Genomic DNA, 56,175 nt, shown 5'->3' with positions numbered 1-56,175 from the left:
ACGTCGTCGCGTCGGTGCGCGCGTCGTCGTTGAGCTTGAGCCCCTCGGCGGAGCTGCATGCGCTCGGGACGCAGAGGTCTTTCGCGTCGGAGTTCTTGCCGATGGCCGAGAGACCGAAGGCCGTCCCCAACGCGAGCGCGACGCCACCGGCGCCGATAAGGCCGATGGCGATGGGCCGCATCGGGATCGTCGTCGCGCTCTTGCTCGGTCTGTCAGCGGTCTTTTGCGCACCGGGCTCGTCGAGCGTGACGTCGGCCGCCTGCGTCTCCTTCTCGATGAAGACGAGCGACGTACGGAACGCGGCGCGCCCTTCCGCTCCCGCCTCGATGACGCGCTCTCCCGGGTCCACGAAGATGGGCGCGGCGGCCGCGTCGCGCGCGAGCGGCTGGCCGTCGAGCTTGAGCGTGAACGCGGGCTGGGCCCACAGCTCGCTCGGCACGCGCAGGACGAGCTTGGGGAGGCGCGGAAGGAGGTCGTTCAGATGTGCCTGCGCGAGCGCCTCGCGATCCTTCCGCTTCTCCGATTGCGCCGCCGGCATGGCGCGCTTGAACTCCTGGTACGCCGTCGCGATGCGCCCTTCGGACTCGTGGCAAAGGGCGAGCGCCAAGAGCGTCCCGGTGGCCGGGTCGATGCGCTGGCTCTGCTCGAGCCTCGGGCAGGCCAGCTCGTAGCGCTTCTCGGCCATGAGCGCCTTGCCCTCTTGAAAGAGGCGCTCGGCGCGCTCGAGGTCAACCTTGCTCTGCGCCGACGCGAGGGCCGGCAGAAGCGTTGCGACCGCCGCGAGGGCGACGCCGAGAGCGCGCGCCATGAGGAGCTTCATTTCCGCGTGTCGATGGCCGACTCGAGCCCGGGTCGCTTCTTCGCCGCCGGCGGAGGAGACACGCGCGGCGGCGTTGCGGCGCTTGCGATCGGGAGCTTCGGCGGCGGCCGCGCGGCGGCTGTGGCGCTCGCGGCGCCGAGCGGAGCGTCCGGCGTGGCGGGCAAGGCCGGCGGTGGCGCGACTGGCGGCGGGAGCACCGGCGGAGGCGGGAGCGCTTCCGTGGCGACGGCTGTGGAGACAGGCGTCAACGGCGTGGCCGCGGCAGCGCCGGGCAGAGCGCTCGCCGGCGGCAAGTCGAGGTCGATGCCGTCGTGCGCGCTGCCCGACGCCCGCGCCGCGGCCGACGGGCTCGACTGCGAGGGCGCGGCGGCGGTCGCGCTAGGGATGGTCGTTCGTTCCATCGTGGCTCTCGTCACGAGTAGCACGATCGACGCGAGGAGCGCGATGCCTCCCATCGCAGCGAGGGTCTTCTTGAGGGGCCAAACCCGAGAGAGCGGCATCTCGTGGGAGGTCGTTCCCATGAGCGTGCCGGTCTGCGTGCCCTTGTCGACCTCGAGGTCCGTGGGCCCCGAAAAGGTGATCTCCTCCAAGTCCGGCGACGAGCGACGCTTGAGGGTCGTGTAGACCGACTCACGATCTTCGATCGACGCGTGGATCGCGGTCCGCAAGCGCTGGAGCCGCGCGCCGGCGTTGGCTTCCATGTATTCGGCCACGCCGTGCTGACTCGTGGTGACGCCCATCTCACGCGCCGCCGCGTCGAGCTCCTCCCCGAGCTGCGCCGCCGTCTGCGGACGGTCCGCCGGATCAACCGCGAGCGCGCGCTGAAGCAATCGACTGATGGGCTCGGGGACCGACGGAGGGAGCGGCGAGGGCGCTTTGCCTTCGAGCATCACGCGGAGCACGTCGACGTCGGTCTCACCGGCGTAGGGATACCGTCCCGCGACGAGCGTGTAGAGCACCGCGCCAACGCCCCACACATCGGCGCGCCGATCGACGCCGCGGCCACACGCCTGCTCGGGGGCCATGTAGCGCAGCTTGCCTTTGACGGCTCCCGTCTGCGTCGCGCCCGTGAGCCGATCGCGCGCCTTGGCGACGCCGAAGTCGATGACCTTCGTGACGCCGCGGCTCGACACGAGCATGTTGTGAGGCGAGACGTCGCGGTGCACGATGTCGAGCGTTCGCCCTTCGCGATCGCGATGCTCGTGGACGGTGTGCAGACCCGCGCAAGCGTCGGACAGCATGCGGAGCGCCACGCCGTAGGGGAGCTTCTTACCGTCTTGCGTGGCGGCGCGCGCGAGCGAGTTGACCGACTCACCCTCCACCCACTCCATGACGAGGTAGAGAAGATCTTCTTCCTCGCCCATGTCGAGGATCTGACAGACGTTGGGGTGTTCGATGCCGGCGGCGATGCGCGCCTCGTCGAGGAACATGTGCCGGAACACGTCTTGGTCGGCGAGGTGCGTGAGCAACGTCTTCACCGCAAAGAGTTTTTCGAAGCCGTTGTCGAGCTTGAGGCGCGCGACCCACACGGCGCCCATGCCGCCCTGCGCGATTTGCAAGAGGAGCTCATAGCGGCCGGCCTTGTCGCCGGCCTTGAGCTGGGGAACCGCCAACCCTTGCATGGACTAAAAGGCTACCGCGGCGGAGCCTCGTGAGGCGAGCTTGCCGGTCCGCGATCCCGCCCTGAACGGCCGACTCGTATGGTTTGCATGAAACAGGGTGGATCGGGCCGCGCTCGGCGGCCGCCGCAGGAGACGGCCCCTGCACACGCGGGTGGCTGTATTCATTGAACAATTCAGGTTCTGGCGCTGGCACCGCGCGTGCTTCTGGCCACCTTGTGCGCTCCGTTTGCTTCCTCCTGGCGTTGGGGCCCGCCGCCGCGCTGAGCCTCGCTTGTGGAGTTCAAGACGCGCCGACCGACGAATCCGCGGCCCAGGCCGTCGAGGCGTCCACGCGCTTCGCGCTCGCGCCTGGGAGCGAACGCATCAAACAGCACACCGGTTGGCCCGGCGATCTCGCCGAGATTCAGAAGAAGTCGCTCGATCTCAAGAACGCCTATTGGATGGCTCGGCTGTCGCAGCTCGCGTACCGAGGCGAGGCCGAGCTCAAGAGCGAGCTCGAAGCCATCGGCCTCGCGACCGACGCCGAGCACTTCCGATTCTTTGAGAACACGTGCACCGATACGCAGGCGTTCTACGTCTCGACGGCGGCGCTCTCGGCGCCCCTCGCGACCGTGGACAACCCGTACCGCAACGCCTCGCCCGACGTCGCGGTGCTCGCCTTCCGCGGCACCGAGCGCGGCAACGCCACTGACATCAAGACGGATCTCCTCGCGTGGAACCGCCCGAACGTCTTGCCGGCGGGCAACGTGCACGCAGGGTTTCACGGCGCGCTCATGTCCGTCTGGGAGAAGCCCAGCGACGCGCGGTGCTCGAAGAGCGAGCCCATCGGGCCCTTCTTGCGACAACACCACGTGTTCGATTCGCGAAACGCCAGGCCCACGCGCAAGGGCGCTGAGCTCTACGTGACGGGCCACAGCCTCGGCGGCGCCTTGGCCACGCTCGCGCTCACGAAGACGGCCGTCGAGCAATGCGAGAACGAAGGCGGTAAATCACGCGAGGAGCCTTGCTTCCGGCTCTTCACGCCGGTGAGCGCGCTCATCACCTTCGGAGCGCCGCGCACCGGCGACCGCTCCCACGGGACCCTCCTCGCCGACTGGATGCAGGACCGCACCCCGATCTATCGCTTCGTCCACGGTCGCGACGGCGTGACCAACATTCCGAGCGCCGGCTGGTACCACCCGGGCTTCGACGGCGACGACGAAAAAACGTTCAAAGTGCACGTAGGCGACAACCCGCTTCGCATGGCCGTCGCCGACCACGGCGCGGGGGGCGACGGCTCGCTCGTGGGCGACCACATGCTGCCGGGATACCTAGGGGTGCTTCAGAAGCTGGTCACGGGAAAGTAGCGCTCCACGGCTGGCGCGAAGCCAGACGAGCCCCGAGGTGGAGCGGGCGGGCACGTGCACGTACGTGCACGTTTACGGGGAGAGCGTCAGGCCGACTTGAAGACGTCCATCACGCCGTGGAGCAGCTTGATGGCGTCGGCGCGCGGACGCTGGAAGGCGTTGCGGCCCATGATCGAACCGAAGGCGCCGCCGGCGGCGAGCTCCTTCACTTCGGCCATGACCTCGGCGTCGCCCTTCGCTTCGCCGCCGGAGAAGATCACGATGCGCTTTCCGTTGAATGCGCTCTGCACGCAATGACGAACGCGGTCGGTGAGCGTCTTGGTGGGGATCGAGAACTTCTCGAAGACCTTCTTCGCTTCCGCCTGCTCGAGGTGATCCTTGGGCGGCTTGATCTTGATGACGTGCGCGCCGAGCTGCGCGGAGATCTGCGCCGCGTAGGCGACCACGTCGATGGCCTGCTCGCCCTCCTTGCTGATCGTCGAGCCGCGCGGGTAGGCCCAGAGGACCGTCGGCAGACCGTAGGACTTGCCTTCGAGGATGAGGTCCCGAAGGTCCTGGACCATGGTGTTGCGGAAGCCCGAGCCGGGGTAGATCGTGTAGCCGATGGCGGTGCAGCCGAGGCGCACGGCGTCTTTCACCGAGGCAGTCAGGGCGCTGCACGGCTGGTCCATCTTGGCCAGCGAGTCGGAGTTGTTGAGCTTCAAGATCATCGGGATCTGCCCGGCGAACTTGTCGGCACCGGCTTCGAGGAAGCCGAGGGGAGCGGCGTAGGCGTTGCAGCCGGCGTCGATGGCGAGCTTGAAGTGGTAGTCGGGATCGTAGCCTTCGGGGTTCGGCGCGAAGGAGCGCGCGGGGCCGTGCTCGAAGCCTTGGTCGACCGGGAGAATGACAAACTTGCCGGTGCCTGCGAGGCGTCCCGTCGACATCATCCGGTAGAGGTTCGCCTTCACCCCGGGGTTGTCGGATCCGTACCAGGAGAGGATTTCCTTCACGCGATCGGTGGCCGGCATCGGTAGCTCCTTGGAAGCAAGGCCCGCGACGACGCTTCTTCGTACGGGCGGCCGCGAGGCTACTCGGGACGAGGCGTATTTTCCAGGGGCGAGGTGGTTTTTGCGACCTCGACCTCGACCTCGACCTCGACCTCGACCGCGACCGCGACCTCGACCGCGACCGCGACCGCGACCTCGACCGCGACCCCGACCGCGACCGCGACCCCGACCCCGACCGCGACCCCGACCCCGACCGCGACCCCGACCTCGACCTCGACCTCGACCCCGCCGACACCTTAAGACCTGCGCAGGCGCGCCGTACTTCAGAAGGACGCCACCTCTGGCGGGGAGTGCCTATGGGAAGACGCAACAGTGCCGGTCGCCTTTCGGTGGAGCAGTTCGCAGCGACGACGCGCGACCCACGTGCAGAGCCGAAGTCGGTGCCGCCGCCCGCCGACGAGGCGCCGCACAGGCCTTCGTCGGAGCGCGTCAGCGTTTCGGCGGAAATGGCGCTGGCCGCCGAATGCCGCGAGCTCCGCGAACGCATCGCAAACCTCGAGGCGACCATGGCCAAGAGCGCGGCGAAGGGGGCCGCGAAGGCCGATGCGGCCCAGCGCGTGGCCGGCGAGCTGCGAGGCGTTCTCACGGCGCTCGAGACGATCGAGCTGGAGCTCGCGGAGACGAGGGCCGACGCGCGGAGCTGCCTTGACCGACTCCTCGAGTGTTTTGACGCCGCGCCGACGACGGATCGCGAGCGCCCGCTCGTGCTGGTGCGCTCGGAACCCCCGAAGGCTCCCGCAACCCAGGCGGCCAGCACGTGGGAAGACGAGCGGCCCACGGCGGTGCCCGAGCGCTTCGACGCAGCGGCGCTCACGCGCGCCGCCAAGGGGTAGGAGCCCGCCCGCGCTGGGCGCCTTGATGCGCCGGCGAAAATGTTCGATGACCGGGGTCGGGAGCTCCTCCATGACCGATTCCGTTCGTTTGCCAGTCCCGTCGACCTACGGCACCACGCTGCGTGAGCACGTGCTCGCGCAAATGCAGGCGGCACCGGGAGCCACGGGCCAATACACGTCGCTGCTCAACCACGTCTCCTTGGCGGTGCGGCTCATCACGTCGCGCGTGCGCTCGGCGGGCCTCGCCAACATGCTCGGGTACACGGGCGAGACGAACATCCAGGGCGAAGAGGTTCAGAAGCTCGACGCTTACGCCAACGACGTCCTCGTCAACGTGTTCGAGCGGAGCGGGCATTGCTGCGCCGTTGGCAGCGAGGAGATGGACGAGGCGCTCTTCATGGAGAAGAGCGGCAAATACGTCGTCCTCTTCGACCCCCTCGACGGCTCGAGCAACATCGACGCGAACGTCTCCATCGGCACGATCTTCTCGATCTTTCGGCGGCGCGCCGGCGAGCTCGTCCCGTCGGTCGACGACCTCCTCCAACCGGGCAAGAACATCGTCGCCGCCGGCTACGCGGTCTACGGCCCGTCCACCGTGCTGGTCCTCGCGAGCGGCGGCAGCGTCGACGCCTTCACGCTCGACCCCTCCATCGGCGAGTTCTTCCTCTCGTCGCCCAACATTCGCTGCCCCGCGATGGGCGCGAACTACAGCGTGAACGAAGGCAACTTCTCGCGATGGGCTCCCGGCGTGCAGAAGTGGAACCACTGGATCAAGAGCGAGAACAAAGAAGAGCGGCGCCCTTACGGGCACCGCTACGTCGGCTCGCTCGTGGCCGACGCGCATCGCACGCTGCTGAAGGGCGGCATCTTCGCGTACCCGGCCGACACGAAGAGCAAGAAGGGCAAGCTGCGCCTCCTCTACGAGGCGGCCCCGCTCGCGTACATCCTGGAGCACGCCGGCGGCGCGGCCATCGACGGCGAGCGGCGCATCCTCGACATCATGCCGAGCGAGCTCCACCAGCGCACGCCGCTGGTGCTGGGCTCCAAGGATGACGTCGAGGCCTTTGCCCGCTTCGCCCGCGAAGGGTGAGCGTGTAGGCAAGGTTCGTCGCCAGCGGGGCGCTGTAAGAAAGCTGTAACAAATGGCCCGGGGCCCCTGGGTATTCTGAGGCGATGACGCTTCGCGAACTGGGCCTTGGCGCAGTGGTCTTGTTCTCCGGCTGGACGCTCGCGGCGTGCTCCTCCGACGGCACGACGGGCGGTAGCGCTGACGGTGGCGCCGGAAGCGGACCGGGAGATGGCGGCGGAGGCGGTCAGCAAGACGGTGGGACGAGCGACGCCGGCGCGTCCGATGGGGGCAAGAAACCCTTCGGCGAAGCCTGCGCATCACCCGCCGATTGCGAGAGCGGCCAGTGTTTCATCGGCGGCTCGCAAGCGTTTTGCTCGCTCAAGTGCACCATGGCCACGCAAGCAACCGACTGTCCGACGCCGCCCACCACGGGCCAGTGCAACAACCAAGGGTACTGTCGGAAGTAGCCGCGCGAGTCGCGTGCGCGAGCCGTCAGCGCGCCTGCACGAGGACGCGTTCGCCATCGGCGAAGAGCACGCGCGCCTTGCCCGGATCGGCGCCTGCCTGCACGAGCCCCGCGCCAAACTTCACGTGCTCGATCCACTCGCCCGGCTCGAATTTCTCGGTCGGCGTGTACTTGCGCCGCGCGGAAGGCGCCGTGGCCAACGCCTCGGAGAACGAGGGGAGCCTCGAGGGAGGCGGCTCGTCGTCACTCTCTTCGACGTAGGCGGCGAAGAGCTCGGGCGGCAGACGCTTTTCGACGACGGAACGCCCCGTGAACTTGAATCGCTTGGGCGCGTCGCCGTCGAGCCATAGATCGACGATGGAGGCGGGCTCCACGTACGGCGACAACGCGTCGAAGAGCGCCTTCTCGTCGGCCGTGTAGTCGGTCGCCACGTAGGCCATGCTGCGAACGGCGCCGTCGACGCCACGCACGACGCGCCAGCCAAAGGCGAGGAGGCAATCGTCTAGGGAGCGGGCCTTCTCCAAGTCCTCTCGACTCACGGAGAACGCCGCCGCGGGCCTCGCGTCGCGGAGCGCACGAAGCGCGGCCCGCTCGGCTTCACGGCGAATGACCAGCTTGGTGGCGCCTTGGCGAAGTTGCGAGGGCATGCGCCACTTTTCTTACGTAGGCCGCCGGGCCTTGCCAACCGGCTTTCGAGGGGCACCGGGCGGTTTTTCTGTCGCCGGTCCCTCGTGAGGGGCGCGCGGCAAGGGCGTTTCTCGGGCCGTATCCCAAAGGCGACGCGGGTTTGCGCTCGGAGACGCGCTCGCAACTGTTCCCAAGGCCGGGAGCGATTAGCGTCGCCCGACTCGAAGCGAATCGAGAGCGGATTTTTTGAGGATCAGCGCCATGCAGCACTCGGAAGATGACATGTGGTTCGTTCAGGTCGGCGACGGCGCCGTTCGCGCCTTCACCCTCGACGAGCTCGACGCGGCCTTCAGCGAAGGACGCATCGACGAAGCCACGCTCGTGCGGCGCGACGGCTCGCTCGAGTGGAAGGCCCTCGGCGTCGTCCTCGCGGGCGAACACGATCACGATCCGGCCGCGACGCACACGCACACGGAGCCCCAAGCAGGACCGCCGAGCGCGCAGCCGGTCACCGTGAGCGCGCCGCCACCCGCTGTCGAGCTCGACATCGACGAGCCGAACTTCGGCGCTCCGAAGCGCCGCGTCTTGGTCATCGGCGCCGTCGCGGTGCTGACGCTGGGCGCGCTCGGCGTGACCGCGTTCCGCGTCGCGGGCAGCGACGCGGCGACGCCCGCGAACCTGGGCGCGTCGCTCCCGCAGGCGGTGGTTCACGCGCCGACAGGCGAGCCAGGCGCCGCCGCCGACGCGGGGCCCAAGCTCTCCGAGGAGCAGCGACGCCTCTTGATGGAAGCCGACAAGAAGCGCGAAGCCGAAGCGGCGCAGCGCCGCGGCTCGCGTGAGCGCAACGCGCCGAGTCGCCCCATCAAGATCGGCGATCCGATCCAGAAGGGCGGCTCCAAGTACGATCCGTTGAACGGCGCGCTCTAGCGCGACGCGACACCGACGGACACGCGACGAGAAGACGCGCCCAGCAAGGTCGGCTAGACGCCCTGCGCGGTGGGCTCCCAGATGAACTTGTGGAGCTGGAGCTGCACGCGCACGGGGAGCGCGTCGGCGACGACCCAGCTCACAAGCTCGCGCGGCGAGAGCGCGCCGAAGACCGTGCTCGCGAGGAGGTTTGGTGTTCGCTCTACGAGCGCGCGCTCGCGAATGGCGGCGCGCATCCACTCGTAGTCAGTGCGATCGCGCAAGACGAACTTGAGCTCGTCGCGCGGCGTGATGTGCGCGAGGTTCGACCAGCGGTTGCGGTGACTCTCACCGGAGCCGGGGGCCTTGAGGTCCATGATCTTGTGAACCCGCGCGTCGACGCCGGCGACGTCGGCTTCGCCGCTCGTCTCGATGAGGACGGTGCGGCCCGCGTCGCACAGCTCGGTGAGGAGAGGACGCGTCCCCGGCTGGAGGAGGGGCTCGCCACCGGTGAGCTCAACGAGCGGCGTTCCCGTTTCGAGCGCGCGGCGGAGCACCTCGGCTCGTGGCAATCGCGTGCCGCCGTAGAACGCCTGCGGCGTGTCGCACCACGAACAACGCAGGTTGCATCCTGTCGTGCGAACGAAGGTGCAGCGCAGGCCCGCGAACGTCGATTCGCCTTGGATGCTCGCGTAAATTTCGTGGATGACGAGGGTGTCTTCCTTAGGCACCGGCAGCGACCTCTTGGGGAGGGTCTCTATCTCAGCGCGGCGCCGCCGTCGACGAGGCGTTGACGGGAGGCGCGGTGGAGGGAGGAGCGCTGGAGGGAGAGGGCTCGAGGTCGGGGGCTGGGAGCTCGCCGGACGCGGAGGACGGTGCGGAAGAAGGTGCGGAAGGAGAAGGCGCGGGATCGAAGGGAACGATCATCGCGGGACGCGGCTGGTAGGCGCGGCGGAGGGCCCAGACGCACGCGACGATGCTGAAGCCTGCGAGGAGGGCGACCCGCAGGAGGGGCCAGGGAAAGCCGCGGCGGGGGGGCATGAGAGAGGAGAGTAAAGCAGAGGAAAGGCGTGCGGGGGGGACGCGACGCTGAGCCGCTGCGAGCGGTCCGTCTGTTGCAGCTCGACGCGTCACGCTCTCGTCGAGAGCGCGTCTCGAAGGCTCGGTCTCGACCTCGATGCTCTTTGCCGGCGTCATCCAGGCGGGGCACCTCAAGGGTGGCGGCCTCTCTCATGGCGCTTCTCGCGCGGCCCACGACGTTCCCGCGCCAACGCCCCTTGGCCCGTCTTGCTTGTTGGCTGCCGCGGTCAGGTCTCGTTGTGCGATGGCCACCGAAAAAAACTTCAGCCGACGCAACGGGGGCAGCCGGCTCCGGCCAACACCCAGGACAGGCGGCGGTCCCAGGCCTCCGCCCTACCGCTTCCCTTCACTCAGAGGCTACCCCCATGAAACTCACCAAGCTCCGGGTGCCACTTTCCCTCCGCGGCCGCGTGCGAACGCTCTTGACCCTCGGCGCAGCGGTGCCGCTCGCCGCCTGTTCGGGCGCCAACGCCCAGACAGGCGAGGAGGAAGAGGACGATTCGCAAGAATCGGCACTCGTCTCGAACGGCGATTGCGACGCGGAACTCAGAAAAGGACTGGCCAACCTGGCCGACATCCGCCAGCGGCTTTCGAACGAGCGCCTCCGCGTCATCTGGGCGTTTCAAAAGGAAGCCGATGCCGCCTTCACGAGTCTCCCTCCGAGCAGCGTGCCGGCGAAGGCCCAGCTTGGGTCGGGCGGCGGTCTTCAGTTCCTTCTTTGGACCCCAAGCCGCAAGCTCCGCGAGGAGAACCGACTCGACGCACGTTACATTGTCGTTCGCGAGAAGCACACTTCGCCGGACCGTCTCGACGTGCGGATCCATCGTGAGGACGGGACCTTGCTCGTCGAGGGCCTGGATGAGGCAGAGGACGGCTTGGAGTGGGTGTGTCCACGGGAGCGTCGCGCAAATGGAGGCGGCGGCGGCGGAAGCTCCTACTGCGGCGGTTCAGGGTGGCAAAACTGGTGCAACGGTTGACCGTGGCCCCCTTCCGACGGAGCTCGCTCATGCACGCGCCGGCCGACATTCCCAGCGAACCAGAGGCAACGGATTGGCGCGCTCGTCTCGAGCTTCTGGTGCTCCAGCCGACGCCCTTCTGCAACCTCGACTGCGCGTATTGCTACTTGCCCAATCGCAAGGACACGAGCCGCATGTCGATGGCCACCCTCGACTCCGTCATCTCGACGGTGGCGACCGAGGGCTGGGCAAGCGCGCAACTCTCGGTGATCTGGCATGCGGGCGAACCGCTGGTGGTCGGCCCCGCCTGGTACGAGGAGGCGTTCGAGATCGTCGCAAAACGCATACCGCAATCGGTCGCGGTACGTCACCACTTCCAAACGAACGCCGTGCTGCTGAACGCGAGCTGGTGTGAGTTCATCAAGCGCCACAACGTCCGCGTGGGTGTCAGCGTCGACGGCCCGGCCTTCCTTCACGACGCGCGCCGCCGCACGCGCGACGGGAAGGGAACGCACGCCAAGGTGATGCGCGGGGTCGAGCGCCTCCGCGAAGCCAGCGTCGACTTCAACGTCATCTGCGTTCTGACGCGCCAGTCGCTGGCGCACCCCGACGACATCTTCGACTTCTTCAGCGGGCTCGGGGCGAGAGAGATCGGCTTCAACGTGGAGGAGGTGGAGGCCGACAACGCGGCCTCGTCGCTGATGGACGCTGGTGTCGAGGGAGAATTTAGGGCCTTCTTTAGGCGCATCGTCGAGCGGCAGCAGGCCGCGACCCAGCCTTTGCGTATCCGAGAGTTCGAGAAGGTCTTTGCGGCGCTTCGCAGCCCGCGGTTCGGGCATCTCCGCGCCAACATGCAAAACCGGGCCGGGCACGTCTTGACGGTCGGCTGGGATGGATCGTTCAGCACATGGTCACCGGAGTTGCTCGGAGGGGTCCATCCGGACCTCGGAAGCCTGGCGCTTGGAACCTCGCTTGAAGGCGGGCTGGATGCGCGGGCGCGGGCACGGCTCGCCGTGTTCCAGGACGAGATCGGGCGCGGCATCGCCAAGTGCGAACGCACGTGCGAGTACTTCTCCTTCTGCTTAGGCGGCGTGCCGGCCAACAAGCTCGGAGAGCACGGCCGTTTCGACGGCACCGAGACGATGTTCTGTCGTCTGACCGAGAAGGTCATGACGGATGTCTTGCTCGACGCACTCGACGCGAGTCTCCCGAAGGCCGGATGACACCTGGCAGCGCGCCACCGACGCGACGGCCGCTTGAAGACGGATCCGCTGAGCGGCTGCAGCACGGGCGTCGTCTGCGAGAGCGTCCGATAGGCCGAGCCTCCCGAGCCGTTCTGTGCGCCGTTGACCAGGAGGGATCGCCAGTCGGGCCGCCTCAGCCGGCGAGGTGCTCCACCAGCCTCGCTGCCACGCTGACGACGTCCTCGCGGGGTAGCTTTTGGCTCCCAGGGTGCGAGTCGGTTCCCATGATCGACGCGAGGACGCCGGACGCCTTGATGCGCTCGTAGGCGTCGCCCGGCAAGACGATGTGGGAAGCGACGGCATGGACGCGACTCGCGCCGGCCGCGAGGTACGCGGTCGCGGCCTGCATGAGCGAGCCGCCGGTGCGGATCATGTCGTCGTAGACGACGACCTCTTTGCCTCGCACGTCGGCGTTGATGCCTGTGACGGCGAGGGCTCCTGAGCTCTCGTCGCGCCGCTTGTACACGAAGGCGGGCTCGACGTTCAGATCCCGCGCCAAGCTCTGCACCCACTTCGCGCGGCCCGCGTCGCATGCGCCGAGCACGAACGGCGTGTCGCCCATGCGCTCCCGCACCTTGCGCGTGATGAGGGGCGCACCGTAGACGTGCCGCGTGAGCACCCGATCGTCGAGGTAAAACTCGATGCCGTCGGTGTGCAGATCGAAGAGGAAGACGCGCGTGCCTCCCTCGGGGGCGGGCACGGCCGACAAGAGCCGCGCGCGCGTCTTGGCCACGACGACTTCACCAGGGCGCACGGCCCGCTCCATCGTCGAGTAGCCGTAATAGGGCATCACGATGGCGAGCGAGCGCGCCCCGCCCCGGGCGATGCCGCAAGCGAGGTCGAAGACCTCGAGCCAATCGAGATCGGTGGGGGTTCCGCCAAGGAGGACGACGTCGCGGCCCCAAAGGTCCGAAGCGATGCGGAGGTAGCGCTCGCCATCGGCGAAGAGCTTGCGTTCGACAACGCCGCGTTCGAACTCGCCGGCCGCGAGAAACGAGGGCTCCAAGTAGGCGTACGAGGGCGTTGCGAAGAGGAGGCGTTGGACCATTGGGCACAGTATCGCCGCTCCGCCCCTCAGAACGCGACGGGCTTGGGCGTGGGATCGTGGCCGCCGCCGTCGGGGCCGCGGCCGAGCGCGCTGAACTCGTTTTTGCCCCAACACATCACGCTGCCGCCCTCGACGAGCGCGCAGGCGAAGCCGTTCCACCCGCTGGAGAGCTGCAGCACGTTCGCGAGGCCTTGGATCGGCCGCGGCGCGACGAAGTCGGCGCCCGCGTCGAACGAGCCCATGGCGCCCGCTTCGTTCCGGCCCCAACACCACACGGTACGGTCCTTCTTGAGGGCGCAACCGAAGTAGTTGCCATCGGAGACGTGGGCGACATCGCTGATGCCGGGCACCAGGGTGGCACTCAAGATCGAGCCCGAGTCCGTGCTCGCGTCGGCGGGGAGGCCGACTTGGCCGTAGTTGTTCCAACCCCAGCCCTGCACGCGACCGTCCGCGAGGACCACGTGATCGTGATAGCCGAGGGACTTCGCGACCGCGGCGATGGGTCCGGCGACGCCGACGACCGGCGCTGGAGAGGGGTTCGGCGCGGCGTTTTCGGTGCCGCGGCCGAGCATGCCGTTGAAGTTCACGCCAACGCACGCGAGGCCGCCGTCGGTCCCGAGGCCGCACGAAAACCGGCTGCCCAGGCCGACCTGCGCCGCGTTTGAAAGCGAAGACGTCGTCGGCGTCGAAACGTCTGTCGGCGGCGAGATGCCGCCATCACCTTGCACGGTGCCGACTCCGAGCTGCCCCCACAAGTTCGAGCCGAAGCACTGCACGGCGCCCGTCGAGAGGCGCGCGCACGTGTGGTAGCCGCCGCCGATGAGCTCCACGACCGGCGCTGCGAAGCCTGTGACCGCTGCCGGCGTCGCGTGCGGCGCCTCGTCGCCGCCATCGGCGGGCTGGCCCGCCTGCCCGAACCGGTTGTAGCCCCAGCAGGACACCGCGCCGCCGGTGTGGAGCGCGCAGACGTGGTACCAGCCCGACGCGATCTGTTCGACGGGCGCGAGGCCCGCGATGGTGCGCGGCGTCGGCACGTTGCTCTTGTCGAAGCCGCCGTCGGCGAGCGTCGCAGCGCCCACGGTGCCGTAGGCGTTGTAGCCCCAGCAGCGCACGGTCTTGTCGGAGAGGAGCGCGCAGGCGTGGTACGAGCCCGACGCGATCTGGATCGCGCACGGCGACGCGGTGCAGACGGGTGGCGCTGCCGCGTCGGATGCGTCGGTCGTGGCGCCGTCGATACCTGTGGAGCTGTCGCTGCCTGTCGCGCTGTCGAACGAGGTCGCGCCGTCCGCGTTGGACGTGGAGCCGTCGTTCGCGGGCGAGGTGGTTCCGGCTTCCGCGGCGACCGCGCCTGCATCGTCGGAGCTGTTCGAGCAAGCCGCAGCAGCGACCGCGGCGGACGCGAACAAAGAGGAGAGGAGCAACAAGCGATGAACGCGCATGCAGCGCAGGGTACCGCGAACCAAAGCCCCGGGGAGTCGATGCCTAGGCGTAAGCTCGCAGCCGTTCAGGCGACGCCCGGGTGACTTCAGGCAGCCGACCTCCTGACCTCGACCTCGACACTCGTGAATACTTGCGGCGCACGCTGGGGCCACGAAGGACGGACGGCAGAGGCGGCGCCGCCCCCCCCGGCCGGGCCCCGGCCAGTTGACCGACGAGGTGACCGCATCGGAGGCCCGTGTAGCCGTGGACCTCGACCGCGAAGCCCCCTCGGCGTTGCTACCATGCACGCCGTGAAGGGTCGCCGAGGCGTCGCGCTTGTTCTGCTCGCGCTCGTCGTTGCCGCGGTCGTCGCCCTATGGCTCCGTTCGCCGACGCGTACGACCGCGAAGCATGCGCTCGACGCGGGACGTGCGACGAGCGCGAGCGCAGCCCCGGAGAACGCGCCGGCCGCCCAGCGCGAGGCCGCGCTCGCGCGCGCTCTCTGGCTCTTGCCGGGAGAGTCGACGGCTTCGCGCGATGAGGACACGGCGACGTTTCAAGGCCAGGTGATTTCACGCGCCGACGGGAGCCCGGTCGCGGGCGCAGAGCTCGTGTTCGAAGGGGCGGGCGGCGCGACCACCGTGCGCAGCCGAGACGACGGCGCGTTCCAGCTCTCCATCGACCGCGACGGGACGCTCACGCTCGCGATGGCGCAGGCCGATGGATTCTTCCCTGCGTACGCGGGGCTGACCTTGTCGGCACGTCGCGGAAAGAGCGTGCGCGGGCTCATTCTCGAGCTCGTGCCCGATCCGAAGCGCGAGTGGGACGCCGCTGCCCCGCCACCCGCGGAGCGCGCCGCGCTCGCCGGCTCGGCCTCGCTCGAAGGCAAAGTCACGCGAACCGGTACGTCCGATCCCGTCCCCACGTTTTCCATCGTGCTCTTTCGCCGCACGGCGGCCATGAGCGCCGAACATCTCTCGACCGGGACGTTCGCCGATGCCACCGGCGCCTTCGCGATTCGCAACATCGCCGCCGGTGACTACGAAGTTCGCGTCGCAGCCTCGGGTTACCTCGTGTCGCCGCCCCGTAGCGTGTCCCTTCGGGACGGCGCGATCACGCGCGCGGACTTCACGCTCGGCGCCAGCTGCCAAGTCTCCGGCACTCTCAGGACCGAGAGCGACGGGCGGCCCATCGCGGGCGCGCGCGTCTCGCTCGAGTCGGGCGGAGACATCGGCGTGGGCATGCACAACGGCACCCTCTCCGACGCGCGCGGTCGCTTCTCCGTCGCGACCATCGAGGCCGGTCCGAGCAGCGTCACCATCAACGCGCCGAACCACCACGGCCGCATCCTCACGCGCACGTGTGGTGATGCCGGCGACGTGATGCTCCCGCGCGTAGCGGATGGCGAGAAACCGCGGCTCGAGCTCACGGGGATCGGCACCGTGCTACGCGCCGAGGGCGACACGCTCGTGATCGCCACGCTCATCCCCGGTGGAGGCGCGGAGGCGGCGGGCCTTGCGCCAGGGGATCGCGTGCTCACGGTCGACGGTGAGCCCGTCGAGTCACTGGGATATCGCGGCACGATCGAGCGCATCCGCGGTCCAGAAGGCTCGACCGTGAGTCTCTTGGTGAGCCGCGGCAAGGAGCCGGCACGCACCCTCGAGGTCGAGCGGAAGCGTGTTCGGTACTGAGAAGCGCGCGCGCGACTTCCCTAGTTCTTGGGACTAAGGAGCGCCTTCTACCAAGAAGGACGGTGGCTTCACCAAGCCACGCGCGAGTCGCGAGCGATAGTCGAGGCGGCTTATCGGTTCGGCCCCGAATTGCGCGAACGTTGCCTTGTGAAACTGGCAATCGATGAGGGAGAACTTGCGCGTCGCGAGATGTTTACCGAGGAACGCGAAGGCCAATTTGCTCGCATGATCCTCTGCGCTGAACATGCTCTCCAGCGTGAACACGCTGCCGATGGCGAGCCCGAAGGCGCCGCCGACAAGGTGCCCACCCTTGCGTGCCTCGACCGTGTGCATAGCGCCGAGCTCGTGGAGCGCGAGAAAGGTCGACTGCATGGTCGGAGTGAGCCACGAGTGCTCGCGGTTGGCGCACCCGCGAACGACCGCGGCCGGATCACGATCGAAGGCGAATTCGAAGAGGCCCTTGTTGATGTAGGTGCGGACGCGCGACGGAATGCGGAGCTTCTCGAGCATGAGCACGGACCGCGGATCGGGACTCTCCCAGTAGTGGCGCCCGTCCTGGACCGTGGGGAACAGGCCGGCGGTGTACCCCAGGAGGATTTCCTCAGGGGTGAACGGGAACTGGACGGCTACGGCGCGAAGGGCGCCCACCGGTCCACCCGTGACCCGGGCGAAGGCGCTTCCCATGAGGCGGCGATACGTCGGCGTGGCGTCGTCGACGGCATCGAGCACCCGCGCGTAGCTCTTCTTGGCGATACGTAGCGCCGAAGCGCGCAGGCCAGGCTCATCGTGCACCGCAGTCTCCCCCCGCGTTTTCACGTCTCGAAAGGTCGCAGACTTCCTGTTCGGCCCGCAAGACGGCAACGACTACGCTTCAGCTGCGCCGGCGACGATCACCGCGCGATGCGTCGCACGCGCGAGTCTCTGCGACGACCTCGACCTCGCGAGCAAGCCCGGCCGAGCCGCCGCAGAAGACGCCGGAGCGTGTAGCATCGCCTTTGTGTCGCTTTCGAAGGCGCTCGGCGCTCTGGCGGTTGCGGGCGTCGGCATGGTCGCGCTCGTGGTGGGCATCGCTTTCGCCCTCTTGCACCACTACGACGCGGTGACGTTGACGCCCGTCGTCGCCGACGCGATCACGGACATCGAGGCGCGCGAATACCCGCGGCCCGTGCACCGAGGCCCCGCCACGCCCGGGCGCTTCGGCGATGCCGTCGAGCGCGAGCGCGCGGCCTTCGCGAGCGTCGAGGTTTCCATGCGCACGACGCCCGCTTGTTTCGATGAGCGCGCGCCGGCTCCAGCAAGCTGCGGCCGCGTTCTTCGTGAAACGTTGGCGGCAACGGAGGCGCTGCTTGCGGCCACGCGGAGCGAAACCGGGGGCGTCGGCGTCGCGCGTGGCGTCTTGGCGCCATGGCTCTCTCCCGAGAGGAGCAAGCCGGGCACTCCGAACGCCGATCCGAACCGCTCGTCGACGCACGGCGGATCGCAGATGCGCGCGGTCTGCCGGCGCGCGATGCTCGAGGCGCACGCGGCCGCGTTGGCCGGCGAAAACGACCGTGCGATGAACCTGTGCCTCGACACGCTCGCGTGGGGCCGCGACTCGGCGCTCGGTCATTCGCGAGAGGGAGGCCGCGACGCCGGCTGGTGCATCGAGTCGCACGCCGCGCCCGTGTGTCGCAAGCTCATCGGGGCAGCATCGAGCGACCTTCGGAAGCGCGCCCGGGAGACGCTTGAGCGGCTTCGCAAGACCTTTCCACGAAGCGTCGTCGTGGCGCGAGACGATGAGACCAGCATCTGGCTGCGAGACTGCGGCGGCTTTCTCGACGAACCAAGTCGCGCGCGCTTGCCGCCCTTTGCATCGCGCATCACCGGCGAGGTTCGGGGGCGGCCGACCATCGAGATCTCGCCAACCCTGCAGCGAGCGTCTGCGATCCGGCGGTGCCAGCGCAGCCAAGAGGACATCGCTACAAGGTGGCAGCGGCCCGTCGAGCTCGTTGGCATCGACGACAAGGACGATTGGGGCAAGCGCGTCGAGTCCACGCTCGACGCGCTGATACGCGCGGCAAACTGAGCGAGCTCACGGGCAGAGCACGTTGATCCCGCTCAGCGCGCCCACGAAGATGGGGCAGTTGCCGCCGGCGCGCGCCTGAATCGTCCACGCGGCCGTGTAACGATCAGCGGCGCCCGTTCGCGTGATCCATCGCAACGCGTTGGCGACCGGGTCGAGCCCCATCACGAACTGTCCGGCGGCGCCGCTGGCGGAGAGGAGCACCGTCTGCTGCGTCGCGCTGAAGGTGCCGACGACGTGCCCGTTCAAGACGAGATCCCTGAACTCCGGCGCCGAGCCCGCGAGGGCGCGGACATCGAAGACGCCCTTGTCGGCGCCCGCGAAATCGAAGGCGCGGAGGAGGTGCTCTCGCCGCAGGTGAAGGTAGAACGCACCGTTGACGGCGTCGATGACGGGCGACACGTCCATCGGAGCCGCGAGCGGGATGGACCGAAGCACCTCGTAGCTGTCGCCGCGATCTTCCACGATCGCCAGGTGGTCGTCGCGCGTCGTCGCGCCCGCTGGCGCCGGCCTGTGGACCAACACGATGGGGTGCGCGCGACCGGTGACGGCTGCAGGGACAACCACGGCGCTCGCGCCCGCGGCGCCTTGAAACGAGAACGTCCACACCTTGCGTGGCGTGTTGCTGCTCATGTCGACGGCGATGAGGTAGCCGGGCGGAAGCCCTCGACCAGTTCCCTGAGCGACGAGATAGCCCCGATCGCCGTGCGCGCTCGCCGGCGAGCTCAAGGTGACCTGCGCACCCGATGGAGACGTGAGCTGGAGCGAGCCTGGCGAGCCGAGCGTATCGACGTCGAAGCTCGTCAACGTCCCCTTCTGTTGGCTCACGAAGGCGCGCGAGCCGTTGAGCCCGACGACGCCGAAAGACTTCGAGGACCGGCTCCCGCTGAGCGGCATCGTCCCGACGACCTTTCCGCTGCCGTCGTAGCGGGCCACGACGCGATCGTCGGACGCGAGCAGGTGCCCGTTGGCCAAGATGAACGGCACCTGACCCGTCGCCGCGTTGCTACTGATGGCGTACGAGCCGGTCTGGCCGCTGGCCCAGCGCTCGGTCTTGCCGAGCGGGTCGAAGACCTTGAGCGTCCCCGAGCCCGACGCGTCGTTGGAGAAGAGGCAAGCGAGGATGGCGCCATCGCCGCTGCACCCTTGCCCCGACATCGAACCGGCCGTCGCGTTCTGCCAGTGCAGCGCGTGGGCCTTGCTCTCGAGTGGGAGCGACATGGCACCGCTCGCCTCTGGCGCGCAGTGAAACGCCGGGCACGCCCCCGCCCCGCTGAGTGACGACGAAGCGTGGAGCCCAACGGGGGCCGCGCCGGCCGGCGTGGGCGCGTCGGGCAACTCGTGGGTCGCGTCCGAGCAACCAAGGGCGACGGTGAGCGACACGGCGAGAATGGAGGAAGCCCGCATCCCTCGTCCCAAGCACCGAACGTGCCCGCGTGCGAGGCGTCAATCGCTGCGCGATCGGCAGGAGATCACCCTTCGCGGGGGGAGCGCGCGCCGTCCTCCCGGTGGACGCGCGGTGGTCCTCCTCAAGAAGGGGACGAGGCGAGCGACCTCGACCAAGACGGCTTTATCCGATGGCAAACGATCCATCGCTTGCAGAAAACACCTCACGGAGTAACGCGGTGGGGATGTTTTTCGACGTTATGGGTCTATTCCGGGCGCGCCAACGGGCCTTTCCTGCTCGCAGCGCCCTCGCGCTCACGCTCCTCGTAGCCTGCGGTGCCACGGAGCAAGAGCCGGCGTCGACGCGCCCCGCACCCTCCACGGAGCCGCCTCTGCGAACCGACGCGCCACCGGGTTCGACGACACCTCCAGCAACTTCGTCTGACGCGGGAGCCTCCGACGCAGGCCTCGGTGGCCCGGCGCGCTGCGGTGCCAAGCCGTACGCGTGGCTCGCCTCGCCGACCCTCGGCCAGGTGCTCGAGAAGGAGGACAAGGCGCCTCACACTCAGCTCGATCTCCTCTACGCCTTCGTCGAGATTCGGAACAAGAAGGCGTTCAAGACGGAGCGGCTCCCAAAGTACAGCACCGTCTCGAGCATCGTCCGCTATCAGACGCAGGACCGCGGCCAACTCGTCGACGCCACAGCGCTCGTCACGTCGCCGGACTCGAGCAAGTCGTTCCCGATCCTCCTCTTCTTGCACGGCACGACGGGCTTCACCGATCAATGCGCGCCGTCGCGCAACGTCGCCGACGACGATCTCGGGGGCTTCACCTCGGAGGTGGGCATCCTGGCTGCCATCTACGCATCGCTAGGTTACGTCGTCGTCATGCCGGACTACATCGGCATGAAGAGCATGGGCGCACCGTCACCCTCGGTGCATCCGTACCTCATCGGTGAGCCGACGGCCGTGGCGTCGCTCGACGCCGTGAGGGCCGCGAAGGCGCTGCTCCCGAAGGCGGGTGCCAGCGACGTCGTGCTCATCGGCGGCTCGCAAGGCGGACACGGCGCGGCCTTCGTCGGCCGCTACGCGCCGCACTACGCCCCCGAGCTCTCGATCAAGGGCGCCGTATGGGACGTCCCGCCGACCGATCTCGCAGGGCAGGCGCAGCTCGCCCTCGCGCCTTCGTGGATCAAGGCGAGCGGCAACATGGTGGCGTTCCTTGTCGCCGCCGAGGCGTGGTACGGCGCATCGCCCAACGGCCTCGCCGACGCGCTCTTGCCGCCGTTCTTGTCGGCCATTCCGACGGCGATGATGACCACGTGCTCGGGCCTGAAGGGGCTCCCGACGCCGACGCTCGACACGGTGTTTTCAACCACGGTGCGTTCGCTCGTGGGGCCAACGGGGTTTGGCGGCCCGGAGCCGTGGACCTGTTACGCGCGCGAGAACAGTCTCCCGACGACCTCGGTCCCGCGGCTCGATGACATCCCCGCGATGATGCTCATGGGCGAGAACGACAACCTCGTGAACACCGCCGTCGAGCGCGGCACGTTTCAGACGTTGTGCGCGCAAGGCATGCGGCTCCAATACCGCGAGTGCGCGGGCGCAGGCCACACCGAGCCCCTCGTCTACGCCTTCGACGAGACGCTCGACTTCTTGAACGACCGACTCGACGGCAAGCCCATGCCGGCCACGACGTGTCAGCTCTCAGCGCCGATCAAGTGCTCGAGCACGCCTTGACGCTAGAATGCACTCCATGCGCTCGGCTTCGATCCTCGGTGCTGTGACGACGAGCCTCGCTTGGGCTCTGGCCTGTAGCTCACCCATCGGCAAGGGCGCCGACGACGGCGTTGGCACCCCTGGCGTCCCCAGCGGCGGGGTCACCGCGGGAGCGCCGAGCGCAAGCGGCGGCCCGGCACGTTGCACGACGGCGAAGACTCGCGTGCGCCCCGGCTATCTTCAAGTGGTCGTCGACGGATCGGTCAGCATGACCAACGAGCACAAGTGGGAGGCGAGCATCCCGGCGCTCAATGCCCTGGTGGATGGCGTAGCCCAACGCGCCGACAACGCCGTGGGTCTTGGCTTGATGGTGTTCGCCGACACCAAAGATCCGACCGCCGGCGCCGACTTCACCTACGGCCCGTACCCGAGCGCCGCGGACGTTCCCGTCGCTGTCGTCGACAGCGCGCAGGCCGCGGCGCTTCGCGGACGCCTCCAGACGACCCCAAAAGGGATCACTCCGACGCTCGCCGCACTCAAGGGCGCTTACACGAGCTTGCGGGCCTTCGTGCCGGCAGCGCCGCTCGAGGCGGGTGGCAAGAAGTTCGTGCTCTTCCTAACTGACGGCTATCCGTTCGCGTCCCTCGACGGCGGACCTCCCGAGACCGACGTGCAGGTGGCGCAGTCGCTGAAGCTCGCCGAGGACCAAGCCAAACACGCCGATCCCATCTTGACGTTCGTCGTGGGCGTGGGCCCTTTCCCTGGCAACGGCATCGACTACGACGCGACCTTCGTCGGCCGCCTGGCGAGCGCCGGCGGGACAGCACGCGTCGCCGGCTGCAACCCCGTCGAGGAAGACAACGAGGCGAACGTCTGTCATTTTCAGGTCACGCCCGGTGCGCGCAGCGCGCAGGACATCCAGAAGGACATCCTCGCCGCCGTCGATGCGATCCGCGTCCAGGCGTCGGTCTGCGAGTTCGTCATCGAGGCGCCCCCCACGGGCTACTCGCTCGATCCCGACGCCGTCACAGTTCAGCACCGCACGCCGACGGGCGTCGCGATCATCCTCCCCGGCGCCAACGGGTGGTCGTTCGACGATCCCCAAAAGCCGCAGCGGGTCGTCCTGAAGGGCGCGGCTTGCGAGCGCGTGCGGAGCGAGCGCGGAGAGCTCGAGGTTCTCCTCGGCTGCAAGTAGACGCGGCCCGTCGCCGCGTCGTGCCCCCTCTTGAGGCGCGGCTCACGGCGCGCCGCGGACGTAGCGCCCCAACCAGTACGCGCCTGCGTCGGGCTGCCGAGCGCCGATACCAAGCGTAGCGTCACGTGCCGGCGCAGCCGGACTCGGGTTTGCAGAGCATGCACCTCGAGCCAGCGTAGCTGCACTCGACGACGCCATCGGTGCCCGTGGTCTTGCAGGTGGAGGCATAGGGCGGCTTGCGCGGATCGCCTACGCTGACGGAACAAGTGCAAGAGCCGGCGCTGACCCACTGCCCTCCTTTGCATTGCTGGATAGAGTTGCCAGCGCACTTGTACGCATTGGCCGCAGAGCTACCGCACGCGCCGCCCGGAGAAGTGCCACCCTCCGGCACGATGGTGCCGCCGCCCGTGCACATCTTCTCGATTGTGTTGAGGTCGAGCGCTGGGCAGAAGCCGCTCGGATCGTCTGTAGAGCAGGCGGGCTTCCGACCGAGGCAGGCGTCGAGCTCGCCTTGGTGGGACGAGTAGTAGTCGGCAGCGGCGGCGCAGGAGCGAACCGTCTTCACGTCAGCATCGCCGTTGAACTCCGCGAGGCAAGCGGTCAAGTCCTGCGTCTTGCCGCACCCTTGCAGCCAGTTGCAGTAGGCCGAGCCGAGACGGTCGACGTACTGGTTGAGGGCGCCGCTACCGCCTCCGAGCCCGCCCGAGCTCCCCCCGGAGCAGGCGACGAAAGGCGCGACAGCCGCGACGACGACAGCAACAATGCGCATGGTATACCTCCAGTCCGTCACGATGAATGCAGCACGCTCCCGCGCGACGCATCGCGATGACGCGGTCGCCATTCCCATTGGATGAGGTTCGTCGCGCGGCGAAACTTCACCGGGAAGTGTCCCACTGGGCGGTCACCTCCGCGCGCGTCGTCTTGTCGATGAGCGTCGCGCGCTCGTAGACGAACGTCACGGTCTCGCCGCTGGCGGCTCCGCCGACGACGACGGATTCCCCGATGATCGTGGCCTTGCTCAGGACGAAGCTGAAGAGCGTCGTGTCGGGCGCGCCCACGCGGTGCTGGTTGAACGCGAAGGTGACGGGGTCGAGCACCCTGCGCGCGCTGAAGGCGCTCTGCAGCGCGGGCGTCGCGACGCCGTTGGCCTTCACCAGCACGACCGGCTTCGCGGCCGGCTTTCCGTTGCTGAGGCCGGTCTTCGGGTCACACGGGCTCGCCCAGCCGAACGACACGCTGACGGCGCGGGTCTGGCCAGGGTGGTCGGCGCTCTCGCCGGGAACAGTTGGAATCTGCACGTAGGCGTCCTCGACGCGGCTCGGGGGACGAGTCCGCGCCGCCTCCCTCCGGATCGTCGGCGCTTCCCTCGTCACCGTCCGCAGGAAGCGGCGGAGGACGGGCGGCGGCCCGTAGCTCACGGTGGGCGCCGTGAAGTCGACGACGTGCGTCAGCGAGGGCGTGGCGCGCGTGTCGAGCTTCGCGAGCCAGGACGCGAGCTTCACGCCGCTGTACTTCCCGACCATGTAGACCTCTTCGACGCCCGATGCGTTGGGCGTCGTAAACTCGACGGTCGCGCCGATCGTCCGATCCTCCCTGAACGCCGCAAGGAGCGGCTGGAGGTTGGGCCCGAAGTCGTCAATCTCTACGTGGACGGGATTGTAGACGGTCGAGCCGGTCCGGAGCCCGGTCATGGCGTCGACGGGCGCCGTCGCGGACGCGTCGAAGACCGCACCGGGCACACGCGCGCCCACGCTGGAGCCGTCGGTGTTGGTGAACGTGATGAAGAAGCCATCGGCGCGAGCGAGCGACGCGCTCGTCGCCACCACGAGCCCCACCATCGCAGCGATGATCTTGGAGAGCCTAGCCATGGTCAACAACCTCCCAGGAGAGCGGAGTCAAAGGCGAGCAGGCGAGGCCCATGCCACCCGAGCCAATCGAGAGAAGGGCGCTCCCACGTCGGCCGGCCTGGGCGTCGTTACTCGTCGCGTGGCCGATCCGCGCCGCCTCGAGTCCGCGCATTGCGCTGATCAGGAGGTCCGCCCGTGGCGACTTCGCCGTGCCCATCGCGCACACGTTGCGCGCCGCGCAACGGATGCGAAGTAGATGGGGCCACGGTCGCGCGACGGAGAGCGCTGGGTCCACGCCGAGCAGCGCTCGGTCGAGCTCGCCACGCGCGAGCGTCGCGTGCTCAGAAGTGGTAGCCGCCGAAGAGTCGCCCCTGGAGGCCCGGGCCGCGTTCGCCGGCGAAGGTCCAGTCGAGGCTCGCCGCCGCGCCGACGGAGAGGCGATCGCTCAGGCCGAGGCTGCACCCGCCCTCGAAGTAGATCGAGGCCCACTGCGCGTACGCCGGGCCATCGGTGAGGAAGAAGTGGGCCTCGTACCCGAGGCCACCGAAGGGCCGCACGATCGCGTGCTCGCGGAAGACGGCGCGATAGCCGATTCCCATCGGTACGAAGACGAACTCGGGCCCAGGCAAGATGCCCAGGGTCGTGCGAAGGCGGCTCACGGAGCCTGGCGCGCCGAAGCGCCAGAGAAACTCGGCGCGAGGCCCGAAGGATAGACCAACCACGCTGGCCTCGACGCCGAGGAGCGCGGCGAACGGCCGGCGACGCGCGTCCACGGAGCTCGCCGGTCGGTCCTCCGACGGCGACGCTGCAGCCTGGGTGGACTCGAGCGAGGCGTCCTCGGCGGCGCGTGCGGTGCGTGAGGCGATCGACGAAGTGGTGAGCGCCGAGAGCGCGATGACCGCGGAGAGGCTCCTAGTACGCATAGGTCCCCCAGTTGTCGACCACATTGCCAAGGTCGATACCGGACTCCTCGACGCCGATGCCAATGACGAACTTGCCCGACGTCTTCCGCGGCGCCCAGATCCAGATCCGGACGTCGCCGGCAGGGATGACGTAGGCCGTGACGCCGTTGGTCCAGAACACACGCCGCGTGAAGCTCTCGAAGATAGACTCGCGGTACGCCGGTCCCTCCGAGGCGACCACGACGCCCATGCCGTCGGGCAACGCGCGCGGGAGGAGCGCGCGCTGAGCATCCGTCGGCGCGGGGAGACCCGGTCCAACGATCGCGAAGATCGGCCTGTGCTCCGCGAGCTCGTCTCTCCTCGGAACGAGCACTTCGACGGGGAGCGCCACGGGCGTCTTCGGGGTCATCCGGATCTCGAAGACGTCACCGCCGTCCTTGATCTCTCCGTAGAGCGCGTAGCTCACGAGCGGGTCCTCGAGGACGACGGACCTCTGTGCGTCGAAGCCGCTGGGTTGGTGTGCCTGAACGGGCGCGTCGGACGCCACGAGAAACGACCCGATGGCGAAGGCGAGCGGCAATCGACAGCGGGCGCGGCTCATCGGGCCCCCTCCCCGCTCGCGCAGGCGACGCGCGGCTCCTGGGCGCGGAGCACGGGTACCCCGCGACGGCATGCGCTCTCGCAGACGGCGGCTCCCTTCTCGCCACCCCAGCAGGCGCCGCTCGGCAGGAAGCGGTCGACGTTCGTGACGGTACCGCGCACGGTGTCGGCCTCCTTCACGCAGGCGACGAAGGCGCGGCACTCGGGACCCTGCTCGACGTCGCTGCAGCCGGGCAGCAACGCGATGACAAGGCGAGCAAAGAGCAGAATGGACCCAGATCCTTCGAGCAGCTGCATGCGCGGGCATGCTTACTACGACCGCCTTTGCCCCGTAAGGTCGTTCCTCCCGAGGGCAATGCGCCGTCGTCCGCGTCCTTCTGGGGCCCCATCACGGCGAAGTCGCCGGGGACTGGCCGGCCTCCGTGGTCCGACGGGCACGCGCCATCTTCGGCGAGGCTACGAAGGAGCTCATCGCGCTCGAGCCCGGGGGAACGAAGCGGCAGACGCAAGCCGTTCTGAAGGGGATCGTGACGCAGTTCAACGTGCTCTACGACGAGACGGGCTGGATGGAGACGGGTGGGCTGTCTCTCGCGGGAACGGCTTGCGCCGTCAGCGAACCGCCGCACCGAACGCCTCGTCGGCCTGATCGGCCTCCGCGTCCGCCTTCTTCCCATGCACGCGACCGTCGATGTGATTCGCCGGCGCATAGACCGTGTAGATGCGAAGCGGTTCAGCGCCGACGTTGACGACGTTGTGCCGAGCGCCGGGGGTGGCCACCAGGACGTCGCCGGGAGCGAGGGGCTTGTCGGCGTCGTTGACGATGGCTTTGCCTCGACCGCTCGCGATGAAGATGAGCTGCTCGACATTGTCGTGCGCCTCGAGGCCGATGTCTCCCCCAACCGGAATCGTCATGACGACGAGCTGCGAGCGCGCACCGGTGAAGAGCACACGACGGTAGGCGTCGTTCTTGCGCGCCTCCTCGAGCACGTTTGTCTGAAAGGGCCGAGGGGCTTCCCCTCCTCTTGTCCCGCTCGACGTCGCCGGTTGCACCGACCCAGACGCGCTTGCGCCACATCCCGCAAGCACGAACATGAACGAGACAGTGAGCAACATGACCTTCATGGCGAACCTCCTGGGTGCACGACGCGACAGACCATAGCCATGCCCCGAGGCGCCGTCTTCGGGAACGGTGGAATTATCCCTACCCCGTGCTCCAGCGCAGCGCGCTTCAACCGAGGCCGGAAGCTCGTCCGGCTCTTCGAGCGAACGTTTCCAAGATCTCGAAGGTCGCAGCAGTCGCTTCCGATAGCTTTCTACCGGCAGGTTTGAGGCGCATTTGGGGGCGCGCAGATCGCGGTGAGCGCGCCGCCACTTCGCCGACGCTGGTGCCAGCGACGAAGCTGCCACAAGCCGCGTCGGGGACTTCGTCGCAATGACGATCCCACCGTGGCGCAACAGGAAGCGCCGGTAGACCTCCGGAAGCGTTCGGCCAACCTCCCGCTCCGCCTCTGCGACTGCTTCCATCGGCGTTGGCGCACCGGTTGAGGCGGCCCGTGCCGGCGCGGCCTTCGAGATGGACGGCGAGCCGCGCGAATCACGCCAGTCCTGCGCAGACCAAGATGACCCTCTAAGGAGACCGGCGTCGAGCGATGCTCGAAGATCAGCTGGCGTTTCTTGCAGCCCACCCGTCCGCCGGTAGCTCGACCCAACGAGACCTCAACACCGGCGCCGAGCCGTGGCACATGACGGCACGCTGCAACGGCGCTCATCGAGCGCGGAGCGGCGGGCCTGCGGCTGGTCTGCAAGTTGCTTTGCGGCTCGCGCCAACCCCGGAAGGAACGCGCCCCGTGAAGTCAGCCGACCTCGAGATCATCCTTCGCCGCGTCCTCGCGGCCGCTATCGTTGCGCCGCTTGCCGCCGCTGCATGCGGAGGCGCAACAACCGGCGAGTCGGGCGTCGGCCCCAGCGACGGCATTGACGCTGCGACGGGCACGACCGGCACGACCGGCAAGCCAGAAAAGCCCGGCACCGATGCGTCCACCGCGAGGCCCGACGGCGGTCGGAAGGACGCCTCGATGGTCGACGTCGACGTCCCGGAGGAAGAGGAACCCGACGCAAGCATCATCCCCGACGCGGCCGACGCAGCCGTGACGTGCGTCGTCGAGCGTCCTCGTCTGCCGGACGCGGGTTCGTGCATCTACGACGTCATCGTGAACTGCGATCAAGATCCGAGCAGCGACTTCGCGTTCTGCGACACCGTGTGCACCTCCGCCGTCGCGCCCAGCTTCGGCTGCGGGGTGGTGGCGCCGCTCAACGGCGACAGGTACCTCGTCAATTGCTACACGTGCGGCGTCGGTCGCCGCCCCGAAGGTTTCGCGCACGACGGCGCCGCTTGCGGCGAGTCTGCTCTCGGCCAGTACTTCAGCGTCATTGCGGCCCTGGAAGCCGCGAGCGTGTCGGCCTTCGAGCGACTCGAGCGCGAGCTCTCCGTGCATGGCGCCCCCGCGTCGCTGTGCGCACGCGCACGAAGCGCAGCCAACGACGAGGTCCGCCACGCCCGAGTCATGGGCCGCTTCGCGCGCGAGTGGGGCGGCGCCGTGAAGCCGCCGGCCAACGACGTCATGAGCGTCCGGCCGCTCGCGCAAGTCGCGCTCGAAAACGCGGTCGAGGGGTGCGTGCGCGAGACGTTCGGCGCGCTCACGGCGACGATGCAAGCCGAGCGCGCGACCGACGAGCGCGTTCGCGCGGCGATGCGGAGGATCGCAGCCGACGAGACCGAGCACGCGGCCCTCGCGTGGTCGGTCGCGCGCTGGGCCAACGCCGCGCTCGACGCCGCGACGCAAGCGCGCATCGTCGCGGCGATGGAGGACGCGATCCGCGGGCTCGAAGCCGAGCTCGATCTCGACGTCCCGCACGAGGTCCGCCAGACAGCGGGCCTTCCATCAAGGGGCGAGGCGCAGACGATGCTCGCGGGCATGCGCGCGAACCTCTGGAGCCAGTCCGAGGTCGTCGCCCGAGGCGCTGCGTAGGGCGCTCCGAGATCCTGCGCGGCACCACGAAGGGCCACCGCCCTAGACATGCGGGCTGGTCGCTTCCTGCTCACGCGCGCCGCGGCGCGCTGCCGCTCACGGCGCGACGCGGACGTAGCGCCCCAACCAGTACGCGACGCGGAGGTCGCTGCCGGGCATGAAGGCGTTGGGGCTGCCGGCGCCGTTGACCAGGTGCGGATCGGAGCGCCAATAGAAGTTGCTCGGAGGACGGAGGGCCATGGGGATGGCCTTGTTGGCGACGAGAGCGCCGTCGACGGTCTTCACCTTCACCGTCGTGACGCCGTCGGACAGGGTGCAGAGGCCTGACGCACTCTCGGCGGCGTCGCAGTTCTCGACGGTGGACGGCACGAGCGGCGCGGGCCGGAAGGCAACGAGGCTCGAGAGGCCGTTGGCGACGGCAACGGCGTCGAAGGTCTTCTTGACGGGCGCGCCGAGCCATCCGTCGCCGGACGCGGTAGCGGCGATGAAGTCGTAGAGCGACTGCTTCCAGTCGGAGGGCTTCTCGCCGAAGAGAGGGCTGTAGAGCTGCGTGAGGAGCCCGCTCTTGATCTTGCCGCGCGCCGCCCCGTCGCCCACGTAGCGGTGCGCGAGCCAGCCGGTGAGAAAGAGCATGTTGTAGCCCGAGTGGTTCGCTTGATCGCCGCTCAAACCCACGAGGGCGAGGCTCTGGGCGATGGCGTCGGGGAGGCCGCGCGCGCCGACAAGCGTACTCAGGTACGCCTTCGACGAGGCGTCGTCGACGATGCTCACGAGCGCCGCGACCTGACCGAGAGCCATCAACGCGGCCGGACCGTTCGTGAGGGCGTAGACGCGATCGGCGCTCGATTCGTGGAGAAAGCCGTGAAACGTGGGGCGGTCGTCTGCGTCCCAAAGCTCGAGATCTTTTCCGCCTGCGCGCACGATGCGAAGGCCATCGAGCACCGCCTTCATGTCGCCTTGAAGGCGAGCCTTCTTCGCGGCGTCGAAGGTCGGATCATCCTTGATGACCTCCCAGAGCGAGGCGGCGCCCATGGTCCAACCGAAGAGCATGTCGCGGCTGCACGAGTCGATCCAAACGAGGTTGGGGTAGAGGCCCGAGTTGTCGGCGCGCCAGGAGCCGTTGTCCTTCTCCGGCGGCAGCGCCTTGCCCGCCGAGTCGACGAGGGGCGTCACGGGGCTGGCTCCGTCGCCGGGCAAGTCAGCCCGTGCGATCCCACGGGCGATGGAGCCGGGTCTGCCTGTGATCGACACGACCACGTGCAGCGCGTCGAGGCCGAGATCGAGCATCTTGCGAGCGCGGGCCACGGCCGTGCAGTCGCCGCCGCGATCACGAAGGACGCCGTAGCGGAAGGCGTCGGCGGCGAGCTCGGTGCCGGCGTACATGCCCGTGCCCATGCCCCAGGACGTCACGAACGCCATGGGATCGAGGCCTGTGTATTGGAGCAGATCGTCGGTCGGATCGGTGTCCGTGGGCGCCCAGGGCGTGCTGAGGAGCGTTTCGATCTTGGCCCGCTGCGCCGGATCGGAGGTCACCTGGAGCGAGCCGGCGAGGCCCGTAGCTTTGGTGAAGAGCGCGTCGTGGAGTCGGTCGTAGCGTTCGACGGAAGACGCGAGCGTCGCGTCGAAGCCCGCCTGACCTGGGCCCGGTACGAGGCTGCTCCAGCTTCCGTTCGAAGGGCACGGCGGCGTGGCGGCCGCGTCGGCAACGCCGGCGTCGGCGGAGGCGTTCGAAGCCGCGGGCGCCGGTCGCGAGGCGGCGGCGTCGTTGCTCGAGGGTTCCACAGTGGGCGGCGTGCTCGACGACGTTGTGTCTCCGCTCGTCCCGCAAGCGACGAGCAAGGAGAGCGGCAAGAGAAGGTGGAGACTGCGCTTTCGTTGCGTCATCGAGGTCAGCCCGCGGGCGCCGTAGGGCCGCGGCCTCTACCCCATTGCCACAGTTGGGGACGCCGGCACTCGAAATAGATCGGTCAGCGACGGAATCCTTCGGCGCGTCGATGTCGCCGGAGGGAGACACGCCGACCTCGACCTCGACCTCGACCTCGACCCCGACCTCGACCTCGACCTCGACCTCGACCTCGACCTCGACCTCGACCTCGACCTCGACCTCGACCTCGACCTGGAGCTCCCCCGGGAAGAGTCCGTGGCGTCTGCTATGCAGCGTGGATGGCAGCCTCCACGAAGCGCGACGCGGCGCTCAGCGCGAAGACCGTCGTCGATCGGAGCCGCGGGGTCGCGGCGCTGTACGTACGCTCTCGCATCGAGGGCGGCGTGAAGTACTCGAGCGGCGACTCAAAGGGCAGGTGGACCGCCCTCGCGCGGCGCCTCGACGGCTGGACGCGGGAGAACGGATCGGCGCTCTCGCCCAAGGAGAAGAAGCTCCTCGGCAAAGCGCTCGGAACGTGGACGGAGCGCGCCACGATCGACGCCAATTGGCGCTTGGAGGCGCTCGGCGTCTTGCTGTGGGCGGCTTCGCTCAAACGAACGATCGACCGCTGGGACGTCGCGACCAAGTCCGCGATCGTCGCCATGCTCGACACTCCGAGCCCCGCGCCCGTCGTCGACCTCGCGTCCGTCCTCGCCCGGGCGAAGCTTCGTTCCGAGGAGGCTCTGGAGCGCGCGCGCGATACAGCGGAGCTCTGGCACTGGCGCGCCAACACGGCGCAAGCGTGGTCGCGTCGTTCGCCCGCCATCGTCAAGGACGCGGCCGAGGCGGCGCTCGTACGGGGCGACATCAAGCGCGTCGTTGGCGGCGACTTCCCTTGGCGCAAGAAGCCGTTCGCCGAGCTGAACGACGACCAACTGAGCGAGGCGCATTCGATCGCCGTCGAGCGCCACTACGCGCTCGAGTGGCTGACCGACGAGCGGCCGTCACACGCTTCGTGGGATTCGATCAGCACGGACACGTGAGGAGCCTCGCGCTCCATTGGGCCAGCGTGGAGACGCGACGCGCTCTCGGCGGCGTGGATGGTCGAATGTGGGCAACGCTCGACGGCACGACGTGACTTGAATCGCGACGGCGCGCGCGTCGTCCTACTCGCGTCCCGTGCGCTGCCCCCTTCTCCGGTCGATGCTGCACGTGGCGTGGGCCACCTTGCTGGTCGTCACAGTTGCCGACGCCGCCCGTGCGCAGACCAGAACGCCGCCCGCGCCGCAGCCGTACCCGCCGCAGGGTTACACGCCGCCATACCCGTATCCGTACCCCGCGCAGCCTTACCCGCAGCCGTATCCGTATCCGGCCCAGCCCTACCCGCAGCAGTACCCGTACCCCGCGCAGCCCTACGCGCAGCCGACTCCGGCGCAGCCGTATCCGCAGGGCTCGCCGCAGCAGCCCTACCCGGGCCGGCCGGCACCCCAGCCGCCTTACGCACCTCCGACCGGAGCGTCGCCGTCCCCTTCCGCTCCATCCGCCTCTTCACCGTCGGCCTCGCCGTCGCCCTCGGCTTCGGCTTCAGAGCGGTCCGACGGCCCGTTCAAGCTGAGTAACGCCCTCGGCGCGAGCTACGGCGCCGCGGGTGGCATCAGCTTCACGCGCCTCGCCGTCGATCAAGGCGCCGAACACCGAACCTGGGGCGGCGGCATGGCGCTCACTGGCGCGGGCGTTGGGCACGCGTCCACGGTGGGCGCATTTGGCCGTGGCAACTTCCTCTTGGCGGGCGGCGGCGGTGGACTCGAGGGCATGTCGGCGCTCGAGGTCTACGGCACCGTCGGCGCGTCCGCGACGAACTCGTTTCACATCTCGCTGGGCCTCGGCATGGCGGTCCGCGGGGTCCGCAACGACGAGATCGATGCGCTCAAGATCACATTGCCCGCGGCAATGCTCGGCCTGCAGGCGACGTTCAACGGCTTCGGCCTCGCCTTCGGCCCGACCGCCGGCCTCGCGCTCCGTACCGAATACGCGCCCGGCGACGAGCTGCAGGCTCGCCGCTTCGTGTCGCGACCAGGCTTTCAGACGGCCTACGGCGGCTCCGCCATCCTGTCGACGGAGCTGCTCTACGCACACGCAGGTGTGCAGCGCCTCGCCATGACGAGCCCCGTGACGAGCGGTGACGGCGCCGTGTGCCTTCGCATCTTCTTCGTGGCCGCCTGCGCCGTCGGCCAGGTGTGGAACGGCATCGCGACGCAGCCGCTCGTGGGTGCGTCGAAGGAGATCCCTTCGTATTACGTCGGTGGTCTTCTAGGGGTCGGCACGAGCGGCGCGCACGTGCTCGACACGAAGGACTGAGCGAGCGGCTCCGACCCCGAACATTACTGGACGGAGTCCACAGGACCCTAGTCACCTCACCCGAAAATGGGGCCCACGTGCCGCGCCTTTGCTAGGTAGAGCTGTGGACGTCATGCGGAGAGGCGAACCGGGGGACGGCGCGCCGCTCGGCCGACGCTTCGCCTCGACCTCGACCTCGACCTCGACCTCGACCTCGACCTCGACCTCGACCTCGACCTCGACCCCGACCCCGACCCCGACCCCGACCTCGACGAGCTTCTCCACAACGCTCGCCTTGGTGCTGACGCTCACGGGCGTCATCGCCTGCAGTGCCGCCCCCGAGGTGGCCCCGAGGCCGAGGCCGCGACCGCCATTGAAGGTGGCCCAACCGCCGCCCGTTCCCGCCTTCTATTGGGAGCCGCTCGAGGTATCCATCGACCCGGCCATCGAGGCGACCAAGCTTCCGCTCGCGAGCGAAGAGGTCGTGGTGCCGCCGGAGCTTTTGGCCGCCTTCGCCGCGCTCGAGCCGCGCACCGCCGCGCTCTTGCTGGAGCGAGGTTTCGTGATCCTCGATCGACCGAACGCGCCAGCGACGATGGGTGCACTTTACACATCGCTCGCGCAGCGCGGGCAGCGCTCGCTCATCACGCTCGATGCGCTGTCCGAGGTCGTGCACTTGGCGGTCTCCGCGGCCCTCGCCGACGTCGAACGCACCGAGGTCGCGGCGCAGTTGCCCGCGCTCCTCGCGCGAACCGCGGAGAAGCTCGAGGTCCTCACCCGCGGCGCACCGACCGATCGGGCGCGCGCGCTCCACATGGCCCGGGGCATCGTTTGGGTGGCCCTATCGCTCCTGGGAGAGGGCGGCGTGCCGGCCGACCTTGAGCTCGAGGTCAAAGACGAGGTGCGGCGCGTCAAGGAGCGCGTCGAGCCGAGGCGGAGCCCGCTCCTCGGTGGCGCGACGGTCGACTACCAAGCGGCGCGCAGCGATGACCCCTCGCCGGAGGCGGAGCGGCTCGCCGACGCGCTCGTTTGGCTTGAGCGGGCACCGCTCGTGCTCTTCGGCGCGGAAGCAGGTCCGGGCCCCGGCATGAGCACGCAAGCGGCTCGCGACGCGACGCGCGCGGCGTTGCTGCTCGCGCACGTGAAGGACGCGAGGGTCGACGCGGCGAGCGCGGCGGCGTGGACGCGCCTCGAGAACGTCGAGCGGTTCCTCGTGGGCCCAACGGACGACTGGTCGCCGACGGATCTCGCGGCGCTGGCCGCGATGCGGGGGCTCGACGTCGCCCAGCTCGCGCACATCGACGACGTGACGCGTATCGATCGCCTTCGCCGAGCGGCGCAGGAGGCCTTCCGCGCGCGCCTTCACGATGGCGGTGGCACGCTCGAGGCGTTGGCGGTGAAGGCCGACGCGGCGCCCCAAGACTCCCGCAACGCGACGCGCTCGGTGGCTCCGACGGCGCGATTCTTGGGCGCGCGACTCACGCTCGACGGCGTGGTGCAGCAAGCGCTCGTGTACCCGACCGTCGGCGCGTATCGCGGGAGCCTCAGCATCCGGACGGCCCACGGCGGGCGCCGCATCTTGTCGAGGCCGCTCGACTTGGGCGCCGTTCTCGGCAGCGAGGTGGCGCGAGCCGCCCTAAAGACCGACGGCGACGACGACTTCGAGGGCTTCGACCGTGCGCTCCGCAGCCTCGTCGAGCGCCGCCCCGCCGCCAGCGAGGCTTCGCGTCACGCGTCGGTGTACCTGTCGATGCTCGACCTTGTGTCGAGCGTCCTCGCGCCATCGGCGGCCGACGCGGCGCTGCCGGCCGCGGCTCATCGCGAACACGCGGCGCGCGTCCTCGAGCTCACGCTGGCGACGCACGCGACAGCGCGGCGAGACTTCACGGTGCGTGGACGAAGGCTGACGCACGTCTTGGTCGAACCGGCGGCGGAGGCGTGGGGCCCAACGCTCTTGGTGGAGCCCCACCCGGAGGCCATCGGTCGCATGGTGGCGGTCGTGCGCCAGCTCATGCGAGGCCTCGGCGCTTATGGCGTGATGAAGTCAGGCTCACCGACGGGCCGCCTCGTGACGTCGGCCGAGCGGCTCCTGACGCTGGCATTCCAAGCGGCCCTCTTGGCAGCAAACGATCTGCCGCCGAGTGAAGAGGATCAGCGGCGCCTAGCGACCTTCGCCTCGTGGCTTTGGTCGCTCGAGAGCGCGACCGGCGCGGCCGCGCCGCGGGGTCTCGAGGTGCACGTCGATCACGGCTCGGGCCGCGCGCTCGCCGAGGGCACGGGGAAGATCGGCGAGCTCTGGATGTTCGTGCGCGACCCGGCGTCGAAGAAGCTGACGCTCGTCGTCGGCGCCGCCACGACGCACCACGAGGTGGTGCGCAGCAAAGCCGATCGGCTGCGCGAACTCGCGTGGCGAGAGGCGGTGAACAAGGGCGAGCTCCCGCGCGCCACGTGGACGACGGGCTACCGCTTCGCGACGCCGTAGGGTGCGAGCGGTCAAAGGACAGATGGCCCAGTCGCCGTCGATCGAGTCCGCGCGCTCTGACCTCTACTTCGGTGCGCTTCCCTTGTTTGGCCAAACGAAGGCCGGCGGAATGCCGAGCGCCTCGAAGGGCTCGGCCACCAGCGCCTCATCGCCACCAAAGGTGCCGACGAGGGTGTAGTTCGTCGCGCCAAGTCGAAAGACCTCGACGGTCTTCTCGCGGGGATCGCAGAGCCACACGTGCGGCACGCGCTCGCGTGCGTAGATCGGCATCTTCTTCATCCGGTCGATGCGCAGCGTTCCGGGAGAAAGGATCTCGCAGACCCAGTCAGGAACAACCGTGATGAAGGGATCGTCGTTCTCGCCGTCGTCGGCGAGGCGGCCGTCGCGCCAGCCTCCCAGATCGGGCACGAGGATGTCCGGCTCCGGGCCCAGGTGCAGCTCCGGCTCACGGATGATGGTCCAGCCCCCGGGACCGTTCACGCCCGCGTCAAACGCCGTGAAGAGGAATGCGCCGAGACCGGACGCGGTACGAATGTGACGCCGCTTCGGCCGCGGCATCAGGTGAAGCTCGCCGTCGAGGACCTCGGCGACCATATTCTCCGGAGCGTTCAGAACGTCCTGGTAGGTGGCACGGGGCTTCGGCGGCGATTCGGACATGGTGACGGGATTGTAGTGTCCGGCGAGCGGCGTCGCGACCGGCAAACTCGACGACGCGGGCGCCTACCTGCCTCGCTGCGCCAACGCCCTCGCCGAGGGCGCCGGCAAGATCGGCGAACTGTGGATGTTCGTGCGCGACCCTGCTCCGAAGGAGCTGTCGCTCGTGGTCGGCGCCGCGACGAAGCACCACGAGGTCAACTCCACCAGCACCCACGCATCTACCGTATGCCCAGTTCGAAGACGCGGAACACCTCGTTCTCTGCGAGCGGTGTTGCGCCCGATAGCCAAGGCACGGGCTTGTCGCGGCTCTCGATCAGGTGGGTGACTCCATGCTTCGCTGCAAGCCCGCGACCCACCACTGGGTCCGCGGTCGAGAACAAGAGCCGCTGCGCATCCACGCGCTCGGCAAAACCCTTGTATGCCGTTACCCATCGACCGCGGCGCAGGAGGAGAAACTGGTGGCCGAAGAACGCAGCCCAGTGCGGGTTCTCGTCGTTCCAATTGAGGTGCTCGGCAGCGACGATCGTGGCGGCGACTGGAACCTTCGCGAGCAGGGGCGCCACCCTGTCGTCGTCACGTTCTTCGGGGCGCGGGTTCAAGTAGCTCAGCGGCGTGCATCGCCAAACGTTCACGGTGGCGTAGAACCCGAGCGCCACGACCGAGACCGTTGCAGTAAGCGCGCGCAGTCGCCGTGCGACCGGGTAGCGGAGGGACATCGTGAGCGCGGTGGCCACGAGCGCGATGGCGAGCAGGATCCGGCCGTGCATCTCGAACTGCCACATGTCACGGAGGATCCAATGAAGCGAGTGGGGATCCATCGGCGGGACGAAATGCGGTTCCACGAACGAGCTTAGAAGGAGACCGCCCACGTAGGCGAAGGTGCCCCCAGCCACGGCCTGAAATGACCGCTCACCTGCGCGCCCCAAAAACCGCGTCACCGCCAGGGTCGCCGCCGCGACGACGAGCCATGGAGACTGCCGTGCGAGTTCACTCATGATCCATTCAAGCTGCAGCCGCTCGCCGAACGGTCGAAGCACCGCTTTCTGGTCGATGCGGATGAGCCCCTCGTAAAAGGGCCGCGTTGCCACGAGCGCGACGGCCAACGTGACCGCCGAGTGCCAGCGGCGCTCCGTTGACCGCCAAAGCCGCAAGAGAGCGATCCAGCCACCTAGGATGGCTAGATGCACGTACTCCACCTCCTTCGTGACCATCAGAAACATCGCGCCGGCCGCGACCACGGGCACCTGGGCCCAACGGCGTTGACGGCGAAGCTCCAAGAGGAGCCAAAGCAGCACCGGGAAAGCGACCACACTGGGGAAGTTCTTTGAAAAGTACTCGAGCAGCGAGACGCCAACCAACGCGGGCGCGAGCCACGCCCTTCGTGGGAAGCGGAGCAAGAGCCTTGCGTGCGCGACGACCAAGCTCACCAAGGCGGCCGAGCAACAGCACATCGCCACGAAGTAGGCGCATTGCATGCTGACGCCCGTCATGGCGCGGATGGCGCATACGACGAGGCCCGCCCCGAAGTGATAGTTCAGGACCTGCCCCGAGTAGAGCAACTCGGCGGGCGGACAGGAGCGTTCCAAACCGTAGGCGACGTTCAGCCAGAGCGGCGTATCGATCCACGCGAATGCCTGGGGATGCGCGCGCGTGAGCACGAGGCGGTCGGCGTAGTAGACCGCGCGGACAATGAGCGCCGTGATTGCCAGAGTCCCCACTACGGAGGCCGCGGGGACGGTCCGCGAGCGGAGGGCGCGCGCAAGGCGCCACGGGCGCTGAGTGGCAAGCGATAGACCCGCGGCGGTCCAACCAAGAATCGCAAAGCGCCCCGACCATCCAAAGTGCGACAACAGCCCGAAGGTCAAGGCGAGGACGACCATCCCGGCCACGAACGCCTCCGCCCATCGGGGTGACGTGCAGGGCCGGCCACGCGCGGCCATCAATGCCGCTCGCCCCGTGACCACCGCAGCGAAGACGAAAGCTAGCCCTCGGGCGGGCGACGCAACGTGGTGCCTGACGAGCCACGCGGCTTCGGTGAGGCCCGCGAGGAGGAGGACTGCGACGGCAACGAAGGTAAGCGGGATGCGAGTCTTCACGATTCACCAGGTCACAAGCTGCGCGGGGTGCACGAAGGCATGAGCGATGCGGCGCGTCGCCCGCCGCTTGCGCGCTGCGGAGTGAGACTGGGACAGGAGGACGGCGCTGTTCGCATCGCTCAACGCCCGCGCTGCGCGACCACCACTGTTGTGCCCGTCGTCACGAGGTAGATGCGGCATCCATTGGCCGATGTCCACGTAGGGCTGCCCGTGATTTCTTCAACGGCTCGAGGCTGGTCGAATGCCTCGGTCACCGCTCGGCGACTCGCGTAGGCGAGACTCGTCCAACGGTTGGAGGAGAATATCTGCAACTCATCGGGACTCACGATGGGTCCAGTGCCATCGTGAAGGACCTCGACGGCATCACCGGTCCAGTTGGTCCCATCCCACTCCCGCCGCACAATGGCGCTCGTCCCGTCCTTGGCGGGCGGCAGGTTGTAGTAGATCGAGCGCCCGTCGGCGGAGAAGAACGGCCTACTTGCGTCCGGCACCAGCGGAAGCGCCACAGGTGCGCTGTTGAACGGCGCATCCTTGGATGCTCGGCGCAGCAAGTAGTACCGGCTAGGGCCGGCGTTGGCGGGATACCTCGCAAAGTACAGCGTCAAGCCATCCGGAGACAGCTGGGGGTTCCTCGCCCACCAGTCAACCCGCACGCCCGTGAGCCGCTCGGGCGTTGACCACTCGGCTCCCCGATGCGAGCGACGCGCCGTGTACAGCGACGCGGTGTACCTAACGCCCGGGTCGTTGTTGACCTTGTCGTAGTAGATCTCGAGTTCGTCCGTCGACAGCGCGGCTCCGTGCTCGCCCCACGACCGTTCGGTGCCGATTTCGCGCAAGCCAAGGACAACCTCCGGCGAGCCGAAGGGAGCATTGTAGTCACACTCGCCATCGGGCGAGAGGCGCGGCACCACTGCACCGTTGCATTGCGCGACGGCCGAAAGAAGGGCTGCAGGAACGAACGCGCGTGGAAGCCGTCTCATGCGAGGTGCCCAGGCGCTAACGAACTTGGCCGTCGAGGATCACGCCGTTCGCATCGACGGGCAGCGGTCCCCGTTGCGTAACGCCACCGCCCCCTCGGACCGAATCCGCGGACGAGTGGTACAACGTGCAGTGACTGCCTGGCTCAACGTCTAGAACGCGGTCTGAGCCCGCCGTACCCGGCGCGACAAGACTGCTGCCCTCGACAATCGCGTGGGCTCCCCCCTCCACGCGAAGCGCGGCGCCGTTCGTGAACCCAGTCTTTCGCGGGTGGTCGCGGTCCGATGCAACGCGCGCAAGACTGTTCCGAATGGACACCTCCAGGCAGTCGCGCACGCGAAGGCAACCGCCGTCGAAGGGCGCATAGCGGTCGGGCTCGGACGCCCCCGCGCCAAAGCCGAACCCACCGGGCGTTTGGCCCCCGCCGAAGCCGAAGGCTGGGACGGGCCGCGGAGCGACGCCGGGGGTCAGAAACAGGCTGTCGAAGAAGCACTGAATGAAATGCGTGTCTGCGTTGCTCAGCTGCTCTTCATCAGGCAACCCTGGGCGCTTGACGACATGCTTCACGCCCGTGATCTCAACTGCGTACCCACTCGTGAAGTTGTAGCTCACCCCAACGTTGGTCATCAGCACCGTGCTGAAGTTGCCCTCGAGCAGGATGGCCTTGCACGGATTCAGCTCCCCGCGCGGGTCGTCGACCGACGTCCGCTCGGGATGCACGGCAGGCCAGATGTTGACGTTCTGGACCCCGAGGTTGCTGACATCGCTCTTGTTGGGCAACCCTGTCGGCCCGACCACGCTTGGGTACGTGCTCCTGTTCCAGATGCCGTAGTCGCCGTCGACCGAGTCCGCACGCAGCAAGACGCCGATGTTTTGCAGTGACGTGTGGTGGTTCATGTAGACGGTCGCTCGGCGACCCCGAAAGCTCCTCTCCCGCGACGAATCAGGCGGAGCCTGGACGATGACCGTATCGGGCGCGAGGCCCGTGACGGTCACGAACGGCTTCATGTGGATCTCCTCCTGGTAGTAGCCCGGCGTGACGAGGATGACCCATCGGTCCGTGAAGTTGTGCTTTTCGACGTTGTCGACGAGAGGAATCACGTCCATGGCCTGCTGGATGCTCGGAAAGCTAGGCGCGATCCCTCCGTAGAGCGGCGAGACCTCGGGTCCAACCACGAGCATGCGTCGCAGGCGAAGAAGCTCTGCAACGTGCCGGTCCGCGGTTTGTCGGTTTGCATTGGCGGCCCAAGCTGGCACCGCCCGCGGAAAAATCCCAGGCTTCGGGCGCGTGATTAGGCGCGACATCGATCGGCCCCCATCGCGACGGCGTCCGACATCATTCTCACTTCGCGCTCCCCTCGTTGGCCGCGACCGCAATGCGGAACGTCACGTCTGACGCGCGGGGCGAGCTCAGCTCGTCCTGAACCAAGCGCCAAGCCATTCCCAGCGGTAGGCCCGCTGTACCCGAGCTCGCCGCGGCGACGTCGCGTTCGACGTTCGCGGCATTCTGCGCGGCGGTCAGCTCGGCCTCGTCGACCCCGAAGCCATTCGCGTTCGCGCCATCGTTGTCCGGTCGTTGTCGTTTCATCGTGGTCTCCTTGGTCTTTCTTGTTGTTTCGAAGCCCTGTAGGCGAATCGGGATGAACAGCAGCGAGCCTGACTCCGAGGCCTCGAGTTCGGCTCGGCCGGACGGGGGGGTCGAGCTTGGCATGGCGAAGGCGCTCAACGTCACTTCGGCCGCTCGGAGTACCAAATTGCCGCGACCACGACCGGAGGCGGCCCAGCCGAATAGTAGACGGCGTGGTACGCGTAGAGCCGACATCCGTTGGGCGAGAGCCAAGATGGCTGCTCAGACCGCCACGCATCAACGAACGTCGGAGCGGCAAACGCCTCGACGGAGCTTGATCGCGTGGACAGCCCAACCGCACCGGGTGCGACGCTGTCAGGCGCCGAACCCTTTCCGTAGGGATGGACGAGGGTCTTGCCATCCTCACTAAGCGCACCAAGCAGGCCTGCCGCGACACGTGAAGGTGCACCCCATTCCCCATTGGGTGCGCGCACTCGGCCGGTAAGGCCCCTCTCGAGCCCCGGGCCGAGATCAGGATAAAGGACGCTCGACTCGTCAGCCGAAACGGCCGCGTTCGGTCCGTACGGCAACTCCAGGGTGTCCGACTCGAGACGAAACTCCGCCGAGCCGCTCGTCCGCGTAGCGCGTCGAAGCCGATACGCCCGCTCGGAGCCCGCTCCGGGCATCGTTTCCCCGAGGTAGAGGTGCAGGCCGTCCGCGCTGATGCCCGCCGGAGGTCCCCACACGTTGCCCAGGCCGTTCACCCGCTTCGCATCGGCGAAGGGCTCACTCCGGGAGACACGCTCCGCCACGTAGATCGCCGAGGCTTTCCCCGGGCCTCCGGACGCGCTGAAGTAGATTGTCAATTCGTCGCGCGTCAGGCGCGCATACCCGGGTGAGTATCGCTTCAACTCTTCGAGTTCGCGGACTTGTTGGAAGGGCTTCGCTAGATCGCACTCGCCGTCTGGGGAGAGCGTTGACCCGGGCTCAAGTGCGCCGCCGCAGGCCATTGGCGCGGCGACCGCCGCAAGCGCGAACCATCGCCCCGCGCTCACGGACCGTATCCGAAGGGCCGACTCGGGCTCGGCCAGCCAAAACCCGACGGCACTGGCGCGAGAGCGGGCGGGCGGGGCCACGCGGGCCATCGCACGTTGTTCTCCCCCAGAACCGAATCGGTAGACGATGCGCGAAAGAAGCAAACGCTCTCGTCGTCCACATCGAGCAAGCGATACGAGTTGGTCCCTGGCGCCTCAAGGTGCGAGCTCTCGAGCCAGAGGTGACCGTTGGCACGGACTTTCACGCACGCTCCCGGAGCAGGTTCGGTTTGGTGAGCTTTGCGCCACGCGGGCGAAGGAGTCGTGCGCACGAGCGAATTGCGGAGGTGCACATCGATGCAGTTGTCGACCAGGAACGCGCCGTCCGAAAAGCTATCGATGAACAGTGCGTCGAAGAAACAGTTGGTGAAGTGGCAGTCCTTAGCGGTGGCCTTCGCGGCGTCCGAGCCCCCGCCGCGGAGTTCCACGTCGTAGCCACTCGTCTCCCAGTACGAGCTGCCGAAGTTCGTGAACAGCGCGGTGTGCCAGTCCCCCTCCATCAGCAACGTCTTACCGAGGGTGCTGGTCTCCGCCGCGCCTGGAGCCACGGGGTACGGCCACACCCAGACGTCGGTGATGCCAATCCCGGATGGCGCGATCGCACGGCGATTCGTGTCCACCCCCTCCATCCGATCGCCGATGTCGTAGCAGTCGCGATTCCAAAAGACGTAGTCCGTGCTCGTCATCCCCAACTTGCCGAAGACGAGGTTCTGCACCGAATTGTTGTGGTTCAGATAGACCACGGCCCGCCGGCCGCCGGGACCTTCCGGCGACACCCAGTTCGCCGGCGGAAAGATCACGGCGGACTGGCCGATCCCAACGAGAATGACGTTGGGCTTCATCTTGATTTCTTCGTGGTAGACGCCGGGCAGGACGAGGATGGTCCAGGTGTCTTGGGGTGCCGCGAGGATGACCTCGCCAGCGTTCGTCTTCCCCGGCAGCGGGATGAACGCCATGGCCTCGCCGATCGTTCGAAAGTCGGGTGAGATCGAAGGATAGAGGGGCGATGGTGCGGGACCGACCACGAGCGTGCGCGATGTGCCGTAGACATGCGAAGCGATCTCGCCCGCCTTCTTGCGGGTAGCAAAAAGGTCAGTGAAACGGCCCGCGTTGACCTTCTGGATCAGGCGCGCCATCTAGCCCCCGTTGCGACGGCGCCGGACGACATTCTCACTTTCCCCCCACCCGGTTGCCCGCGATGGCGATGCGGAACGTCACATCGGAGACCCCAGACGACCCCACCGCCGTCGCGACGAGCTTCCACCGGAGCCAACGCGCCAACGGCACCGTGTTGCCAAGCACGAGCTTCTGCACATCGGGGCTCGTGGCCAAGAGCGGCGGCGTTGCCGTGAACGTCGGGCTCGCCACGCTCGCGCGAAACATCGAGTCGTCGCGCGTGGGCGAGGTCTCGTAGTCAAACCGCAACGAGGTGTGCCCCGTTGCGATGGTGCACTCGCGAAGCTCGAGCCACGCGGTCGCGTCTTGGTAGTCCTGGAGGTCGAGCCAGTTCGCCTCGCTCTGGATCACGCTCTGAATCGAGAACTGCATGCGAATCGTCGTCCAGTCCTGAAGCAGGAAGCCTTGCATGTTACCTCCCTCCAATCATGTTCGCCGCGACGGCGATGCGAAATGTCACGTCGGACGCTCCCACGGTGCCGACGCCACCGGCGGCGATGGCGAGCTTCCAGCGAAGCCACCGCGCCAGCGGCACGGTGCTGCTCACAAGAATCTTCTGCACGTCCGGCGTGCTGCCGGCCGCAAACGGCCCGGTGAACGCCGCGCTCGACACCCCCACGCGGAACATCGACTCGTCCCGCGTGGGGGACGTTTCGTAGTCGAACTTGAGCTGCGTCGGCGGCGACGTCCCCGTAGCGAACGAGGCCTCGCGCACTTCAAGCCACATGATCGCGTCTTGGTAGCCCTGAAGATCGAGCCAGTTGGCCTCCGTTTGGATCACGTTGGATAGGCCGAACTGCATCCGAATCGTGGTCCAGTCCTGCAACAAGAATCCGTGCATTGTCTCTCCTCCCGCGCGCCTCGCGCTGTTCGTTGCCGCCCCAATCCTTCAAATCGCCGACATCGTGATCCGAAACGTTGCGCTCCACGTGGTGCTGTCGGTCGACTCGAGCACCCAGCGCACCCAGTTGCCGACGGGCGGCCCGTAGACCGAGTGCGCGAGCGCCGGCATGACCGTCGACGTGCCGATGGTCGCCAGGTTCACCGCCGTGGGCGCCTGCAGCGGCAGGAATAGCGCCTCGTCTTCCGACGGCGCCGTCTCCATGCGCAGGTAGAGGTTCGTGCCGCTCACGATGATCTTGCCGACCTCGATCAGAAACTGCGCATCTTGGATCTCGTCCGCGGGGACCCACACAGCCTCGCTCTGCACGATCTCGGTCGGCCCCGCGGAGCGCTGCAGCGTCGTCCAATCTTGAATGACCTTCGACCACACGTTGTCCTCGTCTTTCGCTCGTTCTTCGCCAGCTAAGGGCTCAGCGGGCGTAGGCCATGACCGTGATGCGGAACGCGAGGTCCCAAACCCCGGTCCCGAGATCTTGCGAAAGCCGCCACCTGACCCAGCGCGAAACGGGTGGCGCGGCGTCGTCGTAGAGGGCCACACGTGTCACCTCGGCCACGGAACTCGCATCGGTAATTTGGAGCTCTTTGAGCGCCCGAAATCCGCGTGCGTCGCGCAGCGGGCTCGTCTCATAGTTCATGAACAGGTTTCCCGCCGTGCTGCCGCGCGAGACCTCGAGAAAGAACGTCACGTCACTCGCAAAGCCCAGGTCAAGCCAGCCACCCGCCGCCTGAGTGACGTCCTTGATGCCACGGTCGGTGTCGGCGCCAACCGTCACCCAGTCTTGAAGGAGAAAGCTCTGCATGCCTACACCCCGAAGAAGTTCCGCTGGTAGATCTCGATGCGCCGCCGATCGAGGTCGGAGATCGCGCCGCTTACGACGATGAGCTCCGCGATGAGGCCGTTCCACGGCTCCGGCACGCCCTGGCTATTGGTGCCGACCTGGAAGCCGGTCGAGCCAGTCTGGTCGCCTTGAACCGTCCCCGCTGTCTGATTCCTCTCGGTCGCGTTCAGCCAAATTCGCGGAGCGACGCCGCTGCCGGCGTAGCGGTGGCAGCTCTTGAATGCCGCGCTGGCGCTCTGCGTCTCCGGCAGGGTGTTCGCCACCGAGACATTGGCGCTGCCGTTGCTGTAGACGTAGGTGTTTCCGCCGATGTTGAGGAAGAACATGCTCGCCGAGTACGCGGCAGAGCGACGAAGCGAGAAGAACGTTCCGTTGCCGTTCTTCGCCACCGCCAACACCGAATACGCAGCCGCGTCTGGCGTGACCGGATTGTTGAACGTGTTCTCGAGGTACTTGCCGCCGGAGAAGTCGAGCGCCGGCCGACCCCCGATGGCGTTGGGAACCCAAGTCGGCTGAAGCGCACCGGTGCCTTGCGACACGAAGTGATTCGATAGGCCGGACTGGTCCTGCCACGTGGACACGGCGTTGCCCGCCTGCAGCGTGAGGCCCACGTCAGCGCGAAACCAGAGCAGCAAGCCGGGCAGCGCCCGCGGCGACATCGCCGAGCGGACGCCTTCGCCCAAGGTCACGTGCACGCGGAAGGTCACGCTCCACGTTCCGGCCGCCGAGCCCACCAGCTTCCAGCGCAAGAACCGCGCGAGCGGAACGTTGGCCACCTGATTGAGGAACGCTTTCCGCAGAACCGGCGCCGGACCGACGGTGAGCACGTCGACCGAATCCAACGTGACAAACAGGCGCTCGAAATCTGCAGGTGCGGTCTCGAAGAGGAGCGCGAGGGTGCCACTGCCGGGGTTCGTGACTTGCGTCACCTCCACCCAGAAGACCGCGTCCGCGTAGTCCGGCACGTCGAGCCAGTCCTCGGCCGACTGCACGACGGGTGTCGTGTCGGTGCCACGGATGGTGATCCAATCGGTTAGCAGAACGGAGTGCATCGAGACCTCAAGATGCGTGCGGCAGGCACACCGAGTGAGCCGCGACATGAATCCGAAACGTGACCGACCAGTTAGACACGGCCCCCAGCATGTCGAGTCGCCAGCGAAGCCACCGCGCCGTGGGAATCTGCAAGCGCCCGAGGTTGTCGAACATCGGGGCGTTCAGCACGTTTCGAGCGGTAACGACTCCCACGGAGAGCACCACTCTCGTTTGGCCGCTGCCTTGCGGCACGAACAACACGTCGTCTTTGAGCGGCGCGGTCTCGAGCCACAGCGTCGCGATACCTGCCCCGCCGGAGTCGAGCGCGAGCACTTCGACCCAGCCGGTGAAGTCCTGATACGCGGCGAGATCGAGGTATTCGTGCTCCGCCTGCGCGAGGCTGGTGTTGGCCGACGTGCCCTTGATCGTCACGATGTCTTGAAGGAGGAACGGGTGCATGATCAGGCTCCTTCCGCCGACGCGAACGGCGCCACCACAAGCTCGCCACCGCGCAGCACGCGGAAGTCGCTAACAACGGGGTTGAGCGCGAGGACGATTCGGAAAGTGACGTTCCAATCGACGCCGCCAGACGTCGCGATGGCCCAGCGGAGGTGACGCGCCAGGGGCACCGCCGCGACGTTCGCGCGCGACACGGCTGCGTAGACGCCGGGCGCTGTGAGTGTCGCCACCGTCGTCTGCATCGATACCGTCTGAAAGAGCGACTCGTCCTCCGTGGGCGAGGTCTCGAGCTGGAGTTGCAGGGCCGCGTTGAAGGTCACGTCGGACACCTGGATCCACATCGACACGTCGCGAATGCCTTCGAGCTCGAGCCAATCGCTCGCGCTTTGGCGAACGAGAGTCACGCTCGACGGCTGCCGTATCGTCAGCCAGTCCTGCATCACGTGGGCGATCACTCGGCGGAGGCAAACACAGTCTCGCTCGTTCTGCGCGGCCTCGAAAACGTCTCGGTATCGAGGGCAACGCGAGTCGTGCCGTAAGTGCGCGTTTTTTTTTTCGCTATTCGGCGATGTGAATTTCTTGTGCCGGTATCGAGCGTTCAAACCTGCTTTCGCGCGGGCCGCGAAGAGCCCGGGGAATAAAGAGCCGCGCGGTGCATGCGCACTACACCCATAAGCAACCTCGACCTCGACCTCGACCTCGACCTCGACCTCGACCTCGCCCCCCGCCCCCCAAGCCGCTTGGCTTCGCGAGTGGCGACACCGCTCGTTGCGCGCGAGCTATGGGCACGAAGTGGCGGGAAGCGCGCAGCGCTGCCCGCTGCCACAACTGCTGGGTGGACGGCAGAGGCCGATGCCAACGGGGCGGCAAGACTCGCCTGGCTCAAGAAGACGTCGACAACTGCTGCTACCGGGGCTCGCTGGCGTGCCGGGCGTGACGACACACGCGCTGCCGGGTGGACAAGGGCCGCTGCACGAGTCGCCTAGACTCACGGCAACTCTCGGCGTGCACGTGCCAGGTGCGCCGACCCGATGCTCGCCGGTGGCGCGGCACGTTAGCCCAAGCGCGATGTCGCAAGGGTCATCCTCGGGTAGTGCGACCTCGCAGGGTTGGCCCTCGCCAGCACGAGGCACGCACGTCCGCGCGGAAGGGCGGCCCCCGTCGGGAAGGGCTGCCCCAAGAACGCAGGCGAGCGACCACGCGCAGCTGCCAGAGCTGACGCCTCCGACCAAACAGAACTCGTTCACACCGCGAGGCGTGTCGCGGGCAAACGTTGGCCCACAGACGCCGCCGGAGCAGCCGTTCTTCTCGCCGGCACATTGCGCGTTGGACACGCAAGCCGAGCCGGCGGGCAAGTCTCCGCGGACCTTGCACAGGTCATCCATCGTCGCCGGGACCACGTCGTCACAACTGCGGCCTCCGAGCGCAGCGGCGCACGCCTGAATGGCTTCGCCGATTCCTGGGCGCTCTTGACACAGCGCCGCCTGACACTCGATCTCGTATCGCTTCACGCAAACCGCAGCGTCAGCCCCGTACTCCCAGTCAAAGGGCACGGGGGTGCAGGACTTGAGACGATCGCAGCGCGCGCGCGCGAAGGCGCTGCACGCTTCGATCCGAGTTGGCGGCGTCGGGGCCGAGTTGTCTGCCGTGGCGCACGACGCGATGGCCAGCAAGCCGCATAAAACGCCGGCGACGACGCCGTTCACGGTCGCCTCGGAGGATCGGCCGGAAGGTGCAGGAGACCTTCGACTACGGTGACCGAACTCGCCGTCCACCCGGCGCGCATCACAGAGGCCGCTGCGTGTACAGAATGACGGGGCGCACGCGACCATCCTGACTCTCTGTGAAGTAGATGCGGCAACCGCTCGCACCGAGCCAGCTGACGCGCTGCTCGAACCCATGGAGCAGCATCGAGCTTTGGAACGCGAGTACTTCCTCTACGAACCGAAACGGCTCGTCGGGGCCCGCGCGCCGCAACATGCCGTCGAACGGCAGAACGCCATTGCCGTCGGCCGAGGCAGCACCCAGTCCGCCCAATTTCACGACGAGCCTCGCGCTGCGCCAGCCCTCCGGCGTGCGCGTCCGCTCGTAGAGCCCGTTGTCGCCAGCCTGCACGAAGAACACCGTCCCCTCGTGCGCGGCCACGGCGGCTCGCTCCATTGGGTCCTCCAGCACGGGTGCCGCGTCCATGACATAGACGTTGGTGTCTCCGTCGCGAACCGCTCGCCGAAGCCGGGGGTCGCGGTCGAAGTTCGGGAACTCGCGCTTGAGCGTGCTCACGAAATAGAGCCGCCGTCCGTCGCCGCTCACGCTCAACGACGCGATGCCATCAAGCGACTCGAAGCCCCGAAGGCGCACAAACTCCAGGAACTTCCCCCTCAGATCTTCACGCCGCGAAACGTAGACCCGAGGCCCTTCGTGCACGAAGAGGGTGAGTTCATCGTCTGTCAGCGTCGGATCGACGAACGGGATGGCGTCTTTGCCGCCTTCTTCGGTGGCGTGGTAGACCCCCTCCCCGCTGTAGCGACTCCGGTACGGTTTCGCGAGGTCGCACGTGCCGTCAGACGACAGCGTCGGAGAGGCGTCACGCGCGCCGCCGTCGACGCCCGTCGTGTCGGGCTCTGCTGTCTGACCGCACGAGACGGCTTGAACGCCAATGAGCGCGAGCCAACAAGCCGTGCGTGTGCCCGCGGCGCTCATGTGCGAATTCTCGGGGGCCAAGTCGGCACGTCGAATCGCGACAGGTCCCCCCGTAGCGACGGGACGTCCGAGTAGAGGATGGCTCCCTTCATCCTATCGAGCGGTTCGCCGTCGCTGCCGAGGATCGGCTCGTTCGCCGGATCTGTGCGCACCGCAAAGTCGAGCGCGCGGTCAGAGACTTTGCCGGGGCATTCGAGCGAGGTGTGCTCGAGCCAGAAGAAGCCACGTCCGCGGCCCCGGACGCATGAGCCCCAGACTCGCCCGTTCGGGGGCGCGCCATGCACCGCTCCATTGACCCGCAACAACGAACCTCGCACGTGCACGTCCTCGATGTTCTCAACCAGCATGCACCCCCCAGGGTCGTTGTCGATGAACAGTGCGTCAAAGAAGCAGTTCGTGAAGTGACAATCGGCGATGTGATAGTGGGGGTCCCGGAGACGGTCGCTGACGCCTCGAACCTCAATGTCGTAGCCCTCCGCCTCCCAGTACGAGCTGCCAACGTTCGTGAAGAGCGCCGTGTGCCAATCACCCTCCATCAGGAGAGTCTTGCCCTTGGTCTTGTGGTAGTCGAGCGGCAACGCCGGTCGCGGCTCGGGTCTGGCGGGAACCGATGCGCCACCACGTACCGGCGGCGGCGCGTTGACAGGGTACGGCCACACCCACACATCGCTAATGCCCAAGCCCGAGGGCGCCAAGGTCCGGCCGGCTTCCTTCAACTCGCCCACGTTGTACCTGTCGAAGTTCCAAAAGACGTAGTCGTTCGACGTCATGCCGAGCTTGCCGAAGACGAGGTTCTTCACGGCCGTGTTGTGGTTCATGTACACGACCGCGCGCCGGCCGCGTCCGCCGGGCGGCGCGACCCAATTCGCGGCGCTTTGCGGCGGGAAGATGACCGCCGATTGACCGATGCCCACGAGGATCACGTTGGGCTTCATCCGGATCTCTTCGAAGTAGACGCCTGGCGTGACCAGGATGGTCCACGTGTCTTGAGGCGCTGCGAGGATGACCTCACCGTTCGCCTTCTTGCTCGGGAGCGGCACGACGCTCATCGCCTCGCCGATGGTCCGGAAGTCAGACCGCAAGGCTCCAAGCCCTGGCACGGAGCCAATCCCGCCGGGCCCCACCACGAGCGTGCGTTGATTCACCGCCGACGACGCGGTGCCGACAGGCGCGAACGGATCGCCACCGGGGAACCCACGAAACGGCTTGATCACTCTAGGCATGCGGCAGGACCTCTTACGCGTGGTGCCGTGCTTGGTACCCCAAGAACGTTACTGGACGGAGTCTGGTCAGTCGACGGGTGCGAAGGACCCTAGTCACCTCGACCTCACCCGCCGCCGCCGCGCGATGTTATGCTGATGTTATGTCAATTCGCCGCATCACCATCAGCGTGCCGAGCGACGTCGCCGCGCGCATCAAGAAGGCAGCCGGCGCCTCGCCCGTATCGGCGTGGGTGACCGAGCTCATCGAGGAGCACTTGGATGAGCAGGAGTTGGCCCGAAGGTGGGACGAATTCTGTCGAGAGGTGGCGCCGACTCGCAGCGAGACGCGCCGAGCGGGCGAGCTTTACAAGCGATTGGTTAAGCAGCCCAAGAGGCGCCGCGCGGCATGAAGGCGGGCGTCGTCCTCGACGCGGGGGCGTTCATTGCGCTCGAACGCCGCGATCCGACGATGGTTGAGCTTGCGCGTCTCTTCGTTCGGAACCGGACGCCGCTGGTCACGCCAGCGGGAGTCGTCGCGCAGATCTGGCGCGGTGGTGAAGGTCGTCAGGCGCCGGTGGCGCTCCTCCTTCGATCGGTCGCTGTGGCTGATCTGACCGCGGCCGTCGCTCGGCACCTTGGACGGATCCTTGGAGCGACCCGAACAGCCGACCCGACCGATGCGCACGTCGCGTTTCTGGCGCGGGAGCGAAAATGGGCGGTCTTGTCGTCTGACGTTGACGACCTTCTGCGAATCGATCCGACACTCCGCGTCGAACGCATCTGAGGAAGAGGGCGGCCGAACGGACGTGTCGCTTCGTTTGTGGATTGGGGAGGGAGCGCCCGAGGGAGTTGCGACAACAACTGGTCTGCCGCGCGGCACGACGCGATGGCCAGCAAACGGGATCGACCAATGTGGCCACGGCTCGGAGCGGACGCGCGGGCTCCGATTCCCGCGCCGTCGGGTCCTGGCCGTGCGCGAGCCGTGATGGGCTCGCGCCACCACTGGGGGACACGTGGTGGAATTGCCGTGTCATTTCTTAGTGGCCCTTCACGGGGATGGGCCCCTATGGGGCTACTATTACTGGTGATTTGCAATTTGCAAATCACAGCTAGACTAAGGCGGTGAGGCTTCCATGGCTCTCCGCTTGAAACCCCAAGATGTCGTCGTGGCGCTGAAGCTCGTCGCACGCGGCATCTCTGATTGGACCCAGCCCGAGCTTGCTCGCTCGGTTCATCTGAGTGCGGGCGAAGTGAACCATGGGCTGAAGCGCCTCGCGGCCTGCCACCTCTTCAACGTGCGCGAGCGTCGCGTGGCTCGGGCGGCGCTTCATGAGTTCCTTGTTGGTGGACTCCGGTACGTGTTCCCGGCGCAACTCGGTCTCGTCGGGCAGGGAATGGCCACCGCTTTCACCGTCGGCCCTCTCGCGGAGAAGCTGAGGCTCGGCGATGAGGATGGAGTTGTATGGGCAGTGCCGAAGGCGGTGGGTCAGGCGCGTGGGCGCGTGATTGAGCCGCTCTACCGGACTGTGCCTCTGGCGGCCGCGGAGGATCCCCTTCTGTACGAGTACCTCGCGCTTGCAGACACGCTTCGCGTAGGCAGGGCACGCGAGCGGGCCATGGCGCGCGACGAGTTGGCGAAGAGGCTGCTCGCGTGAGCTCGCGCCGCGCGAGTGCTCGCCACGCCATCGCCACGGTCGCGCGCGGCTTTGGGGACGAGGTCCCACGCGTTGTCTTCGTCGGGGGCACCGTCACGGCGCTCTATCCGCTTGAGGGCGGCGTCGATGTTCGTCCAACCATCGACGTTGACTGCGTCGTCGACGTCGCAACCACGGCCGAGTACTACGCCTACGTTTCTCGCCTGCGCTCGCGAGGCTTTCGGGAATGCACCGATGAGAACGCCCCGCTGTGCAGGCTCGTCTACGCTGGCATTCGCGTCGACATCGTCGCTGCAAGGGAGACTGGCATCGGCCCAACCAACCGCTGGTACGGCGATGCCCTAGCGTGCCCTGCGTCCTACTCTGTCGCGGACGTCGAGATCCTCGCAATTGCGCCCGTGTACTTCGTGGCCACCAAGCTCGAGGCGTTTCGCGGGCGTGGCCGCGGCGACTACCAGGCGAGCCACGATCTGGAGGACGTCCTTGCGGTGATTGCCGGCTTGCCGTCACTGCGCGCCCAGGTCGGCGGTGAACAGACTGCCGTTGCCAACTTCGTTCGCGCGGAGCTCAGGCAGCTCGCCAAACTCGAGCGTTTTGTTGACGCGGTCCCCGGACACTTCGACGGCGACGCCGCGGGCCAAGCACGCGCAACGCTTGTCCTCGAATGGCTATCGATGTTGGCTTCCGCATGAGCGGGCCTGGTGAGGCTGGCGTTGGCAGGCAGAACTCGTTGAGGAGGTTCGGCGGAGAGAATTCGCCCCGTCGGAGCGTCCGACACCACTTCGCCAACGCCTCCGTGGGGACCACCACGAGCACGCATACAGGGCACTCGAGGCGAGCCCGCAACGTCGCCGCGTAGACCGGCCACGAGTAGCGTTTCCTCGAATCCCAATCGAGCTGCACCTCGACGATCACCCCCAACACCGAGTCGCCATCCTCGAGCACCACCACGAGATCGGCCCGGTAGGCCGTCGGCGCCAGCTCCGTCAAATCCGCGAAGTCGGTTCGCGCCGGGGCATGCACGGGCACCTCCACGCCGAGCACCCGAAGCTGCTCCGCCGCCAGCAGAGGGCGCGTCTGGAACAGCGCGAGCAGCACCTCGTGCTCGAAGGAGACCATGCAGGACTCTTCGGCGGCCCCACTGGAGAAGTTGCTCCGCGCTTCTCAGAATTCTCACGATTCCCACCGTTCTCACCATTCTCACGAGCCACCGCGGTGTTCGTGAGAATCCCGAGGCTCGCGGCTCGCTGGGCCGACGCTAACTGCGCGAACGCTCGTGCCTCGTCGGCCTCGCACGCCATCCCACGCGCTGGCACGCGCGCTGCTTTAGCCACCTCCATCGCGAGGGCGCGCACGGTGCGCGGCCCCGCGACGAACGCCTGAAGAGATCGTGCAAGCCGCTCGGGCGCCTCGTAGGTCGCCCGAGCGCAGCGACGCACGAATGGAGAATTGTCATGTCAAAGTTCGAAGCCCCCAGCACCCAAACCGTTCTCGCCACCCCGAAGCGCGCCTTCGTCTTCCTTGCGGCCCTCGGCATGGATGCCGAGCTGCAAGACGAGATGAACCAGCACGGCTACCGGCCCGAAGACCACGAAGAGGGCTGGCGACTCCTCTTGAAGGCGTCGAGCTCGAAGATCCGCTTCGTGGGGCGCCAGTCGCTCGCCGCTGCGGCCATCCAGGCGCTCGACGCGTGGGACGAAGTCGGCTTCCTGAAGGCGCAAGCGGCGCTCGTGCACCGCTTCCCGGCGCAGGCCGAGTTCATCTTCGCCGATCTGGGGCCCAGCCAAGGCCCCGCCGCCGTGCTCGGCGTGGCGACCTTCCTCGATCGCCTCGACGCGCTCGAGAAAGGCACGGGACGCGAAGACACGCGCGACGCTGACGCGAAGGCGCTCGAGTTGCTCGCAATCCGCGGCATCGGCACCGACGAGCGCGCACGACTCCGCGCGCTCATTGGGGATGCGCAGCTCGCGCCCAAGGTCGATCCCCAAGGCACCGCCGCGCTCGAGGCGGCGCACGAGGTCGACATGCTCGCGCTCTATGCCTGGTACTTCGAGTGGTCGGAGCGCGCGCGCGCCATCTTCACCAACCGCGCCGCGCGCATCCAGCTCGGCATTGCCAAGCGCCGCAAGCCCAACGGCGAGGAGATCGACGAGGCCGCTTCGCCTGCGCCGGTGGCCGCGGCCAATGCGCCCGGAGGGGCTGGCTGAGCACGTGCTCGAGGTGGGCGAGTCGAAAGCAGGGCCGCCATCACACGCGAAGCACAAGGGAGCCGCGTCGTGCGCAAGCGCGCAGGGCGCGGCTCCGTGGTGCACGCCCCGTTTTCGACAAACTCCGTCTCATTGTCGGCGAAGAGCGTCTCAGTGTTGGAAGCTGAACCTCCACGCTCGGCTCCGAGACCTTCCGCGATGGGCGGAGACGCTTCCGTCACGAGCGCGGTAGCTCCGTTTTCGGCGAGGCGACCTTCCCGCTCGGGAAGTCGAGGATCCGCCACGGGTTTCGAGCCTCCGTTTTTCGTCTCCGAAGGCTCCTTGCCGACCGGGGTCGCTTCCGTCTCCTGAGACCTCGCTCCGCGGGCGGACGACGGGCCTTCGTTGCTGGAGATCGAGCCTTCATTACCGGGCCATCAAGGCATTTCCGCGGTTTATGAAGGCTCGCCTGCGGACAACGAAGCTTCCGCTCCCGAGCGCGGAGGTGCGCGAGCCACCACGCAAGGCTCTCGTCTGGACAACGAAGCACCGCGCCCGAGCAAGGAAGGCTCACGTGCGAGCGCGGAAGCACTCGCGGCCATTCACGGAGCTGTTCGCGCCGTCACAGAACGTTGGTCACCCGAACGCGAAGCCCCCTTCCCCGTCGCGCAAGGCGTCGGCTCCACCACGCAAAGCCCGAGCGCCGTCGCGGAAGCATGCGCCGCCGCGCGGGAACTCATTTTTCCATCAACCCGCCTCAACTCTCGGTCACGCCATGTTCATTCCCCTCTACGAAGCCCTCGATGGCTGGATTCTTCTCCCTGGTTACGCGCCGGATGGCGATTCCGTGCGGTTCTTTGCCAAAGAGCCTGCGCGCTTCGAGGCCCTCCGCCGCTCGCGTCTATTAAGGAGGGGCGCAACCGACGGGAGCGTGCAGCTTCGGCTCGAAGGCATCGACGCGCCCGAGCTCCACTACGCGCAAGCGTGCCAGCCGCGCGGCGAGAGCGCCCGCGACGCGCTCCTCGCGTGGCTCGGTGTCACGGGCGTGCAGTTCGCGGCCGACGCGACCACGATCATCGCCGCGACTCCGCCCGCTGTGCCCGTGACGCTCTTGGCTAACGCGGTCGACGCGCACGGACGAGTCATCGCGTACGTCCTTCCGCCACGCCAGGGTGCGCGCGCCAAGCGCCACCGCGCCACGCCCGAGCTCGTGCGCACGAGCGCTACCCACGCGATGCTCGAAGGGGGACACGTGTACCCGCTCGCGTACACCTCGATGCCCGAGGTGCACCGCAAGCTGTTCCGCGACGTGGCGCGCCGCGCGCGCGCCAAGCGTGTCGGCATCTGGCGCGACGACGCCACGAAGAGCGGCTTCGTGCTCCACGGCGCACGCTCCGTGGGCCCCCACGGCGCGCTGATCCTGCCGAAGCTCTTTCGCCGCTGCATGGAGTTTCTGACCAAGCGCTACGCCGAGAGCTTCACGGGCACTTTCCTCGAGTGGCTAGCAAGCCACGGGTCCGGCGGCGCGCCGAAGCCGGACCGCGTGGTCCTTCGGCACGCCGCGAATGTTCCTCTCTCGTCCCTGCTCCATTCGCAGTCCCCCACCCTCTCGCTCCGCGCCGATCTGACCGAGCTCATCTTCGTGGAGTCCTGAGATGCAACCTCTCCCCGTAAACGTGAACGTGCCCGTGCCCGTGGACGAATCGCCTGTCCGCGAGCCCGACCACGACCCCGACCACGACCCCGACCCCGACCCCGACCCCGACCCCGACCGCGACCTCGACCTCGACCTCGACCTCGACCTCGACCTCGACCTCGACCTCGACCACGACCACGACCTCGACCCCGACCCCGACCCCGACCCCGACCTCGACCGCGACCCCCGCTGGCCTCTCCTCTCTTCTCTCGCCCTCTCTCGCTTCGGCGTCTCTTCCTTCCGCCCTGGCCAGCGCGAGCTCATTGGGTCCGTCCTCGCGGGACGCGATGCGCTGGGGGTCTTGCCCACTGGCGGCGGCAAGTCGCTCGCGTACCAA

General features: G+C 67.9%; 55 protein-coding genes (2 of these 55 only partly in view). 22 read left to right on the top strand and 33 right to left on the bottom strand.

What is annotated here, in order from left to right; translation table 11 throughout:
* Both IPG50_34650 and IPG50_34645 read right to left on the bottom strand, forming a co-directional pair.
* Positions 1-808, bottom strand: the 5' portion of a protein-coding gene (locus tag IPG50_34650; protein MBK6697292.1) for a hypothetical protein. It extends 152 nt beyond the left edge of the window; only the first 808 of its 960 coding nucleotides appear in the window; the start codon lies at positions 806-808; the stop codon falls past the left edge of the window.
* 8 nt (positions 809-816) lie between these two features.
* Positions 817-2,442: a serine/threonine protein kinase gene (locus IPG50_34645; GenBank protein ID MBK6697291.1), complete on the bottom strand. Its 1,626-nt coding sequence runs from the start codon at positions 2,440-2,442 to the stop codon at positions 817-819.
* A gap of 215 nt (positions 2,443-2,657) precedes the next feature.
* On the opposite strand from IPG50_34645, the gene IPG50_34640 reads away from it, so the two are divergent.
* Complete coding sequence (locus IPG50_34640; GenBank protein ID MBK6697290.1) at positions 2,658-3,788, top strand: lipase family protein; 1,131 nt, start codon at positions 2,658-2,660, stop codon at positions 3,786-3,788.
* 86 nt (positions 3,789-3,874) lie between these two features.
* Here the strand turns inward: IPG50_34640 and IPG50_34635 are convergent, their stop codons facing one another.
* The gene (locus IPG50_34635; GenBank protein ID MBK6697289.1) at positions 3,875-4,798 is read right to left on the bottom strand and encodes a class I fructose-bisphosphate aldolase; all 924 of its coding nucleotides are present in this window, start codon (positions 4,796-4,798) and stop codon (positions 3,875-3,877) included.
* A gap of 335 nt (positions 4,799-5,133) precedes the next feature.
* Between IPG50_34635 and IPG50_34630 the strand changes: the two genes are divergently transcribed.
* From IPG50_34630 to IPG50_34620, 3 genes are all read left to right on the top strand, one after another.
* Positions 5,134-5,670 (top strand): hypothetical protein, encoded by a 537-nt coding sequence (locus IPG50_34630; protein MBK6697288.1) that lies wholly within the window; start codon positions 5,134-5,136, stop codon positions 5,668-5,670.
* A gap of 70 nt (positions 5,671-5,740) precedes the next feature.
* The gene (gene fbp, locus IPG50_34625; protein ID MBK6697287.1) at positions 5,741-6,760 is read left to right on the top strand and encodes a class 1 fructose-bisphosphatase; all 1,020 of its coding nucleotides are present in this window, start codon (positions 5,741-5,743) and stop codon (positions 6,758-6,760) included.
* A gap of 83 nt (positions 6,761-6,843) precedes the next feature.
* On the top strand, positions 6,844-7,206 hold the full coding sequence (locus tag IPG50_34620) for a hypothetical protein (protein MBK6697286.1): 363 nt from the start codon (positions 6,844-6,846) through the stop codon (positions 7,204-7,206).
* A 25-nt stretch (positions 7,207-7,231) separates the two neighbouring features.
* On the opposite strand, the gene IPG50_34615 is transcribed toward IPG50_34620, so the two are convergent.
* Positions 7,232-7,852: a hypothetical protein gene (locus tag IPG50_34615; GenBank protein MBK6697285.1), complete on the bottom strand. Its 621-nt coding sequence runs from the start codon at positions 7,850-7,852 to the stop codon at positions 7,232-7,234.
* Positions 7,853-8,093: 241 nt separating this feature from the next.
* On the opposite strand from IPG50_34615, the gene IPG50_34610 reads away from it, so the two are divergent.
* Positions 8,094-8,759: a DUF4339 domain-containing protein gene (locus IPG50_34610; protein ID MBK6697284.1), complete on the top strand. Its 666-nt coding sequence runs from the start codon at positions 8,094-8,096 to the stop codon at positions 8,757-8,759.
* Positions 8,760-8,812: 53 nt separating this feature from the next.
* Here the strand turns inward: IPG50_34610 and IPG50_34605 are convergent, their stop codons facing one another.
* On the bottom strand, positions 8,813-9,499 hold the full coding sequence (locus IPG50_34605) for a radical SAM protein (GenBank protein ID MBK6697283.1): 687 nt from the start codon (positions 9,497-9,499) through the stop codon (positions 8,813-8,815).
* 1 nt (position 9,500) lies between these two features.
* Complete coding sequence (locus IPG50_34600; protein ID MBK6697282.1) at positions 9,501-9,779, bottom strand: hypothetical protein; 279 nt, start codon at positions 9,777-9,779, stop codon at positions 9,501-9,503.
* A 404-nt stretch (positions 9,780-10,183) separates the two neighbouring features.
* Here IPG50_34600 and IPG50_34595 point away from each other — a divergent pair, with 404 nt between their 5' ends.
* Positions 10,184-10,795, top strand: coding sequence for a hypothetical protein (locus IPG50_34595; protein ID MBK6697281.1), 612 nt, complete (start codon positions 10,184-10,186; stop codon positions 10,793-10,795).
* Between the two features lie 29 nt (positions 10,796-10,824).
* Complete coding sequence (gene grrM, locus IPG50_34590; protein ID MBK6697280.1) at positions 10,825-11,997, top strand: GRRM system radical SAM/SPASM domain protein; 1,173 nt, start codon at positions 10,825-10,827, stop codon at positions 11,995-11,997.
* Positions 11,998-12,151: 154 nt separating this feature from the next.
* On the opposite strand, the gene IPG50_34585 is transcribed toward grrM, so the two are convergent.
* Both IPG50_34585 and IPG50_34580 read right to left on the bottom strand, forming a co-directional pair.
* A complete protein-coding gene (locus IPG50_34585) occupies positions 12,152-13,066 on the bottom strand; it encodes a ribose-phosphate pyrophosphokinase (protein ID MBK6697279.1) in 915 nt (304 codons plus the stop codon).
* Between the two features lie 26 nt (positions 13,067-13,092).
* Positions 13,093-14,505 (bottom strand): hypothetical protein, encoded by a 1,413-nt coding sequence (locus IPG50_34580; GenBank protein ID MBK6697278.1) that lies wholly within the window; start codon positions 14,503-14,505, stop codon positions 13,093-13,095.
* 291 nt (positions 14,506-14,796) lie between these two features.
* On the opposite strand from IPG50_34580, the gene IPG50_34575 reads away from it, so the two are divergent.
* Entirely contained in the window at positions 14,797-16,176 is a 1,380-nt protein-coding gene (locus IPG50_34575; GenBank protein MBK6697277.1) for a carboxypeptidase regulatory-like domain-containing protein, read from the top strand.
* 33 nt (positions 16,177-16,209) lie between these two features.
* On the opposite strand, the gene IPG50_34570 is transcribed toward IPG50_34575, so the two are convergent.
* The gene (locus IPG50_34570; GenBank protein MBK6697276.1) at positions 16,210-16,968 is read right to left on the bottom strand and encodes a leucyl/phenylalanyl-tRNA--protein transferase; all 759 of its coding nucleotides are present in this window, start codon (positions 16,966-16,968) and stop codon (positions 16,210-16,212) included.
* Positions 16,969-17,173: 205 nt separating this feature from the next.
* On the opposite strand from IPG50_34570, the gene IPG50_34565 reads away from it, so the two are divergent.
* A complete protein-coding gene (locus tag IPG50_34565; protein MBK6697275.1) occupies positions 17,174-18,241 on the top strand; it encodes a hypothetical protein in 1,068 nt (355 codons plus the stop codon).
* A 6-nt stretch (positions 18,242-18,247) separates the two neighbouring features.
* On the opposite strand, the gene IPG50_34560 is transcribed toward IPG50_34565, so the two are convergent.
* Entirely contained in the window at positions 18,248-19,645 is a 1,398-nt protein-coding gene (locus IPG50_34560) for a hypothetical protein (protein MBK6697274.1), read from the bottom strand.
* 224 nt (positions 19,646-19,869) lie between these two features.
* Between IPG50_34560 and IPG50_34555 the strand changes: the two genes are divergently transcribed.
* Together IPG50_34555 and IPG50_34550 are read left to right on the top strand one after the other, a co-directional pair.
* On the top strand, positions 19,870-21,363 hold the full coding sequence (locus tag IPG50_34555) for an alpha/beta fold hydrolase (GenBank protein MBK6697273.1): 1,494 nt from the start codon (positions 19,870-19,872) through the stop codon (positions 21,361-21,363).
* A 16-nt stretch (positions 21,364-21,379) separates the two neighbouring features.
* Positions 21,380-22,537, top strand: a complete 1,158-nt coding sequence (locus IPG50_34550) for a VWA domain-containing protein (GenBank protein ID MBK6697272.1) — start codon at positions 21,380-21,382, stop codon at positions 22,535-22,537.
* 121 nt (positions 22,538-22,658) lie between these two features.
* Here the strand turns inward: IPG50_34550 and IPG50_34545 are convergent, their stop codons facing one another.
* The 6 genes from IPG50_34545 to IPG50_34520 form a co-directional block, all read right to left on the bottom strand.
* Positions 22,659-23,306, bottom strand: coding sequence for a hypothetical protein (locus tag IPG50_34545; GenBank protein MBK6697271.1), 648 nt, complete (start codon positions 23,304-23,306; stop codon positions 22,659-22,661).
* A gap of 106 nt (positions 23,307-23,412) precedes the next feature.
* Complete coding sequence (locus IPG50_34540; protein ID MBK6697270.1) at positions 23,413-24,405, bottom strand: type VI secretion system tube protein Hcp; 993 nt, start codon at positions 24,403-24,405, stop codon at positions 23,413-23,415.
* Between the two features lie 320 nt (positions 24,406-24,725).
* On the bottom strand, positions 24,726-25,307 hold the full coding sequence (locus tag IPG50_34535; protein ID MBK6697269.1) for a hypothetical protein: 582 nt from the start codon (positions 25,305-25,307) through the stop codon (positions 24,726-24,728).
* Complete coding sequence (locus IPG50_34530; GenBank protein MBK6697268.1) at positions 25,297-25,887, bottom strand: hypothetical protein; 591 nt, start codon at positions 25,885-25,887, stop codon at positions 25,297-25,299. The genes IPG50_34535 and IPG50_34530 overlap by 11 nt, the downstream gene beginning before the upstream one ends.
* Positions 25,884-26,183 (bottom strand): hypothetical protein, encoded by a 300-nt coding sequence (locus tag IPG50_34525; GenBank protein MBK6697267.1) that lies wholly within the window; start codon positions 26,181-26,183, stop codon positions 25,884-25,886. The genes IPG50_34530 and IPG50_34525 overlap by 4 nt, the downstream gene beginning before the upstream one ends.
* A 312-nt stretch (positions 26,184-26,495) precedes the next feature.
* Positions 26,496-26,978: a cupin domain-containing protein gene (locus IPG50_34520; protein MBK6697266.1), complete on the bottom strand. Its 483-nt coding sequence runs from the start codon at positions 26,976-26,978 to the stop codon at positions 26,496-26,498.
* 755 nt (positions 26,979-27,733) lie between these two features.
* On the opposite strand from IPG50_34520, the gene IPG50_34515 reads away from it, so the two are divergent.
* Positions 27,734-28,915, top strand: coding sequence for a ferritin-like domain-containing protein (locus IPG50_34515; GenBank protein ID MBK6697265.1), 1,182 nt, complete (start codon positions 27,734-27,736; stop codon positions 28,913-28,915).
* Between the two features lie 96 nt (positions 28,916-29,011).
* Here IPG50_34515 and IPG50_34510 read toward each other — a convergent pair whose 3' ends face one another.
* A complete protein-coding gene (locus IPG50_34510) occupies positions 29,012-30,799 on the bottom strand; it encodes a hypothetical protein (GenBank protein ID MBK6697264.1) in 1,788 nt (595 codons plus the stop codon).
* A gap of 279 nt (positions 30,800-31,078) precedes the next feature.
* On the opposite strand from IPG50_34510, the gene IPG50_34505 reads away from it, so the two are divergent.
* The 3 genes from IPG50_34505 to IPG50_34495 all read left to right on the top strand — a co-directional run bounded on the left by IPG50_34505 (position 31,079) and on the right by IPG50_34495 (position 35,598).
* Positions 31,079-31,822, top strand: a complete 744-nt coding sequence (locus IPG50_34505; GenBank protein MBK6697263.1) for a DUF4272 domain-containing protein — start codon at positions 31,079-31,081, stop codon at positions 31,820-31,822.
* Between the two features lie 136 nt (positions 31,823-31,958).
* Entirely contained in the window at positions 31,959-33,137 is a 1,179-nt protein-coding gene (locus IPG50_34500) for a hypothetical protein (GenBank protein MBK6697262.1), read from the top strand.
* A 112-nt stretch (positions 33,138-33,249) separates the two neighbouring features.
* Positions 33,250-35,598 (top strand): DUF3160 domain-containing protein, encoded by a 2,349-nt coding sequence (locus IPG50_34495; GenBank protein ID MBK6697261.1) that lies wholly within the window; start codon positions 33,250-33,252, stop codon positions 35,596-35,598.
* Positions 35,599-35,661: 63 nt separating this feature from the next.
* Here IPG50_34495 and IPG50_34490 read toward each other — a convergent pair whose 3' ends face one another.
* From IPG50_34490 to IPG50_34415, 16 genes are all read right to left on the bottom strand, one after another.
* The gene (locus IPG50_34490) at positions 35,662-36,192 is read right to left on the bottom strand and encodes a Uma2 family endonuclease (GenBank protein MBK6697260.1); all 531 of its coding nucleotides are present in this window, start codon (positions 36,190-36,192) and stop codon (positions 35,662-35,664) included.
* A 281-nt stretch (positions 36,193-36,473) separates the two neighbouring features.
* Entirely contained in the window at positions 36,474-38,351 is a 1,878-nt protein-coding gene (locus IPG50_34485; GenBank protein ID MBK6697259.1) for a hypothetical protein, read from the bottom strand.
* 119 nt (positions 38,352-38,470) lie between these two features.
* Positions 38,471-39,331: a PD40 domain-containing protein gene (locus IPG50_34480; protein MBK6697258.1), complete on the bottom strand. Its 861-nt coding sequence runs from the start codon at positions 39,329-39,331 to the stop codon at positions 38,471-38,473.
* 16 nt (positions 39,332-39,347) lie between these two features.
* Positions 39,348-40,511 carry a hypothetical protein gene (locus IPG50_34475; protein ID MBK6697257.1) on the bottom strand — a complete coding sequence of 388 codons (1,164 nt, stop codon included), beginning with the start codon at positions 40,509-40,511 and terminating at the stop codon, positions 39,348-39,350.
* A gap of 160 nt (positions 40,512-40,671) precedes the next feature.
* Complete coding sequence (locus IPG50_34470; protein MBK6697256.1) at positions 40,672-40,917, bottom strand: hypothetical protein; 246 nt, start codon at positions 40,915-40,917, stop codon at positions 40,672-40,674.
* Positions 40,918-41,057: 140 nt separating this feature from the next.
* The gene (locus tag IPG50_34465; protein ID MBK6697255.1) at positions 41,058-41,951 is read right to left on the bottom strand and encodes a hypothetical protein; all 894 of its coding nucleotides are present in this window, start codon (positions 41,949-41,951) and stop codon (positions 41,058-41,060) included.
* Positions 41,948-43,126, bottom strand: a complete 1,179-nt coding sequence (locus IPG50_34460; GenBank protein MBK6697254.1) for a hypothetical protein — start codon at positions 43,124-43,126, stop codon at positions 41,948-41,950. The genes IPG50_34465 and IPG50_34460 overlap by 4 nt, the downstream gene beginning before the upstream one ends.
* A gap of 34 nt (positions 43,127-43,160) precedes the next feature.
* Positions 43,161-43,577: a hypothetical protein gene (locus IPG50_34455; GenBank protein ID MBK6697253.1), complete on the bottom strand. Its 417-nt coding sequence runs from the start codon at positions 43,575-43,577 to the stop codon at positions 43,161-43,163.
* 1 nt (position 43,578) lies between these two features.
* Complete coding sequence (locus IPG50_34450) at positions 43,579-44,007, bottom strand: hypothetical protein (protein ID MBK6697252.1); 429 nt, start codon at positions 44,005-44,007, stop codon at positions 43,579-43,581.
* A gap of 48 nt (positions 44,008-44,055) precedes the next feature.
* The gene (locus IPG50_34445; GenBank protein ID MBK6697251.1) at positions 44,056-44,439 is read right to left on the bottom strand and encodes a hypothetical protein; all 384 of its coding nucleotides are present in this window, start codon (positions 44,437-44,439) and stop codon (positions 44,056-44,058) included.
* Positions 44,440-44,479: 40 nt separating this feature from the next.
* Positions 44,480-44,869, bottom strand: a complete 390-nt coding sequence (locus IPG50_34440; GenBank protein MBK6697250.1) for a hypothetical protein — start codon at positions 44,867-44,869, stop codon at positions 44,480-44,482.
* 2 nt (positions 44,870-44,871) lie between these two features.
* Positions 44,872-45,960, bottom strand: coding sequence for a hypothetical protein (locus IPG50_34435; GenBank protein MBK6697249.1), 1,089 nt, complete (start codon positions 45,958-45,960; stop codon positions 44,872-44,874).
* A 7-nt stretch (positions 45,961-45,967) separates the two neighbouring features.
* A complete protein-coding gene (locus IPG50_34430; protein MBK6697248.1) occupies positions 45,968-46,399 on the bottom strand; it encodes a hypothetical protein in 432 nt (143 codons plus the stop codon).
* Positions 46,400-46,401: 2 nt separating this feature from the next.
* Positions 46,402-46,803, bottom strand: a complete 402-nt coding sequence (locus IPG50_34425; protein MBK6697247.1) for a hypothetical protein — start codon at positions 46,801-46,803, stop codon at positions 46,402-46,404.
* Positions 46,804-48,184: 1,381 nt separating this feature from the next.
* Positions 48,185-49,099, bottom strand: a complete 915-nt coding sequence (locus IPG50_34420) for a hypothetical protein (GenBank protein ID MBK6697246.1) — start codon at positions 49,097-49,099, stop codon at positions 48,185-48,187.
* Positions 49,096-50,322, bottom strand: coding sequence for a hypothetical protein (locus IPG50_34415; protein MBK6697245.1), 1,227 nt, complete (start codon positions 50,320-50,322; stop codon positions 49,096-49,098). The genes IPG50_34420 and IPG50_34415 overlap by 4 nt, the downstream gene beginning before the upstream one ends.
* Before the next feature lie 140 nt (positions 50,323-50,462).
* Between IPG50_34415 and IPG50_34410 the strand changes: the two genes are divergently transcribed.
* The 7 genes from IPG50_34410 to IPG50_34380 form a co-directional block, all read left to right on the top strand.
* The gene (locus IPG50_34410; GenBank protein ID MBK6697244.1) at positions 50,463-50,711 is read left to right on the top strand and encodes a hypothetical protein; all 249 of its coding nucleotides are present in this window, start codon (positions 50,463-50,465) and stop codon (positions 50,709-50,711) included.
* Positions 50,708-51,085, top strand: coding sequence for a PIN domain-containing protein (locus IPG50_34405; protein MBK6697243.1), 378 nt, complete (start codon positions 50,708-50,710; stop codon positions 51,083-51,085). The genes IPG50_34410 and IPG50_34405 overlap by 4 nt, the downstream gene beginning before the upstream one ends.
* Positions 51,086-51,467: 382 nt before the next feature.
* A complete protein-coding gene (locus tag IPG50_34400) occupies positions 51,468-51,956 on the top strand; it encodes a hypothetical protein (GenBank protein MBK6697242.1) in 489 nt (162 codons plus the stop codon).
* Positions 51,953-52,648, top strand: a complete 696-nt coding sequence (locus IPG50_34395) for a nucleotidyl transferase AbiEii/AbiGii toxin family protein (GenBank protein MBK6697241.1) — start codon at positions 51,953-51,955, stop codon at positions 52,646-52,648. The genes IPG50_34400 and IPG50_34395 overlap by 4 nt, the downstream gene beginning before the upstream one ends.
* Positions 52,649-53,410: 762 nt before the next feature.
* Entirely contained in the window at positions 53,411-54,163 is a 753-nt protein-coding gene (locus IPG50_34390; GenBank protein MBK6697240.1) for a hypothetical protein, read from the top strand.
* Positions 54,164-54,917: 754 nt separating this feature from the next.
* Entirely contained in the window at positions 54,918-55,796 is an 879-nt protein-coding gene (locus tag IPG50_34385) for a thermonuclease family protein (protein MBK6697239.1), read from the top strand.
* A 1-nt stretch (position 55,797) separates the two neighbouring features.
* A protein-coding gene (locus IPG50_34380; protein ID MBK6697238.1) for an ATP-dependent DNA helicase RecQ crosses the window boundary here: on the top strand, positions 55,798-56,175 show its 5' end (the start). Its footprint extends 1,272 nt past the window's final position; 378 of the gene's 1,650 nt are visible here — the first part of the coding sequence; it begins with the start codon at positions 55,798-55,800; the stop codon falls past the right edge of the window.

The organism is Myxococcales bacterium, assembly GCA_016703425.1.
In the GTDB taxonomy this organism is placed as follows: Bacteria; Myxococcota_A; Polyangia; order Polyangiales; family Polyangiaceae; genus JADJCA01.
This window is presented reverse-complemented; position numbering and strand designations above follow the sequence as displayed.

Coding starts and splice junctions, on each gene's coding strand:
- IPG50_34645 (MBK6697291.1), bottom strand. CDS start 2,442: ATGCAAGGGTTGGCGGTTCCCCAGCTCAAGGCCGGCGACAAGGCCGGC.
- IPG50_34635 (MBK6697289.1), bottom strand. CDS start 4,798: ATGCCGGCCACCGATCGCGTGAAGGAAATCCTCTCCTGGTACGGATCC.
- IPG50_34630 (MBK6697288.1), top strand. CDS start 5,134: ATGGGAAGACGCAACAGTGCCGGTCGCCTTTCGGTGGAGCAGTTCGCA.
- fbp (MBK6697287.1), top strand. CDS start 5,741: ATGACCGATTCCGTTCGTTTGCCAGTCCCGTCGACCTACGGCACCACG.
- IPG50_34620 (MBK6697286.1), top strand. CDS start 6,844: ATGACGCTTCGCGAACTGGGCCTTGGCGCAGTGGTCTTGTTCTCCGGC.
- IPG50_34615 (MBK6697285.1), bottom strand. CDS start 7,852: ATGCCCTCGCAACTTCGCCAAGGCGCCACCAAGCTGGTCATTCGCCGT.
- IPG50_34610 (MBK6697284.1), top strand. CDS start 8,094: ATGCAGCACTCGGAAGATGACATGTGGTTCGTTCAGGTCGGCGACGGC.
- IPG50_34600 (MBK6697282.1), bottom strand. CDS start 9,779: ATGCCCCCCCGCCGCGGCTTTCCCTGGCCCCTCCTGCGGGTCGCCCTC.
- IPG50_34595 (MBK6697281.1), top strand. CDS start 10,184: ATGAAACTCACCAAGCTCCGGGTGCCACTTTCCCTCCGCGGCCGCGTG.
- grrM (MBK6697280.1), top strand. CDS start 10,825: ATGCACGCGCCGGCCGACATTCCCAGCGAACCAGAGGCAACGGATTGG.
- IPG50_34585 (MBK6697279.1), bottom strand. CDS start 13,066: ATGGTCCAACGCCTCCTCTTCGCAACGCCCTCGTACGCCTACTTGGAG.
- IPG50_34580 (MBK6697278.1), bottom strand. CDS start 14,505: ATGCGCGTTCATCGCTTGTTGCTCCTCTCCTCTTTGTTCGCGTCCGCC.
- IPG50_34560 (MBK6697274.1), bottom strand. CDS start 19,645: ATGCGGGCTTCCTCCATTCTCGCCGTGTCGCTCACCGTCGCCCTTGGT.
- IPG50_34555 (MBK6697273.1), top strand. CDS start 19,870: ATGTTTTTCGACGTTATGGGTCTATTCCGGGCGCGCCAACGGGCCTTT.
- IPG50_34550 (MBK6697272.1), top strand. CDS start 21,380: ATGCGCTCGGCTTCGATCCTCGGTGCTGTGACGACGAGCCTCGCTTGG.
- IPG50_34545 (MBK6697271.1), bottom strand. CDS start 23,306: ATGCGCATTGTTGCTGTCGTCGTCGCGGCTGTCGCGCCTTTCGTCGCC.
- IPG50_34540 (MBK6697270.1), bottom strand. CDS start 24,405: ATGGCTAGGCTCTCCAAGATCATCGCTGCGATGGTGGGGCTCGTGGTG.
- IPG50_34535 (MBK6697269.1), bottom strand. CDS start 25,307: ATGCGTACTAGGAGCCTCTCCGCGGTCATCGCGCTCTCGGCGCTCACC.
- IPG50_34530 (MBK6697268.1), bottom strand. CDS start 25,887: ATGAGCCGCGCCCGCTGTCGATTGCCGCTCGCCTTCGCCATCGGGTCG.
- IPG50_34525 (MBK6697267.1), bottom strand. CDS start 26,183: ATGCAGCTGCTCGAAGGATCTGGGTCCATTCTGCTCTTTGCTCGCCTT.
- IPG50_34520 (MBK6697266.1), bottom strand. CDS start 26,978: ATGTTCGTGCTTGCGGGATGTGGCGCAAGCGCGTCTGGGTCGGTGCAA.
- IPG50_34510 (MBK6697264.1), bottom strand. CDS start 30,799: ATGACGCAACGAAAGCGCAGTCTCCACCTTCTCTTGCCGCTCTCCTTG.
- IPG50_34505 (MBK6697263.1), top strand. CDS start 31,079: ATGGCAGCCTCCACGAAGCGCGACGCGGCGCTCAGCGCGAAGACCGTC.
- IPG50_34495 (MBK6697261.1), top strand. CDS start 33,250: ATGCGGAGAGGCGAACCGGGGGACGGCGCGCCGCTCGGCCGACGCTTC.
- IPG50_34490 (MBK6697260.1), bottom strand. CDS start 36,192: ATGGTCGCCGAGGTCCTCGACGGCGAGCTTCACCTGATGCCGCGGCCG.
- IPG50_34480 (MBK6697258.1), bottom strand. CDS start 39,331: ATGAGACGGCTTCCACGCGCGTTCGTTCCTGCAGCCCTTCTTTCGGCC.
- IPG50_34475 (MBK6697257.1), bottom strand. CDS start 40,511: ATGCTCGTGGTTGGACCCGAGGTCTCGCCGCTCTACGGAGGGATCGCG.
- IPG50_34470 (MBK6697256.1), bottom strand. CDS start 40,917: ATGAAACGACAACGACCGGACAACGATGGCGCGAACGCGAATGGCTTC.
- IPG50_34460 (MBK6697254.1), bottom strand. CDS start 43,126: ATGGCGCGCCTGATCCAGAAGGTCAACGCGGGCCGTTTCACTGACCTT.
- IPG50_34455 (MBK6697253.1), bottom strand. CDS start 43,577: ATGCAAGGCTTCCTGCTTCAGGACTGGACGACGATTCGCATGCAGTTC.
- IPG50_34450 (MBK6697252.1), bottom strand. CDS start 44,007: ATGCACGGATTCTTGTTGCAGGACTGGACCACGATTCGGATGCAGTTC.
- IPG50_34440 (MBK6697250.1), bottom strand. CDS start 44,869: ATGCAGAGCTTTCTCCTTCAAGACTGGGTGACGGTTGGCGCCGACACC.
- IPG50_34435 (MBK6697249.1), bottom strand. CDS start 45,960: ATGCACTCCGTTCTGCTAACCGATTGGATCACCATCCGTGGCACCGAC.
- IPG50_34430 (MBK6697248.1), bottom strand. CDS start 46,399: ATGCACCCGTTCCTCCTTCAAGACATCGTGACGATCAAGGGCACGTCG.
- IPG50_34420 (MBK6697246.1), bottom strand. CDS start 49,099: ATGAGCGCCGCGGGCACACGCACGGCTTGTTGGCTCGCGCTCATTGGC.
- IPG50_34415 (MBK6697245.1), bottom strand. CDS start 50,322: ATGCCTAGAGTGATCAAGCCGTTTCGTGGGTTCCCCGGTGGCGATCCG.
- IPG50_34410 (MBK6697244.1), top strand. CDS start 50,463: ATGTCAATTCGCCGCATCACCATCAGCGTGCCGAGCGACGTCGCCGCG.
- IPG50_34405 (MBK6697243.1), top strand. CDS start 50,708: ATGAAGGCGGGCGTCGTCCTCGACGCGGGGGCGTTCATTGCGCTCGAA.
- IPG50_34390 (MBK6697240.1), top strand. CDS start 53,411: ATGTCAAAGTTCGAAGCCCCCAGCACCCAAACCGTTCTCGCCACCCCG.
- IPG50_34385 (MBK6697239.1), top strand. CDS start 54,918: ATGTTCATTCCCCTCTACGAAGCCCTCGATGGCTGGATTCTTCTCCCT.